Genomic DNA, 57,671 nt, shown 5'->3' on the forward strand with positions numbered 1-57,671 from the left:
ATTGCCGCCCAATGTGGGTACCACGCGTACGCCCACTAAAGGCTGAAGATTTGCCCGGTCCCGTACTGTGGCACTCTGCGCCCAAGTTGCCATAGGCACTACCATCAGCAGCAGAGATAGAAAAGGTTTCATAAAAGCTATATAAAAGGTAATGGGGATCGGGTTTAGAGCGCCAGCTCCATTTTTATATCGGCGCGCTTGTATTCTTTCAGCTCATCGGGTACTTCCACAAAGCCAAGCTTATGATACAGGTGCAGGGCTGTTTCCAGTTTGCGGTTAGAAAGCAGCATAAGCGTGGTAGCGCCCAGTTCACGGGCTTTCTGGATGGCTGCTTCGCCCAGACGCTTGCCTATCTTTAGTCCTTGCGCCTTGTCGGTCACGGCCATTTTGGCCAGTTCATAGGTTTGCTCATCCACCTTGATCAGGGCGCAGGTGCCTACTATCTCCCCGTTGTACTCGGCCATGAAGATGTGGCCACCCTTGGCAATGATGTAGCCGTCTGGGTCACCCAACGATTTGTGGTCCAACTCCTCCATCTCAAAATAACGCTCAATCCAAGCTTGGTTCAGCTCTCTGAATTTGGCGGCATGCATAGGAGTGTAGTCAAAAATAGAAACGGTTGCGGGGGTAGAAACGGTAGTCATATGGTTGAAAAGTACTGGTGGGCAAAGATAAAGAAACCCACCTCCCATTCTGAAGTGTTTTGCTATAAAACATAGTGAAACAGCACTTCTTAGTACCTAACCGGCTCGCAGATGTCTTCATCGCAAACCAACCGGCTTAGCACCGGGTCTGCCAACAGCTCCTGCAGGGTGTACATCTTACCATTCACTTCAAACCTATTGTAGAGCAGCCTAATGCCGTGACTGTAATCTGTGTACCAGGCCACATGCCCCAGGTACAAGGGCTGAATAGGCTTGCCATCTGGCCTGTGCCATCCGTAAATGGCGACCCGGTCTTTTTTCTCGTGCCGCGCCAACCGAGGGGTAAGCACCACATCTTTCTTATGACCCGCAATAAGCAGGCCTTTGCTTTTACCCTTCAGTTGCTTCTGGATAATCTGATTGTGCTCCAGGAAGGTGGTCACGCTGTCACGGTGCTGGGTAAGTGGGCGCGGTTCCAGTTTCACATCGGCGGCCGCATAGATGGCGTCTACTATTTTACGGGTAGGCAACGTACAGGTCCAAGCCTCTGCTACGGCCTGCGCCGTTTGGGGCTGCAACGGTATCCGCACAAAGTCCTTGTCACCGCCCACGGCCAGGTAGTCCAGCAACGGGTAGCAGAATCCCCTTAACGTATCTCCCTGGGGGCTTACCGTCATCAACGGGACGCGTTTGGTTTTCCGCAGGAAGTGTGGGCCGTTGGCTTCTTTCAAGAGTTGGTGCAGCAGGTAAGTTTCCCGTTCGGCCAGAGAAAGAGGCCTCAGGGCAGCTATGATTTCTGGCCCCGTGAGTTTGCCTTTTGAACCCGATGCAGTGGCTAAGGGTTGAGTAAGAGCCTGGTGAGGAGACTTTGGAGGAGGCACGCAGGCGTTGAGCCCTACAAACAGGAGCAAAAGCCCTTGCCCAAAGAGAATCTGTCTGCTTAGAAAACGAAGGAGAGAGCAGCCTCCGCTTATTGTAAACTGTTTCAAGAGTACTTTCTAAATTTATTTAAGAATTACCTTACAAGATATACTCCAAACCCCTAACTTAACCGCTTAAGGTTTGTCCATTGCATGAAAAATATACTACCTGTTTTATTTCTGGGCTTTCTGGCGGCTTGTTCCAGCAGTAAACCCGCTCCCGAGCCCGTGTCGGCGCAGGCCACGGTGGCTCCCTCGCCCTTTGCCCCGCACGTGGAAGCGGTACGGCAGCAGTTTGCCCCAGACAAACGCGTGGCTCTGTTTGATGTGAAAACTAACGGCACCGTGCTGACTGGCGAAACTAATATGCCCACGGCCAAGGCGGCTTTGCTGGAGCGCCTGCAAAAAGAAGGCATCTCTTTCCAGGACAGTATCCAGGTCCTGCCCCAGGCCGAGTTGAAAGAAAATACTTTTGCGGTGGTGACGCTTTCGGTTGCGAACCTACGGTCTGAGCCGAAACACCCGGCAGAGTTGGCCACGCAGGCCACCATGGGCACCCCTTTGCGCGTCTGGAAACACAAAGGCGGCTGGTATCTGGTGCAAACCCCAGACAAGTACCTGGCCTGGGTAGACGGCAGCGGTATCAAGCTCATGGACAACGCTGCGTTTACTACCTGGCAACAAGGTGAGAAACTGCTCTACACCAACCCTTACGGCTTTGCCTATGCCGCACCCAATACCCAAGGCGCTACCGTCTCTGATCTGGTGTACGGCGATGTGATGGTACTGAAAGGCCAGGGCAAAAGCTTCCATGAAGTATCGTTCCCCGATGGACGCACGGCGTTTGTTTCCTCTTCCGAAGTGCAGAAATACACTGATTGGGCCGCTACCCGCAAACCTACCGAGCAGAACCTGGTGGAAACCTCCAAGCGCCTGTTGGGCCTACCTTACCTATGGGGCGGTACCTCATTTAAAGGCGTAGACTGCAGCGGCTTCACCAAAACCGTGTATTTCATGAACGGCCTAGTTCTGCCCCGTGATGCCTCCCAGCAGGTGCACGTAGGCGAATTGATTGACACCAAAGACGGCTTCCAAAACATGCGCCCCGGCGATTTGCTTTTCTTCGGGTCACCGGCCAAAGATGGCAAACCAGAGCGCGTGGTGCACGTGGGCATGTGGATTGGCAACAACGAGTTTATCCACTCGGCGGGCCGCGTGCGCATCAACAGCATGGACCCTGCGGCTCCTAACCACGATGCTTCTGAACTGAAACGTTTCCTGCGCGCCAAACGCATTTCGCCGCAGGCATCGCTGATAGACCTGCGTACGGCAGCTCTGTTCCAGTAATCTCAGAAGCCAAACACATACAAAATCCCTGCTTTAAGGCAAGTTTCGTAGAAACAGCCTCAAAGCAGGGATTTCTCTTTATGGATCGTTCGCTTAGTACTTCTCGTGCACTTCGGTCATGATGCGCACCATCTCGTTGCGGATTTCGCTGGATGGCACCTTGAAGTTATTGTTCATAAAACTGAACAGCAGCAGTTTCCCGCTTTTGGTCATGATGTAACCGCTTTGATTGTGCACGTGCGCCAACGTCCCGGATTTTCCGAAGACAAACGGCGGCTCGGCTTTGTAGATCGCCCGGAAGGTGCCGGGTCTGCCGCCGGTGGCCATGAGCGGCAACAGGCGTTCAACTGGGCGTTCTTGCTGTAGTTTCTGCAAAAGGGCGATAATGCTGCGGGGTGTGAACAGGTTCATACTGGACAAACCAGAACCATCTACCCATACGGGCGCATCTGGCAGATCTGACAGGTAGTTCTTCACCGCGTACTGAATGCCCCGTTCCACCGACAAGGTATCAGACAAAGTGCCCGAGCAAAGGGCCATCAATTGCTCGGCAAACAGGTTGTCGCTCACTTGCAACATGCGCTTGTACACGGTATCAGACGGAAGGCCATAGAAGGTTTGGGCTCCCGTTGGCAAAGCTCGTTTTTTCAACAGCGTTACCTTCTTTTTGAGGGTATCAGCAAGTAGCCGCACGGCCATGTCTGGTGACGGGATAAACGGCACTTCCACGGAGAAATCGGCGGAGGCGTGTTTGGGGTAATACGTGAGGTCATTGGTGCGCCAGGCCCGCACGAAGGCATCCCCGTGGGTGTAGCGGGCGGTATCGGTTTTGATGGTGGGTTTGAAGATGGCCGGCGTGGTGGTGTAGCGCTTGGTGGGGCCTCCTTTGCGGGCGAACTTCACAATATTGCCGTGGATGGGGAATACGCTGCGTTCAGGCTGGTAGTAATAGTTATAGTCATCCCAACCCCAGTTGGTGGCAAAAGGTGTACTAGCGAAAGGGGCCTCCAGGTAGTACAACTTCTCTTTTCGGTTCTTCAGGAAGTCGTAGGCCACGGTGTTCTTCAGGTCCATGTGCGCGAAGGTAGGGTCGCCGGTGCCCCAGAAAATGAGCGAGTCGCCACGCACCACGTACTTGAGTGCCGGAATGGAGTCGCCCAGCATTTTAAGGCTGGCGTAGAACGTGAACAGCTTGGTGTTGGAGGCAGGTACGAAGTATTTATCAGAGTTGTGTTCTACCACCATTTTCCCCAAAGCAGGGTCATACAAAGCAAAACCCACAAACCGGTTCTTCCCTAACTCAGATTCCAGCACTTGCTGTCTGATGACCTCGGGGCCATACGGAGGCGGTGGCGGCGGCGTAGGTGTTGGTGTTGCGACAACCGGGGGTGCTTGCCTGGCAGTACTGCAGCCTAACAGAAAGAACAAGAAGAAGCACGAGAGGGTGAGCCAGCGAAAGCCGGGAAAGTGGATGTGCATAGCAGGTACTGGTTTAGAACCCTTAATTAGTGCAAGAATCTGGGATGGTCAAGAAATTGCTTAAAAATTTGATGTTTTACCTCTTCACTTGCGCCTCTCCTTATTGATTTTGGTTCACAAACCATCCCTAGCAAGGCAATAGTAAAACAAGAGGAAGCGCCTTCCGCAGTCATGAAACAAAGGGCAATGATGAGGGAAAGCTGAAGCTACCCGAGCAATCTCCACCCCCTAAAAGGACAGTAGCCCACCAACCATGTGCGCTTCCTAGCTCTTTCTGAAAAAACGGCTTGAAAAGACAGGAAACAGAAACAATCTAATTAATTTAACGCTTGCTTATTCCTGCCTATCCCTAACCTTGTTATCTATGTCTACCCGTACCCGCCGCGAGGTGCTGGCGTCTCTTTCTATGGCCGCCGCCTCGCTTCCCCTGCTAAGTTTTGTTTCAAGCTCCTTTCCTGAAAAAGCCCCCAAAACTCTAGTTCCGCCCCGTTTGAAGCCCGGCGACACGGTAGGCTTGATCTGTCCGGCGGGAGCGGCGTTCAGCCGGGAGGCGGTGCAGATCACCAAAGAATCTATGGAAGCGCTGGGCCTGAAGGTAAAACTGGGGAAGCACGTGTTTGACCGCTTCGGGTATTTGGCAGGCACCGACCAGGCGCGGGCCGAGGACGTGAACGCCATGTTCGCGGACAAAAGTGTGCAGGGAATCTTGGCCGTTCACGGGGGCTGGGGCTGCGCCCGATTACTGCCCCTGCTGGACTACAAAACCATCCAGAAGAACCCGAAACCGCTCATCGGTTACTCAGACATCACGGCCCTGCACTTGGCCATCAACGCCAAAACGGGCTTGGTGACATTCCATGGTCCGGTGGGCTCGGCTACCTGGAACAAGTTCTCCGTGGATTCTTTCCGTCAGGTGCTGTTTGATGGCAGTCCGGTGCTGTTTGAGAACCCCAAGGAACTGGGCGATAACCTCACCCTTACCAAAGACCGCATCACCACCATTACGCCCGGCACCGCCCGTGGCAAACTGGTAGGCGGAAACTTAACGGTGCTCACCGCCATCATCGGGTCTGAGTACCTGCCCAACTGGAAAGACGCTATTCTGTTTCTGGAAGACACCAACGAGGCCGTGTACCGGGTAGACCGCATGCTCACGCAACTGAAACTAGCCGGCGTCTTGGACCAGGTGAAAGGCGTGGTGTTTGGCAAGTGCTCAGACTGCGAACCGGGTAAAGGCGGCTATGGCTCGCTGACCCTGGAAGAGGTACTGGAACAGCACTTGCAACCGTTGAAAGTGCCGGTGTACTCGGGGGCCATGATCGGGCATATCACCCATAAATTCACTATTCCGGTGGGGGCCGAGGCCGAAATAGATGCCACAGCGGGAACTATCAGGTTATTACAGGGTGCGGTGGCTTAATTCTGAACTTTGCCGGGCTTTGGACCTGTTTTTGATATAATTGCCTTAATTTGCATCCTTTTCTTGCTACCTACATCTCTATATTTCTGTCTATTGCCTTGAAAAAACATCGTTTTCTTTCCCTCGCTATCATTTTCATCTTTTTGGTAGGCGCTATTTCCTTGCACGGGCAAACCGGTAAGCGTAAATCCTCCAAAGCTGCCATTAAAAAAACGGCTACTGCTACCAAGAAAGCAGCCGCCAAGAAACCAGTGGTTCCGGTATTCAACCCGAAGAACGACCCTCCGCATCTGGGTGCGAACCAGAAATGGGTAGACTCCGTGTTTAAGACCTTGACACCTGAGGAACGTATCGCGCAGCTGATCATGATTCCGGTGTACTCCAACAAGGACCAAGCGCACATTGACTCCATCAGCCGGTTGGTGACCAACTACAAGGTGGGCGGTTTAATCTTCTTTCAGGGCGGACCGGTGCGACAGGCGCACATGACCAACCGCTACCAGCGCGAGAGCAAGGTGCCTTTGATGATTTCCATTGACGGCGAGTGGGGCTTGGGCATGCGTCTGGACAGCACAGTGTCATTCCCGTACCAGATGAGTCTGGGCGGAATTGAAAACGAGAAACTGATCTATGACATGGGGGCTGAGATTGCCCGCCAATGCCGCCGGTTGGGCATTCACGTAAACTTCGCGCCGGTGGTAGACGTGAACAACAACGCCAACAACCCAGTGATCGGGTTCCGCTCGTTCGGTGAAGACAAACACAACGTGACCCGCAAATCCATGGCGTACATGAAGGGCATGCAGGACAACAAAGTAATGGCCAACGCCAAACACTTCCCGGGCCACGGTGATACCAACGTAGATTCACACTACGGTCTGCCAGTACTGCACTTCTCTAAACTGCGTCTGGACTCTACTGAACTGTATCCGTTCAGAGAGCTCATGAAAAATGGTTTGGGAAGTTTAATGGTGGCGCACATGAACATTCCGGTGCTGGATAACACCAAAGACGTAGCCTCTACCCTTTCCAAGAACATTGTAAGTGACTTGCTCAAAAAAGAGATGGGCTTCAAAGGCTTGGTTTTCACCGATGCCCTCAACATGCAAGGTGTGGCTAAGTTCTACCCTCCCGGAGTGGTGGACGTGAAAGCCCTTTTGGCAGGGAACGATGTGCTTTTAAACACCATGGACGTGAAAACCACCATTGAGGAGGTGAAGAAAGCCATTGCTAACAAAGAAATTACCCAGGCCGAGGTGGATGCCCGTTGTAAGAAAGTGCTGGCCGCTAAACAATGGGTGGGCCTAGACAACTGGCAGCCTATTGAAACCGAGAACCTGATTGCGGACCTGAACAACCCTACTGCCGACTTCATCAACCGTCAGTTAACGGAGGCCTCGCTCACGCTTTTACGCAACAAAGACAACGTTCTGCCTATTAAAACGCTGGACACGTTGAACATTGCTGCTTTGGCTTTGGGTACTAACACAGAGACTGAATTCCAGCGCAGCTTGGCCAAGTACGCGAAAGTGGACAACTTCTTCCTGTCGCCTACCAGCTCTATTGCTGATTTACAAGCGTTGAAAGACAAGCTGAAAAACTATAACACCATTTTAGTTGGCGTGCACAAGCTGCAATTGAAAGCCTCAGGCAACAATACCTTTGGAATTACCGCTGAGATGAACCTGTTTCTGAAGGACCTTATCCGTTCTAAGCAAACTATTGTGAGCGTTTTCGGGAACGTGTACAGCCTCAACCGTTTTGAAGACATTGAGAAAGCGCACGGCGTATTAGCCACCTATCAGGAAAACGCCTTAACCCAGGATGTAGCCGCTCAAATTATTTTCGGGGGTGTGGGTGCGAAAGGCAAACTGCCGGTGAACGTGTCAAACTACTTCCGGATGACCAATGGCCTGAAAACCGACGGCGGAGTACGATTGGCCTACACGCAACCAGAGGCTTTGGGCCTGAAATCACAAGACTTTGCCCAAATTGACACTTTGGTAAACCAAGCCATCCGGGCGAAAGCTACACCGGGCGCTCAAGTATTGGTCGCTAAAAACGGGAAAGTAATTTATGCCAAGTCGTTTGGGTATCATACCTATGAAAACCAGACGCCGGTGAAGAACACAGACTTGTACGACTTGGCTTCGGTAACCAAGATTACTACGGCGCTGGCCGCCTACATGAAACTGAACGGCGAAGGCAAGTTTGACGTGGACAAGACCCTAGGCGAGTACCTACCCCTGATGCAAAAGTCTAACAAGGAAAGCCTGAAATACCGCGACATTCTTACGCATCAGGCCCGCCTGAAATCCTGGATTCCGTTCTGGAAAGAGGAAGTGAAGAAAAATGGTGAGTTAAAGAGCAATGTCTTCAGCCCAGATTCTTCGGCCAAATTCCCGATTAGGGTAGCCAAGAACCTGTACATCCATAAAGACCACGCTGAGGAGATCTACGAGCAAATCAAAAAATCGCCGCTGAACGAGAAACCGGGGTACGTGTACTCAGATTTGTCTTTCATTCTGGCGCCGTTGGTAGTGAAAAATATCACCGGCGAAGACTTTGAAACCTACCTGAAGAAGAACATTTACGGACCGTTAGGCGCTCATACCCTTACGTTCAACCCGTACAAGCACTACCCGCTGTCACGCATTGTGCCTACCGAGGTAGATACCCTGTTCCGGAAACAACTGCTGCACGGCACGGTGCATGACGAAGGAGCCGCCATGCTGGGTGGCGTCAGCGGTCACGCGGGTCTGTTCGGAAACGCGAACGACTTAGCCAAGGTGATGCAGATGTACCTCAACGATGGTATCTACGCCGGCAAACGCTACATCGCCAACAAGACGGTGAGTACGTTCAGCAAATGCCAGTTCTGCCCAGACAACTACCGCGCCCTCGGCTTCGACCGCCCGTCCAAACCAGGTACCATGAACGGGAATGCGGCCCAGAGCGCCCCGGCAGAAAGTTTCGGCCATACCGGCTTCACGGGTATTTACAGCTGGGTAGACCCGGTGAACCAGATTGTCTACATCTTCATGTCTAACCGCGTGCACCCTACCCGTGAAAGCTCAGTGCTCAGCCAACTGAACACCCGCACCAAGGTGATGCAGGTAGTTTATGACGCCATGGCGAAAGCTAAGAACGGCACTTCAACTTCTAACGCTTCTACTACCGGACGATAAACGTCTATTTTGTAGAAAGTAAGGCAAAAACAAAAGGCCCGCACTGATATTTCAGAGCGGGCCTTTTGTTTTGAAGGAGGTTTGTAGGGGCAATCCCTTGTGGTTGCCCTTTTTATTTGCACCTGGGTTAGGGCAACCACAAGGGATTGCCCCTACCCAAAATTCTCAATTACTCAAGGTAACCTGAAAGTGCGGCGTGGCCGAGGTGATGGCGTCTCCTTCGCGCTGGTTGGTGCTGACCCATTTGCCCTGGTGGTAAATCCAGCCGTTGGGGCTGCGGTTGTCTGGGCCGTAACTCCGGATGCTGGGTTCATAGGAAACTCTGGCAGGCCCTTCTTTCGCACCGGTCTCGGGGTCTACCGCCTCGTAGCGGTTCTGTTTGATGATGAGCCATTCAAAGGCGATGTATAATCCCTTGGCGGGCATCTGCAGGTCATGCTGGCTTACATTCACGTTCACCGTCTTAATGCCTTTCTGAGCCACTCCTATCAGCGGGGCCGAAAGCAAGTCTTTTCCCGGTTCTCCGTTCTCTCCCACCTGCAGCAGATGTAACCGGAACGAAGCGTTTTTGATATTACTTAGCGTCACCAGCGAAATCTCGTCCAGAAATGGCGTAGCAGCATACCCAGGTTTGTACGGAATGTACTGCGCCACAATCCAGGGCGTGCCGTTGCTCCCGAAGGAATACTCCGTGTTCTCGTCTAGTTTATTGATGACGAATTTGTGGCGCTTGGTGCTCTTCTTCACCGTCACTGTGCCCAATGCCACCGCCGCGGGAACCAGCGCCACGTTAACGCTTCCTCCGGATATAGCTACTCTGGTCCGTTCATACCCCAAGCATGAAATTACCAGAGTCTTGCCCTGCAGGTTGGTCTGGCCCAGACGAAACTCGCCTTTCTCAGAGGAAGTGGTCCCTGAATTCTCGTCTTCCACCCAGATGTTGGCAAACGCCACCGGCTTGCCCGTGGCTTTGTCGGTGATGGTTCCTTTTACCTGACCAAGCCCTACGCCCACAGACGTAAGAAATACTAAAAGCAGGAGGATTGCTGATTTCATGCCGTATGGATAACCAGGAAAAGAAAATCTGTTTTCAGGCCGCTTTTACAAAGGCAGCCCGAAAACAGAAGAATTGAAGAGAGGAATCATTGTTGTCAACGTGCACTTCTGCCGCTTATTTGATGCGTTCCTAAATCTTATACACATCGGCTATCACCGTATTTTCTTCAGGTTTGCGGGCATCTGCGGGGCTATCAAACACCACCAGCAGGTGCTCGTCATCATAGATGGCCAAGCCTTCGGCTTTGTCCTGGCCCGAGGTGGGGCCGCTGCCGTGGGGCACGTCAAACAGGTGTTCCAGGTCTTTGCGGTGCACTACCTGTTCGCCCTCAAGCGAGCTGCTCATGGCATTGGGCCAGCGGTACACGGCAATGGTGCCGTCCAAATCCATGGAAGGGCCCGCTAGAATGTAGAGGTCATCGCCTTTGGCACGAAGTTCTCTAATACCCTGCCCAGCCAGGTGCAGGAAATGCTTTTTGTACAGGGTGCCGTCAGCATTGGTTTTCAGTTGCAGAAACCCTTCTACGTCGGCGTCTTCCAACTCCAGTTCCAGCACCATGGCCCAGCCTCTAAGTACCGGTCCCCGCAGCCCCACAAAGATGCGCCCATCATGGATGGACAAACCCTCAATATCGAATCCGTTGTCTTTTCCCGGAATCGGGAGGAAATCAGCTAGGTGCGGGTCTTTCTCGATGGCATCCATGAGCTGGTTCTTTTTACCCGAGCTCATCAGCTGGGCGGCCCGCAAGGTTTTGGACGGGTCTTCAGCATCTGTGCATTCTTTGCACAAGGTGTACTCGCCGGTGTTGGTGTCCTGCACCAAGGGGATGCGGGCCAGCACGTAGCGGTTAGGCTCTCCTTTCACCTTGGCCAAGCGCTCTATCTGCTTTTTCACCGAGTCTTCTTTGCGGGGCTTCTTGCGCTTAAGGCTGTGTGAGCCCACCAGCCACAGATAGCCCCCGCTCACCGCCAGCCCTTCAATGTCAATCTCGCACCTGTTGCTGTCGGGCAGGTCCAGGTATTGGGTGAGGTCAAAGTGCACGTGCTCGCCGTAGGTGTGTTCACCGGTTTTCTTCAGGCGTTCCAGGGTGGTTTGCTCGTCGCAGCTGAGCCAAAGGTAATCGCCGGTACGCAACACAGTGGAGAGGCCGTCGCGCACGTGCTTACCGGTGGCGGTCATGCAATGGGTGGGGTCAAAGTGGAGTTCAAGCGGAATGGCAGGGTTCTTCATAGTTATGGTGAATGGCTTAAATGCAGCCTTCTAAAGTAACGGGTTTTGTGCCTGATTTCAGAAACATACGGCAAAAACAGAACGCGACAACCCGTAGTGGAGTTGTCGCGTTCTGTTTTTGCTTTCGGGAAAAGGCTTATCCTTCCTCTGAGGGCTCTTCCACAATGTTTCCTTCCTCAGATTTAAAGTTAGGGAACGCAGCATTGCCTTCTTTCAAGGCTTTGGCCAAGGCCGGGTTGGCTTGAAGTCGTTTGCTCACCTCGGGGTCCAGCATAACTTGGAAGATGGTCTTGAAATAAGGTTTGACCGAATAGCGCTTCTCAAAGGCCTCTCTTTCGGCACCTTTCAGGGCATTGACAGACTTTGCCCACTGCTCTAGCTCGGGCTTCATTTTATTCATTTCAGTGCCGGCCTCAATGGAGGCGCTCTTAATCAAAGCCATCGTTTTCTGGTCGTTTTTCTCCAGGAACGCGGCTTTCATCTTGGTGGCATACGTGTTCATAATCTTGTCCAACTTGACCTCAGTAGGGCTGATACCCGCTTGCGCGGAAATCAAAATGAAGGAAAAGGCCATGCTTAACAGGCCAGAGATAATCCACTTTTTCATATTCTTGCTTTTAAAGGGTTTAGCCACCGGTTCTCACCAGCGGGTTCAGGTATAGCAGTAGGTATAGATTAAGATTCTTTCTTTTTCTCGTCTGGCGAGGCAGCTTCCACCACTTTCACTTTGTCTTCGGCCTTGAGGCCATCCACCACCTGTATGTTGATGCCGTCAGACAAACCCGTTTTCACCAGTTTTTTCTGGAACTGTTGCGGCCCGGTCTCCACTTCCACAAACACGCTGTCTTTGCCTTTCTTGCCAAATTGCAGCAGGCCTTCCTTGATGGCTAGCACGTTCTGTTTCTGGTCTAGCACAATATCAGCGTTGGCGCTGTAACCGGCCCGCAGGAAATCGCCGGGCTGAAGCATCACCTGGGCTTTCACCTGGAACTTCACGGCTCCTTCCTCCAGCACGCCTTTGGGAGCGATATACTCCAGTTTGGCTTTGAACACCTTGTCCTCAATGGCGCCGATGGTGAGGTTCAGGTCCATGCCCTCGCGCAGCTTGCCCACTTCAGACTCGTCAATCTTGCCCTCGAAGATGAGGCTCTTCATATCGGCCACGGCCGCGATGGTGGTGCCCTCGTTGAAGTTGTTGCGCTCAATCACCGAAGCGCCCACTTTCACCGGCACGTCCAGCACCATGCCATCCACAGTGGAGATGATGATGTTAGAACCGCCCGTACGCCGTGAGGTACCCGATTTCACCAACTGGCGGTTGTTTTCGGCAGAAGTCAAGTCTTCCCGGCGCAGCTTGTAGTCCATCACGAACTTGTTGTATTCCTGCTCGGCGATTACTTTCTGGTCATACAGCATTTTCTGCCGGGCTAGCTCGCGCTTGGCCTGTTCAAAGGCGATGCGGGCAGTCTGCACGCTGGTCTCGGCGTTGTTCACGCTCACCATGTTGGGCACAATCCTGATTTTAGCAATGGTTTGTCCGGCCCGCACGGTCTGACCCGCCTCCACGTACAGCTCTTCCACAATGCCACTCACCTGCGGCTTTATCTGGATTTCCCTGCGTGGCACAATGGAGCCCGTGGCTACCGTCTTCTTCACGATGTTGGTGTAAAACGGCTTCTCGGTCTTATATACCACCGGGTCAGTGTTCGATTTCTTGTAGAAATAGTAGCCAATCCAGACGCTGCCGGCTACAAACAAGACGATGAATAAACCTAGGAATACCTTTTTCATGATTTCAATGTGCTAATGTGTTGATGTGCTAGTGTGCTATTTTAACTCTCCACCTCTTGTGATTTGCAGAGGTGTTTTAGTTTCATTTTCTATAATGCAGGCCTAAAACAGGACTTCATTTCTCTTCTGTTTGTATCGCTTTTCTTTCTTGTGCTGCACGCACCGTTTAGTACAGCATTAGCATATCAGCACATTGAAAAATCACCCCATTACCTTACTCATCCTTCAGGGCCTCCACAGGGTTTACCCGGGCAGCTTTAGTAGCCGGAATCAAGCCGGCAATGGCGCCCATGACCACCAGCAGCGTAATCGCCATCAAGGCCACCTGCGGGTCTACCTCGGGGTTATAGAAGAAGCCGGCATCTATCTCAAAGCGCTCCATAGCGTAATTAATCAAGGCCACCAGCCCGGTTCCGGCAATTAGTCCTGTAACCCCGGCAATACTGGTAATCACCACCGATTCCTGCAGAATTAAGCTAATCACCGACCACGGTGTAGCGCCCAGTGCTTTTCTGATGCCAATTTCCTTGGTTCGTTCCTTCACCACGATGAGCATGATATTACCCACCCCAATGATGCCCGCAATGATGGTCCCGATGCTCACAATCCAGCTGAACCCTGAGATGCCCGCGAACAGCCCCTGTACCTCCTGAAACTCTTTCTCCACGTTGGCTGACCCGAAGGCTTTCAAATCTGTAGGCGCAACTTGGTGGCGCTGGGCCAGCAAGGTTTTCACTTTCTCTTCTACCACCTCGGCGGGTACGCCCGGCGCGGGAATAATCTTGAAGTGCCCGATTCGGTTGGGCTGGTTGAACGTTTGCTGCAGCGTGGTATTAGGAATGTAAATGGTCTGGGAGGCATTCACAATGTCCTCGCCCTTGCCCACCGGCGTGAATATGCCCACCACCTGAAAGTAGCTGCCCTTGATGTTGATGTACTTACCCATGGGGTTTTCGCCGGGCTTGAACAAGACCTCCTGCACCCGCGGCCCAATCACGGCTACCTTGCGTTTCTCTTCGATGTCCAAGCGGTTCACAAACCGGCCCGTGCTGATGGTGAGCGGGTCTACGTACAACATCTCGGGGTAATCGCCGCTCACGCTGAAGGAGGAATTCTTATTGGCGTAGCTCACCGTAAACGTACCGTCTAGCCCGTTGCTGGGCGAGAGCACGCCTACCTCTGGCAGCTGCTCTTGAATAGCTTTCACGTCATCGTTGGTGAGGTGCACAAACCGTCCAGCCTTGAGGCCCATGTAAGGCACGCTGGTCCGCTGGGTCCAGACAAAGACTGCGTTCTTGGCCACGTTGAAGTCTTTGATGATGCCGTTCTCCAGCCCTTTGCCCGCGCCCAGCAAGAGCACCAGCATGAAGATGCCCCAGAACACGCCAAACGCCGTGAGCCCCGTCCGCAGCTTATGCTTCCGAACGGTGGCGTAAATCTCAGCCCATTTGTCTATGTCAATCATTTTAGTGGAGTTCTGAGTCCTGAGTCTAGAGTCCTAAGTTAATCTTCTTTTGAGCTTATTTCCAGAAACCGAACCGGAAACAACTTCTAAGTTTTTGGGAAAGAAGGTGTGGGGGCACCTGTCTCACCAATTCGTCATGTCTAATTTAATCTGCCCTGAGAGCTTCAATAGGCTTGATATTGGCAGCTTTTAAAGCGGGTACCAGGCCGGCCAAGGCACCGGCCAACACCAGCAGCACCGTGGCCGAAACCGCCACGCCCAGGTTCACCCCCGGGTTGGCGAAGAACGGCAAATCAGCGCCGGAGGCCTCCAGGGCATAGCGCATCAAGTCCAGCAAGCCTACACCTGCCAGCAAGCCCAGGTACCCCGAGAAAGCTGTTATCACCACTGATTCCTGCAAAATCATGCTCACAATAGAGACCGGGGTAGCACCTAAGGCTTTGCGCACGCCAATTTCACGGGTACGTTCCTTCACAATGATGAGCATAATGTTACTCACGCCTACAATCCCGGCAATGAGGGTACCTATGCCCACCACCCAGACAAACATGTTAATGCCGTTGAACAGCCCCATGATTTGCTCGTATTCTTTCTCGCCGTTGTTGATGTCCAACGCCTGCGCATCTTCTTGCGAGAACTTGTGCCGCTGGGCCAACAGGGCTTTTACTTTGTCTTCAATCACCTGCGCCTTCACACCCGGTTGGGCTACCATGGCCACTAACTGCACCTGGTTGGGCTGATTGTAAGTGTTCTGCAGGGTGGAAAACGGAATGTAGGCCCGTTCCTCACGCCGGCCGCCGTTGTTGCCGCGCACCGTGAAAATGCCTACCACCTTGAAGTGAATGCCTTGGATGTTCACGTATTCTTCTAAGCCAGTTTTGTCTTTGAATAGCACCTCGCGCACTTTCTCGCCTAAGACAATAACCTTGCGCTTCTCCTTGATGTCGTTCTCGTTGAGCAAGCGGCCTGCTTTAAGACGCTCACCGTTTACCTCCAGAAACTCGGGCGTAGCCCCGAAGACCTGGTATGAGCCATTCTCGGTTTTGTAGTTAATAGTGTACTCGCCCCAAATGCGGTTGCGAGGCGAGATAATCTGCACTTGCGGCACTTCCCGGGCAATGGTGGCTAAGTTTTCGTTGGTGAGTTTAATTTCCCGGCCTGGTCCTAAGCCAGCGTGCGCCATAGAAGATTTTCCGCCGGAAAAGAAGATGCTGTTCTTGGCGCCATCACCAAAACGGTTAAACACGCCGTTCTGCAAACCCTGCCCGAAACCCAGCAACATAACCAGCATGAAGATGCCCCAGAACACGCCAAAGGCGGTCAGGAAGGTACGGAGCTTGTTTTTCCGGATGGTACCCAGAATCTCCTGCCATTTGTCTACATCAAACATGCGCTGCGGGGTTAAGCTTGGGTATAGGCGACGGGCGTCAGGAAGTTCTCAGCTTTGTTGCCCAGACCATCATCCAGAATGAGGCCGTCTTTGAGCCTAATCACGCGCTGGGTCTGCTCCGCGATGTCGTTTTCGTGGGTCACTATAACTACGGTCATGCCTTCGCGGTGCACCTCCTTGAAAATTTCCATCACCTCATTGGTAGTGGTGGTATCCAGGGCGCCCGTTGGTTCGTCGGCCAAAATCAATTTGGGTTTGCTGATGAGCGCCCTAGCAATAGCTACCCGCTGGCGCTGCCCACCAGACATTTCGTTGGGCGAATGCTCTGCCCATTCTTTTAAACCTACGCGGTCCAGGTACTCCAGAGCCAATTTGTTTCGTTCCTTGCGGCCTATTTTTTGGTAATAGAGCGGCAAGGCCACATTTTCCATGGCGTTTTTGAACGAGAGCAGGTTGAAGCTCTGAAACACGAAGCCCAGAAACTTGTTTCGGTAATAGGCGGCTTTGGCTTGCGACAGGTTCTTGATGGGCGTCCCGGCCAGCGTATACTGCCCATGGTCATAATCGTCCAGAATACCCAGAATGTTGAGCAGCGTGGATTTACCCGAGCCCGAAGAACCCATAATAGATACCAATTCGCCTTCCCCAATGTGCAGGTCTATGCCCTTTAACACGTGCAGCCTGTTCTGCGCCATGGCATAGTACTTATGGATGTCCTGGAGCTGTATCATGGTTGACCTTGGTAAATGCCCGTAACAAATGACTTCAACTGAGGAAGTGACACTCTATAGATGCAACTTTCTCGGTGCTGGTTGCCTGCTTCATAAAGAGGTAACTGTTTTAAGCCAGTATTTTGTTAAACCGGCCCAAAACAGTCTATGTGAAAGCGACTTACCTTATTTGTAGCATTCACCTTATACTTATTACAACTCTTTCAAGACAAAATTTACCCGCTCCTCCCCTATGCTGAAGCACGAAAATGTTTCAAGGCTGGTTTGGGGAAAACAGACATAAAAGGTTTTCCAAATGGATATCCTACACTAATTCTGTCATTTTGGAAAGATCTTGTGGGCGAACCGATCAGCGTCTACTAAGCACTCTTTCCGTTTGTCACAAGGTCCTTTCAAGATGACAAAAAAGAGGGAGAAGAGAAGAGAAGAGAAGAGAAGAGAAGAGAAGAGAAGGCAATACCTTGTCTCTACAGTTCCAAACAAAAAGCCGCTCCTGTTTAGGAGCGGCTTTTTTTGAAAAGGCACAAGAATCAGATTACTGCGCCAGCGTTACTTTACGCTCTACGGTGTTGAACGGTCCAGGAATCACCTTGCCTGCATTGTCAATCAACTCCAGCTTGAAGGTGTTTTCGCCCATTGGCAAACCTTCTACCAGGTACGGCAACCACTGGTCTAAGATGAACTCATTGCCGTTGATGGTGGCGCGTACTTTGTTTCCGTCTTTGGCCAGTTTAGTGTTCACCAGGTAAAAATCCAGCATCACTTTGCGGGTGTCAGCGCCTTTGTACTCGCCTTTAGGGCGGCTATAGAAGAGATGCTGGCCACTTTCGTCAAACTTAGCGGCGTTGGCTGGGGCATTGCCTACGTTGATTACGCGCAGGTCATAGGCATCGTCGTGTTTGATACTTTCGTGGTAAGAACGTGACAGGAACGACAACACCACATGCTGCCCAGGCTTAATGGCTTTCTTGAACGTAGGCTTGTAGTGCGCGGTGTATGGCTCGTTGTCCACAATGTTGTGGATGTGCTGGCCTTCTTTAGAGTTGGCGTGCTCGTGGGTGCCGGCGTCTGAGGTCTGCTGGCTCAACTGGTAGTTTTTCACCTCGTAGTTAAACTGTACCGAGTCACCGGTCACTTTTCCGTTCTTCTCGGGCTGGTTCAGGTCCAGTTCGGCATCCGGAAAATCAACCGAGTTGCTGTAAGAATATACTTTCAGGCCTCCTTTTTCCATAGGGGTGCCCATAGCGCCCTGGTGCTGCACGCCGGCAGTATCGTGGGCCATGCCAGAATGGTCGGCGGTGGCGGTGGTATCTGTTGCCGCACTTGTTTCAGAACGTTTTCCGTCACAGGCGGTGGCCAGTAGCGTAGCGGCTATTGCCACAAATGATAGGTGTTTCTTTTTCATAGTAGGGTTTTCGTATAAGTACGTAGAATGTTTCAAAGATAGAAATTTCGTAACTTGCAGCACATTTTAAAAGACTTTCAAAAACACGTCAAGACAGGTTTATGAACGATAAATTGTTAGAAGAAATACCTTCTTTAGACTTAGCCGATTTCACCTCCGGCGACCCGGCCCGCAAAGCCGCTTTCGTGCAGGCAATGGGCGATGCGCACCAAAACATTGGCTTTGTGGCGTTGAAAAACCATGGCTTGAGCGATGAATTGACCGATGAACTGTACGCCGCCATCAAGAAATTCTTCGCCCTACCCGATGACGTAAAGCAGAAATACGAGATCCCCGGCCTGGCCGGACAGCGTGGTTACGTGGGCAAAGGAAAAGAGCACGCCAAAGGCCGCAACACCGGTGACCTGAAGGAGTTCTACCACGTGGGCCAGGAAGTAACCGACAACGACTCCATTAAAAACGAATACCCAGAGAACGTTTGGCCCGCAGAAACCCCCGAATTCCAGGGAGTGGCACTAGAGGCGTACAAACGTCTGGAGGCAGCCGGCAAACAAGTTCTGCGTGCTTTGGCTTTATACTTAGGTTTGTCTGAAGATTACTTTGACACCAAAGTTCACAACGGAAACAGCATCCTGCGCGCCATCCACTACTTCCCTATTGAAAACCCAGATGCCGTACCAGCTGATGCCGTACGCGCCGCTGAGCACGGTGACATTAACCTAATCACCTTGTTGATGGGTGCCTCCGCCGATGGTCTGCAAGTGCTTCGCCGCGACGGAAAATGGATTCCCATTACGGCCCTGCCAGAGCAAATCATTGTGAACGTAGGCGATATGCTGTCGCGCCACACCAACAACAAGCTGAAGTCTACCATCCACCGGGTAGTGAACCCACCGCGCGAGCTGATGCACACGTCCCGCTTCTCTATTCCGTTCTTCATGCACCCACGTTCTGAGATGGACCTGACTTGCCTGGAGGGCTGCATTGATGAGCAGAACCCAAAACAATTCCCTGACATCACGGCCGGCGAGTTCCTGAACGAGCGTCTGGTGGAGTTAGGACTCAAAAAATAATCTGTTTGCAGAAACATAGAAAGGGGCCTTTAGGGCTCCTTTCGTTTTTATGCCTATTTTTATAAAACCGGCTTAAAACGCGTCTCAACCCCTCGTCCTATTGCGCCCTCGTAATTATATTTTCTTGAAGGATGTGGCTTCGCTCTCGCTCACGGCGTTTGGCGGACCTCAGGCGCATATTGCCATGATGCTGCGCCTGCTGGTGGAAAAACGGGGATACATTACTGAAAAGGAACTGCTGGAGTTGAATGCGCTGTGCCAGATTTTGCCCGGTCCCTCCTCCACCCAGACCATCACGGCCATCGGGTTTAAAGTGGGTGGACCCAACCTCGCTTACCTCACGCTCCTAGTCTGGATTGCGCCCGCCGCGGTCATCATGATTGCAGCCGCGTTGATCATCTCCTTTCTGCAGGGACAAGGCGCTCCTCTGGGCTTTACCCGTTTTATCCAACCCATGGCAGTAGGTTTCGTGGCCTTTGCCGCCTGGCGGATCAGCTCAAAGGTAGTCTATACCAAAAGCGGCATCGTGATTATGGTGTTCTCCGCCATTCTAGCCTTCTTTTTCAGGTCGCCCTGGGTGTTTCCCCTGTTGCTTTTGCTAGGCGGCAGCTTAACCGCGCTTCGGTTTCAAAAACAGCCGGTACTGGAGAAAAAGCCGATGAAGGTAGAGTGGGCTAACTTTTTCCTTTTCCTGGGGGTCTTTATTGCGGCGGCCATTCTAGGTAGGTTCACGCAACTACGGGCCGTCTTGCTGTTTGAGAACTTCTACCGGAACGGCAGCCTCATTTTTGGCGGCGGCCAGGTCTTGATTCCGGTGATGTACACCGAATTCGTGGAGTTCAAAGCCTATTTATCCCCTAAAGAGTTTCTATCTGGTTTCGCGTTGGTGCAGGCCTTGCCAGGCCCGGTCTTTTCCTTCTGCTCGTACATTGGCACCTTATCCATGCGTCCGTACGGCTGGGGCGGACAGATTCTGGGCGGGGTAGTGACAACTATCGCCATTTTCCTGCCGGGCACGTTCCTGATTTTCTTTGTGATCCGTTTCTGGGAAGAACTCCGCAAATACCGCGTGATCCAAGCTTCTCTGGAAGGAATCAATGCCGTGGGCTGTGGCATGGTGTGTGCCGCCGCTATCATGCTGTACCATCCCATCGAGAACACGCCTTACAATTTCGGGTTGGTAGTGCTCACCTTTGCGTTGCTGCAATGGACAAAGATTCCAGCTCCTGCTTTAATTCTTGCTGGGTTAGTAGTTGGCTTACTCTTTCCCAACTAGAAGCACTTTAGCTCTAATTCTCAGAAAACAGCTTAAAAGCAGAAAGCCCCGTGAAGAGGCACTCCTCACAGGGCTTCTGTTTCATGTATGTAGCTTTTATAGGCTGTTCTGTTCTCTCAAGACACTCAGCAGATAATCACCATAACCGCTCTTACGCAGCGGTTCAGCGATACGCTGCAGTTGCTCGGCATTGATGAAACCCATGCGGTACGCCACTTCTTCTATCGCGCCTATCTTCAGTCCCTGACGTTCTTCAATTACCTGCACAAAGGTAGCAGCCTGCATCAATGACTGGATGGTACCGGTGTCTAACCAAGCGGTACCACGATCTAGGATACCCACTTTCAGTTTGCCTTGGCGGAGGTACTCTTTGTTCACATCGGTGATCTCGTACTCGCCGCGGGGGCTAGGCTCCAGGTTCTTAGCGATGTCTACCACATCGTTGTCATAGAAGTAAAGGCCCGGCACAGCGTAGCTTGATTTTGGCTGCTTCGGCTTCTCTTCAATGGAAATGGCTTTCATGTCGTCGTCAAACTCCACCACGCCGTAACGCTCCGGGTCTTGCACGTGGTAAGCATACACCACGCCGCCATCTGGGTCATTGTTAGCTTGCAGGAGTTTGCTCATGCCTGATCCGTAGAAGATGTTGTCTCCCAGAATCAAAGCGGCTTTGTCATTTCCAATGAAATCGGCGCCTAACACAAACGCCTGGGCCAGTCCGTTAGGAACTTCCTGTACCTGGTAGCTGAAGTTACACCCAATCTGGCTACCATCGCCCAGCAGGCGCTCAAACATGGGCAGGTCATGCGGGGTGGAGATAATCAGGATGTCTCTGATTCCGGCCAGCATCAATGTGGACAGCGGATAATAGATCATCGGTTTGTCATACACCGGCATCAGCTGCTTGCTAACGGCCAGCGTGAGCGGATGTAATCTTGTTCCTGAGCCTCCGGCTAAGACGATTCCTTTCATGGTCTTATTTCTGGTTGTAGATGAAATCTTGGTTATCACGGAACCAGGCCAACGTCCTCTGCAGACCTTCCTGGATTCTAATTTGCGGGTTGTAGCCTAACAGACGCTGCGCTTTAGAAATATCAGCCAAGCTGTCTCTGATATCACCGGCCCGTTCCGGACCGTACTCGGCCTGCACATCAACACCTGCTTCTTCTTTCAAGATGTTGAACAAATCGTTCAAAGAAGTCCGGTCACCTACCGCGATGTTGTACACCTGGTTGATCGCCTCTGGGTTCTCCACCAACGCAGCGCGGATGTTTGCCTCCACGCAGTTCTCCACGAAGGTGAAATCACGGGTTTGCTCGCCATCGCCGTTCATTCTTGGTCCGCGGTTGTTAAGCACCGCATCAATGAACAACGGAATCACCGCCGCATACGCCCCATTTGGGTCCTGCCGTGGTCCGAAGATATTGAAGTACCGCAATCCGATGATTTCCATGCCGTAAGTTTTCCCGAACACATCGGCGTACAACTCATTGGCGTACTTGGTCACCGCATAGGGAGAAAGTGGCTTGCCAATCTTATCTTCTACTTTGGGCAGCGATTTGCTGTCACCGTAGGTAGAAGAAGAGGCGGCGTAGACAAAGCGCTTTACGTTCTGTTCTTTGGCGGCCATGAGCATGTTCACAAAACCACTCACGTTCACCTCATTGGACGTTACCGGGTCTTTCACGCTTCTAGGTACTGAGCCTAAAGCGGCTTGGTGCAATACCACGTCCATACCTTCGCAGGCTTTCATGCAGGCCTGCAGATCCCGGATATCTCCTTCCAGCACTTCCAGTCTGTCGTTACCTTGGAAAGCTTTCAGGTTCTTGTGGAATCCGTTGGAGTAATCATCCAGTACCCGCACTTTCTTGGCGTTGTACTTCAAGAGATACTCCACTAAGTTGGAACCGATAAATCCGGCGCCGCCGGTCACTAGAAAGGATTTTTGCTCAAGAGAGCCATTATGAAAAGGATGCTCGTACACGGGGAATTAATTACGAATGAAGACTTATAAATCTGGGGTTTAAGGCTTGTTTTCAGAAAACTGAATAAAAACAGGTTTCCTTTTGCCTGATTTGATTCTCTTTAACTTTAAGTTAGATACCTTCCAGAGGAATTATTCTGGCTGGTCAATAGCTTAAACCAAAATGCGTTTACAGGCTGCTTTCTGGAAAACAACCTGTAAACGCATCACTTAGATTTAGCGGGCATATTGCTCGTTGTAGTATTCCTGGTAGCTACCTGAGGTTACATTTTGCAGCCACTCCTCATTTTGCAGGTACCAGTCTACGGTTTTCTCCAAGCCTTCCTCAAACGTCACCGATGGTTTCCAGCCCAACTCGTTCATGATCTTGGAAGAGTCTATGGCGTAGCGTAAATCGTGGCCAGCTCTGTCAGTGACAAAGGTGATGAGTTTACGGGAGGTGCCTGGCTCACGGTTCAGTTTCTGGTCCATGATGTCGCACAGCAGGTGAATCAGGTCAATGTTGCGCCACTCGTTCACCCCGCCTATGTTGTAAGTATCGCCTTCTTTGCCTTTGTGGAACACATCGTCGATGGCGCGGGCGTGGTCAATCACGTACAACCAATCTCTGATGTTCTCGCCTTTGCCGTATACCGGCACCGGTTTGTTGTTCTTGATGTTGTTCAGCGCCAGCGGAATCAGTTTCTCAGGAAAGTGATTAGGGCCGTAGTTATTGGAGCAGTTGGATACTTTCACCGGCAAACCGTACGTGTGGTAATACGCTCGCACGAAGTGGTCTGAACTGGCTTTTGAAGCCGAGTAAGGAGACCGGGGATCGTATTTGGTTTCCTCAGTGAACATGCCTTCTTCGCCCAGTGAACCGTACACCTCATCTGTAGAGATGTGGTAGAACACTTTCCCGGAGTAGTCAGATTTCCAGAGTTCTTTGGCGGCATGCAGCAGGTTGCAGGTTCCGTTCACGTTGGTGCGCACAAACGCCATTGGGTCTGTGATGGAACGGTCTACATGCGACTCAGCAGCCAAGTGCATTACGGCATCAAACTGGTGCTCTTGGAACAAATCGTTGATGTATTCCTGGTCAGTGATGTCACCTTTGATGAAGGTGTAGTTAGAAGCATCTTCAATGTCCGTCAGGTTCTGAAGATTGCCCGCATAGGTAAGCTTATCCAGGTTGAAGATTTGATAGTTTGGATACTTGGTCACAAATAACCGCACTACATGGGAACCGATAAAGCCAGCTCCGCCTGTGATTAAAATTTTCATTCTATCTGATATTAACTTCTAGTTCTTCATCAATTGCTGCTGCCAAGCCCAAGAACTGCCTAAACTGTCTTCCAAAGACAAGGATGTTTGAAAGCCAAGTTCCTGAGTGGCTTTGGTCACATCAGCGTAGATGGCAGGAACGTCACCGGCACGGCGTGGGCCAATTTTGTAGTTGAACTTCTGGCCAGTAGCCTTTTCAAAAGCCTTTATTACTTCCAACACGCTGCTGCCTTGTCCGGTCCCGATGTTGAAAACCTCGTAAGGCAAGGCCTCTGGTTTCTCTAACCGTTTGATGGCGGCTACGTGTGCTTTGGCCAAATCCACTACGTGCACGTAATCCCGGATATTACTTCCATCCGGTGTATCGTAGTCGGTCCCAAATACGGTTAGACTCTCCCGGATACCAGCGGCAGTTTGGGTGATGAAAGGCACCAAATTGCTTGGGATACCCAGCGGCAACTCCCCAATCAAGGCTGACTCATGCGCGCCTACCGGATTAAAGTACCGAAGGGCGATAGACTTCACGGAATAACTTCCACTGTTGGCCACATCCTGCAAGATCTCCTCGTCAATCTTCTTGGTATTACCATAAGGCGAGTTGGCTTTCTGCGTAGGAGTCTCTTCCGTTACCGGAAGTTGCTCCGGGATACCATACACCGTACAGGAAGAGGAGAATACCAACTGAGTTACCTTATTGGCTTCCATCACCTGCAACAAGGTTACCAATCCGGCTACGTTGTTGTGGTAGTACTTCAAAGGCTCTTTCACCGACTCTCCCACTGCCTTGTAAGCCGCGAAGTGGATTACGCCCGTAATGTCGCCTTCGTTTGAGAAAACTTCCTGTAACGCAGCGGCATCGGTGCAATCTACTTTATAGCAGGGTACTTCTTTGCCCAAAATCTGGGTAAGTCCCTCCAGCACCCGTTCCTCAGAATTGCTGAAATTATCAACGATGATGGGTGTATAACCGGCCTGTGCCAGTTCTACCACGGTGTGGGAGCCAATATAGCCTGCTCCGCCGGTGACAAGAATTTTACTCATAAGAATAGATTATAAGCTCCAGTAAGGCAAGGTATTGATTTTTCCGCGATAAATTCCTTTCAAGTCAATGACAATAGGGTTGTCGGCGGAGATGCTCTGGAAATAGCTTTCATCAAGCTCCAGGTAATCTTTATGGTTTACGGCTACGACCACCGCATCATAGTCATTGCTTGGGTTAGCCGTTAAGGCAAAACCGTACTCGTGCTCCAGTTCTTCAGAGGAAGCATAAGGATCCACCACGTCTACCTGCACCCCGAAACTCTTCAGTTCGTTGATGACATCAGCTACCTTTGAGTTACGGATATCTTCCACGTTCTCTTTGAAGGTAGCACCCATCACTAAGACTTTGGCTTTGGAGATAGCTTTTCCTTCTTTGATCATCATCTTGATGGCTTTACTGGCCACATAGGCTCCCATGCCGTCATTGATGGTACGCCCGCTCAGGATGATTTTGGAGTCATAGCCCAGCGCTTTGGCTTTGTAGGTCAGATAATAAGGATCCACGCCAATGCAGTGACCGCCTACCAAGCCAGGGAAGAACTTCAGGAAGTTCCACTTAGTACCAGAGGCCTCCAATACTTCGTAGGTATTGATGTTCATCCGATCAAAGATGATAGACAGCTCGTTCATCAAGGCGATGTTCACATCACGCTGAGTGTTTTCAATGATCTTAGCGGCCTCAGCAACTTTAATAGAAGAAGCACGGTGCACACCCGCCTGAATCACCAATTCGTACACTTTGGCGATGATATCCAAGGACTCTGCGTCACAGCCAGACACCACTTTCACGATCTTGGTAAGCGTGTGCTCTTTGTCACCTGGGTTGATACGCTCCGGAGAGTAACCTACTTTGAAATCAGAAGGAAACTTAAGGCCAGACTCGCGCTCCAAGATCGGAATACAATCCTCTTCGGTACAGCCTGGGTAAACGGTTGATTCATACACCACGTAATCCCCTTCCTTCAACACCTTTCCTACAGTTGTGGAGGCACCAAGCAAAGGCTTGAGATCTGGTAACGCATGGTTATCGATAGGAGTAGGTACGGCTACAATGAAAAACCGGGCCTCTCTTAACACTTCCAGGTCATTGGTGAAGGTGATATCACATCCTTCAAACGCAGATGATTCCAGCTCACCGCTAGGATCTACGTTGTTTTTCATCAACTCTACCCGTTTGGCATTGATGTCAAATCCAATCACACTTAATTTCTTGGCGAACTCCAGGGCAATGGGAAGTCCTACATATCCTAATCCGATGACCGCCAGTTTGGCTTCTTTGTTGAGGAGTTGTTGGTACACAATTAATCTATTTGAATGGATGATTTGGTTACTATGTTACTTTCTAAAATATATTTCTCACCCGTTTCTGGGCAAACTGCTTCATGATTCTCGTTGAAGACCAGTTTATGACCGGCTTCACTCACCCAGCCGTATTGCTTAGATGGGTTCCCGTACACCAGCGCATAAGGCAGCACGTCTTTGGTGACGACCGCTCCAGCACCAATAAGGGCATAGGCGCCAATAGTGTGGCCGCAAACAATAGTGGCATTGGCTCCTATACTAGCCCCTTTCTGCACCAAGGTTTTTTGGTATTCGCCGCGACGGTTAATGGCGCTTCTAGGATTGAGTACGTTAGTGAACACCATGGAAGGCCCCAAGAAGACATCGTCTTCACAGACCACACCACTGTACACCGACACGTTATTTTGTATTTTGACATTTTCCCCTAAAATGACTCCGGGGGAGATTACCACATTTTGGCCAATGTTGCAGCGCTTACCTATCACACAATCAGACATGATGTGCGAAAAATGCCAGATTTTTGTTCCCTCGCCAATGTGGCAACCTTCGTCAATGACAGCGGTTTCATGGGCAGTGTACACAGAAGCAGGTTGGTTCATGGAAGCAGGAACTTGTTTAAAGAGCCGAGCTCTTTACGGATAACCGCTCTATTTAGATATTAAATTTTGCAGGCGCAAAGGTAGGAGTTTTTATAATAATTTTAGGTAAGGTGGTTGTATTCATGATGCTTCAGAAGAAAATTAACTCCAAACCGCCTCCACCATCCGTTCTTTCCCACGCAGATCTTGATAAACCTGGACCTCCCGATAGCCCATTTGACGCAACATCTCTTTTGTCTCCGGCGCGAACCGTTCATTTATCTCGAAGAACAACTTGCCCCCTTTTTTCAAAAGCTGCTGCGCCACCACCGCAATGCGCCGGTAAAAAAGAAGGGGATCTTCATTGGGCACAAACAAGGCCAGGTGCGGCTCAAAGGCAAGTACATTCTCGCGCATCTGGGTCTTCTCTTCCTCCAGCACGTACGGCGGGTTACTGATGATAGCATCTAAGCTTTGAGCCTCAATAGCCGGAATTTCCTGTAGAATATCTTGCTGCAGCCAGGTGATTTGTTGCCCCAATCTCTCTGCATTGCCCCTGGCTATAGCTAAAGCCTCAGAAGAGACATCTAGTCCCCAAACTTGGGCGTTTACTAATTCAGCGGCAAGGGTGATAGGAATACATCCACTGCCGGTGCCAATGTCCAGCAACTTCGCCGATGGACGGTGCTGATAGGTTTTGATGACCCGCTGCACCAGTTCCTCTGTCTCAGGCCGGGGGATTAAGACAGCGGGCGAAACGAGAAAGTCCCGGCCGTAAAAGGACGCTTCCCCCAGCACGTACTGCACAGGTTCATGCTGCAATAGACGCACCAAGTACTTTTCCACCTGCTCATGAAGAATAGGTGGCAATTCTTCCCGCCGGCGTTGCAGGAGGTCAAACCTACCTATTCCTAAGACGTGCTGCAGAACCCACTCAGCCAAGGTGCAGGCCTCCGGCTTTTCATAGATCTCCTCCAACTGGTGAGTCAAACGCTCTAAAACGGCTTCAATGGTTTGCATACAGGCACTTTTGGGCAAGTTCTGAAAAAACACCCGATATTCGGCCATAGATCATGAAAGGGAGCGTAAACACTAGAGATGAATACAGATCAGAAATACATGCGGCGGGCGTTGGATTTAGCGGCACTAGGTAGTGGCTGGGCACGCCCCAACCCCATTGTAGGATGCGTGGTAGTGCACCAGAAAAGAATCATTGGGGAAGGCTGGCACCAGAAATATGGCGGTCCGCACGCCGAGGTCAACGCCATCAACAGCGTCCAGGACAAGAGCCTGCTCCCGAATAGCCGAGTGTATGTCACCTTGGAGCCATGCTCCCATTATGGAAAAACGCCTCCTTGTGCTGATTTCTTGATCCAGCATGGCGTCCGCGATGTCGTGATCTGCAACACAGACCCTAATCCACTGGTGGCAGGAAGAGGTATCCAGAAACTGGTAGACGCCGGCTGTAAGGTCCACATAGGAGTTCTGGAGGCAGAGGGCCTGGAGTTGAACAAACGCTTTTTCACGTTCCAGACCCAGAAACGTCCTTACCTGGTTTTGAAATGGGCAGAGTCGGCGGATGGGTTTATTGCCTTGCCGGGCTACCAATCCCATCCTATTTCTGGCTCTTTAGCAAAGCAATTGGTTCACAAGTGGCGTACCGAGGAACAGGCGATTCTGGTAGGCACCCGCACGGCTCTGCATGACAACCCCCAGTTAAACGTGCGTCACTGGCCCGGCCCAGCCCCGTTAAGGATAGCCATTGACAAGCAACTGAGCATCCCGGATACCCATCACCTGCTGGACGGCTCCCAACCCACCCTGCTCTATACCCTGCAAGAAAAGCAGGCGACTGCCCAAACTGAGTTTGCCACCCTCTCTTCTGAGACCGATTTTCTTCCCCAAATGATTACCGACCTTTATCAACGCAACGTGCAGTCTGTGTTGGTGGAAGGAGGCACGGTTTTACTGGAGGCGCTGCTGCAAGCCAACTTTTGGGATGAAATCAGAGTTCTGAAAAGCCCGAAGAAACTGACTGAAGGCATTAAATCCCCTTATCTACCGGCCATGCCTTTCGTCTCGCGGGAGAAACTTGGGGATGACGAGATAACGGTTTACCGGAACACACACCCAAGGCCTTGAAGATGATTTCACTGCTTTCGCATTGATTTAGCAAAACCACTTCCTAAACAGGAAGCAGGCAGGTATACCCGAGGACAGTTGCTCCAGGAAACTCCTGAGGCTACCTTTGCCGTTCAAGAGAAAGATGTACCTACAAAGCATGGGCTCATCAAGACAATCACAAATTAGCACCTTACCCCATGGCCGAAGATTTATTTATTGATACCACGCTCTCCAAAGAAGAGAAATACAAAGCATTACTTCCGCAGATTGAAGCACTGGTAGCCCCAGAAACCGACCTGATTGCCAATCTCTCCAACGTGATGGCAGCCCTGAAACAAAGCTTTGACTTTTTCTGGGTAGGCGCTTACCTAGTGAAGGAAAACCAATTGGTGTTAGGCCCCTTCCAAGGACCAGTGGCCTGTACGCGCATTCCGTTCCACAAAGGTGTGTGCGGCGCCTGCTATACCCGCCGCGAGACTATTCTGGTACCAGATGTGGAAGCGTTTCCTGGGCACATCGCTTGCAGCAGCGCGTCTAAATCTGAAATTGTGATCCCGGTGATCAAAGACGGCGAAGTAAAAATGGTGCTGGATGTTGACAGCGATCGCTTAGATGACTTCGACGAGGTGGATCAGAAATACCTGGAGCAGCTGATGAAACTAGCGGAGAACTGGTTCTAGGCTGTCAGAAGTTATCAAGTAGCAAGACCTGAGCTTGCTTTAAGCTCGCTTTTTCAGAAACAGCCTTAAAACAGCGAAGCCTCACCCGAAAGGATGAGGCTTCGCTGTTTTATAAAGACTTGGTTTACTAACCGAAGAATGAGCCTGAGCCGCTGGTTTTAAGCTGGGCGATAACCGTTTGACCACCTTTGGTCTTTTGCCCCAGTTGTACTTTTACTTCGGTGTCAACCGGCACGAAGATGTCCACGCGCGAGCCAAACTTGATGAACCCGAACTCCTCGCCCTGGTTTACTTCATCACCCTCGGTCACGTACCACACAATACGGCGGGCCATGGCACCGGCGATTTGGCGGAACAACACCTGAGGACCGGCCAGTGATTCAACTACTACCGTGGTACGCTCATTTTTAGTGCTGGACTTAGGGTGCCAGGCCACAAAGTAGTTTCCGGGGTGATATTTGAAATACTTCACCACACCAGAAACTGGGTTACGGGTAATATGCACGTTGATGGGCGACATGAAGATGGAAATCTGCTTGCGCACATCGTTGAAGTACTCAGGCTCCTCCACATTCTCAATCACCACCACTTTACCATCAGCGGGAGCTACTACCAGGTCCTCGTGCAAAAGCAGGTTCCGGTACGGGCTTCGAAAAAACTGCAGAATGAGCAGGAAAACGATAAAGGAAATACCGGAGAAAATTCTGTTGAACGTTAAGTGCTCGCTGTTGAAGTAGTAAAGCAGCATGTTCACTACCAGCAATCCTAACAGGGTAAAAAACAGAATCTTTCGTCCTTCTTTATGAATTTTCATTAGATACTCTTTGGCTGATAAAGCAAAAATATAAAAAAAACCGCCTCCTGTCTAGAAAAAAGACAGAAGGCGGCAAGAATAGGTGTTTTTAGGGGCTTCTTACTAGTATTGCTTAGAAGCCACCCCGGAATTTATAGGTCTGCGCCACTTTGTCAATGGCCACAATGTAGGCGGCAATCCGCATGGGCACGCCGTACTTCTGGGACGTAGCGTACACTTTGTTGAAGGCTTCGGTCATGATCCGATCAGAGCGCTCGGTCACCATGTCTAAGCTCCATTTATAGCCCAAACGGTTCTGTACCCACTCAAAGTAAGATACGGTTACCCCGCCAGAGTTGGCCAGAATATCCGGCACTACCATGATGCCCTTCTCGTTGATGATTTTATCGGCGTTGGCTGAGGTTGGGCCATTGGCGCCTTCCACAATCAGTTTGGCCTGGATTTGGTCTGCGTTGCGGGCGGTGATCACATCTTCCACGGCAGCAGGCACCAGCAAATCTACAGCCGAGGTCAATAGTTCGTCATTGCTGATCGGCTCTGCGCCGGCATATCCTTCTAAACGGCCGTTGTGGGCATTCTTGTAAGCGATGGCTTCTTCAATGTTGATACCGCTCTCGTTCCAATAAGCCCCGCTTACGTCACTCACTCCCAAGATTTTCACACCCCGCTCTGCCAACAGTTTAGCTGCCCAGGAGCCTACGTTCCCGAAGCCCTGCACTGCAGCAGTGGATTGGGTTGGGTCCATGCCCAGTTTCTCCATGGCCGCCATCGCTGACACCATTACACCGCGTCCTGTTGCCTCTACGCGGCCCAAAGAACCACCCAATACCAGCGGCTTACCCGTTACCACCGAGTTCACGGTCATGCCTTTGGTTTTAGAGTATTCGTCCATCAGCCAAGCCATTTCACGAGGACCGGTACCCATGTCCGGGGCCGGAATATCCTGGTCTGGGCCAAACGTATCTATCAAGGCTACGGTATAGGCACGGGTAAGACGTTCAATCTCGCCGGCAGACATGGTGGTAGGGTCACACACGATTCCGCCTTTGGCTCCACCGTACGGGATGTCTACCACGGCGCACTTCCAAGTCATCCAGGCAGCCAAGGCTTTCACCTCGTCCAGAAAAACGCCTTTGTCATAGCGGATACCGCCCTTAGAAGGGCCTAATATATTAGAGTGCACTACTCTGAAACCTTCAAAGACGCGCACGCTACCATCATCCATAGTCACTGGCAGGTTCACAATCACCTGACGGGTAGGGGATTTCAGAACTTCATACGTCTCATCATCCAAACCCAGTACTTCCGCCGCAATATTGAAACGCGACATCATGGACTCAAACGGATTCTCCTTGTCCTTGATAGGCGCTGGTTCTTTATAAGCCATCTTGCTGTTGTATGCTGCCATAATTATTAATTTTGTAATTCAATTAAATTAATAGGCCGCAAAATTATCAAATTTGTAAACTAAAACTAACATTAGGGCAATATCTACTGGTATTTTTTACCGCACCAGTTCTAAAAAGGCAACTAGAAACGGAACTACCAGAATAAGGCTGTCGAAACGGTCTAGGATGCCGCCATGGCCAGGAATGAGGGTACCGGAGTCTTTCACGTCTAAGCTCCTTTTAAGCATAGATTCCACTAAATCACCCAAAACGCCAAACACAGACACCAGCACAGCCACGCCCATCCAATGCTCCAGGGCTAAATCTTGGAAGTACAACGACAAAACCCAGGCCACACCCAACGATAAAAGAACGCCGCCAACCCAGCCCTCCCAGGTTTTGCCGGGCGAAATACGCGGAAATAATTTATTTTTCCCAAAGGTTTTACCCGCTGCGTAGGCGCCTGTGTCTGAGGACCAGATCAGGAACATCACTCCCAGAATAATCTGCCAGCTATATCTGTCTGGCAGAAAAGCCAGTACGTGCAACAGCGTAAAAGGGGCGGCAATGTAAAATACCCCTACCAGCGTAAGGGCCACGTTGGTAAAAGGCTGCTCTTTTTTTCGGTACAGCTCGGCAATTAAGGCCAGCAGCATCACGGGTGGCAGCAGGAAAAGCCAGTCGCTGGAGATATTCCCGTGCTCTACGGCAAATCCCAACCCGTACAATCCCACGCCCAGCACGATACCAATCACTTTGTTTGGCTGAAACCCTTTAGCTGAAAGCAGCCGATAAAACTCCAATAAACCCAGTACAGTAAGGGCTAAAAACAGCGCAAAAAACGTCCACTCGTTCAGGTAAATGGCACCTATGAAAACAGCCCCGCCAATGACTCCGGCCAACAGGCGCTGCTGCAGATTACTCATTTGTTTTTTCTCTTTTTCCATTTACAAGGATTGGTATAACACTGGAGGGCAAGGCCAGACGTAGAGGTGATTTCGGACTGGTTCCTGGAAATGAGGTTAGAAACGGGGTTCCTCTTCTACTGGGGAAGGCAACCGGCGGTAACCCGCGTATAAACTATATAGGAGGGCGGCACTCAGCACCAATGAAACCAGCGACAACGTCAAACCTTCTGGCTCGGTAGACTCCACATTGATGGTAACCGCGTTACGCTGTGCCAGAAACATCATCAGCACCATGAACCCATTGTTCATAAAGTGTCCGATGATAGGCACCCAGATATTGCCAGACCACCAGTACAGATACCCAAAAATCACGCCCAGTAAAATGCGCGGTACTACCCCGTAAAACTGCATGTGGATTACCCCGAAGATGATGGCCGCTACCCAAATGGCTAAATGCGGGTTCCGCCACCAGCGCTGAAACTCCTGCTGCACCACGCCCCTGAACACCAATTCTTCCCCAATAGCCGGCAAAACTGCAAATACCACCAACCCCAGCAGCAACTGCGGAATGGTGTTGATCTTGGTCAGTTCTAAAGTTAACTCACGCAGGGTATCTTCCTTGGCTTTGGCCCAGCGTTCAAACGCATCTAGGAAAGGAGGAAAATCAACAGTGGCATTCCAGTGCACCACCCACGAAGAGGCCGGCAAGATCACCAGCAGCAGCACTGCACTGCCCAGCAGCAGGTAAAAAGGCACCGTTACCCTTGGCGAAAGGAAAGCATGCGGCCGGTGGGCATTGAAACGGAGAAAAGCCAGCGAGGCAATAGTGAATCCCACTAGATGCACCACGCCCTGGAACAATACCAATGCACTGCGGCTTTGCGGGTAATCAGCGGGCCGGGCCAGCATGTTGGAAATGTCCATCAGGCCAATGCCCCAGACAAGCTTGATCAGCACCACCGCCAGGAAATTCCCGATGAACAGGCCGGCCACCACAAACCCAGTGAACAACAAAAGCGACTTAAACGGATGCAGACCAGGCGAGATGAAACCTTTCATATAGGCGGTGTGGTTTTAATGAGGTAAATTTACGCGAAATATTTAAACTCAATCACGTGGTAAAAATCGGTCAGATAGAGCTACCGGACTTCCCGCTGCTGCTGGCACCTATGGAAGACGTCAGCGATCCGCCATTTAGGGCAGTGTGCAAGGCCAATGGCGCCGACTTAATGTATACGGAGTTCATCTCCTCTGAAGGGCTCATACGGGATGCCGCCAAGAGCCGCCAGAAACTAGATATCTTTGACTACGAGCAACCCATCGGGATCCAGATTTTCGGTTCCGATATAGAATCCATGCGCGAATCGGCGGTGATCTCGGCGCAGGCAGGCCCAGACTTAATTGATATCAATTACGGTTGCCCTGTGAAGAACGTGGCCTGCAAGGGCGCCGGGGCGGCTTTGCTGCGCGATGTACCCAAAATGGTAGCCATGACCTCAGCCATTGTACAGGCCGTTGAACCGTTTGGCTTGCCGGTGACGGTAAAGACCCGCCTGGGCTGGGACGACTCTACCAAAAACATTGAGGAAGTAGCAGAGCGCTTGCAGGACATCGGCATCAAAGCCCTGACCATTCACGGGCGTACCCGCGTGCAGATGTACAAAGGCGAGGCAGATTGGACTTTGATCCAAAAAGTGAAAGAAAATTCCCGCATTCAGATCCCTATCTTCGGGAACGGCGACATTGACACGCCGCAGAAAGCCGTGGAGTACAAAAACAAATATGGTGTAGACGGGGTCATGATTGGTCGCGCCTCCATCGGGTACCCTTGGATTTTCAGGGAGGTGAAGCATTACATGCAAACCGGTGAGCTTTTGGCACCTCCCACCATCCAGGAACGCATTGATATGTGCAAAATGCACTTTGACAAAAGTTTGGAGTGGAAAGGCCCTCGGTTGGGCATTTTTGAGATGCGCCGTCATTACGCCAACTACTTCAGGGGTTTGCCTAACGTGAAAGGCTACCGCACCCGCCTGGTGCAGACCGAAGACCCACAAGAAATCTACGCTATCCTGGACGAGATTGCCAACTCCATGGAGTACGCTGAGGTGTAATCCTTTCCATCACCGAATTATTCACTTTTCAAGAACCCGAATCGGGGCTGTTTTACGCAAAACAGCCCCGATTCGGGTTTTGCTTACCACTATATTAAAGAGCAGCTGGAGATTTTTGCTGAGAAGACCCCGCGCTCGGGCTTTGGACCTGTTTTCAGAAAGCTCCTCTTTAAACCAGACCATTTCTGGTGATCCAATAAGTAGCTACTCATTCCTACACAGCAACTCGTATCTTTGCACCTTCATTTTTGCGCTACATCTGTGTCTACCCAAACTACCTCCCCCACCGTTAACGGCTCCACCACTTCTACTCCCGCATTGGCTTGGGTGATCTTGATTGGGTTGGCCCTTATCTGGGGCACCTCGTTCATTCTAATCAAGAAAGGACTGGAAGTTTTCTCCTCTGATGAGTTGGGCGCCATCCGGATTACCATTGCCACCTTGGCTTTGCTGCCTTTTGCTTTGAAAGGGCTGAAAGCACCTAAGCCTGGCCAGTGGAAATTCTTATTGCTAAGTGGGTTGATTGGCAATTTGATCCCGGCGTTTCTCTTTGCCTACGCCGAGACCCAGTTGGCCAGTGGCCTGGCAGGAGTCCTGAATTCCTTGACGGCTTTGTTCACCTTAATTATAGGGGCTATTTTCTTTCAGCAGCGGATTACGCTTCTGCGAGTACTAGGAATCTTGATAGGCATTGCCGGAACGGCGGTTCTCATTTTTCTAGGCAGCGCGCAGGAAAGCTCTTCTAATTCGTTTTACGGCCTGTATGTGGTATTGGCAACCGTGCTGTACGGCGGCAGCCTGAACATTATCAAACATTGCCTAGCAGGCATCAAGCCTTTAACCATGGCCAGTTTAGCCCTCCTGACGGTGGGGCCTATTGCGCTTGCTTACCTCTGCACCACCCCGGCACTGGATAAATTGGCCACGCAGCCTGCCGCTTGGGAAGCATTGGGCTACATTACCTTACTAGCGGTGTTCAGTACCGCCATTGGATTGGTGTTTTACAACAAGCTCATCCACATGACCAATACCCTTTTCGCGAGTACCTCTACGTACCTGATGCCTATTGTGGCCTTGATTTGGGGCGTGGCCGATGGGGAAGCCATTCACCTCATGCACTATCTGGGCATGGCCATTATTCTGGCTGGGGTATTGTTGGTGAACCGGGCAAAGTAAAGGAGAAGCCTACCTGTCGGCGCGGCTTTTCAAAAGCCAGGCAACCGCATCCTGCTCAGACACGAAAACGCCCATCTTAGTGAGCTTACCGTAGTTCTCCAGGCGCTCTAGGCCAATGTTCTCTTTAATGTGGTTGTAATGGGTAGGTGTTACCAGATTAGCGAAATAGTTTTGGTAGCCTAGCTCCTCCTCAATCTGCGGGAAGAAAGACTCCAACATCCAGGCTTCATCTTCTTCCGGAATCTGTCCGCGGCTACGTAAGTCAAACATCCAGTAAGCGCTCCTGACTTCTTTGGCCAGATCCAACGCCTGCAAATAACCCTGCTGAAGCTGCTCAAAGTCTGAGTACTTGAACCACCGCAGAAACAGGATGTCCAAATCTTTACGGTACTTTAAAAGCAGGTTACTTTCTATAATCTCTCTCTCAACCACGGCCACAGCTCATTATTTACAAGCGCGCCCCATGCCCACTTGAAGTATAAGCAAGATACCACCTTAGAAGAAAGAATAAAAAAAATTTAAACCTTTTTAAAAGAATCACGTAGTTGCCGCACAAAAGCAAACGTGTTCTACTATACAGGCTGCGTACGGGTCGCTAACTTGCTGTGCTTAAAGCTGTAACCAAAGTAAATAGCTAACCCAATTAGCAACCACACCGTGAAGAGCAACCAGTTGTTTACCCCCAATTGTGTCATCAGATAAAGGTTGGTTAGAAGGCCCAGCACCGGTAACAAAGAAAGATTTTTCCGGAAAGAAACCCAGGCCATCAGCACACAGGAGATCAGGAATACCAGCATAGGAATTTGATGACGGAATTCTTCGTAGCCCCCACTCCAGGCAACGGCACTCCAGAACTCGTTTATGGCCACCCGGTTGTAAAGCAATACCAAGACGCCACTAATACCTAGAATCAATGGCACCAAAAACTTTCCGTTCAGGTACGGCACCTTGAACCGGGCGTCTGAGGTGCCATGCGGATCAATCATCAGGATCCCGCCACATACCAGGGCAAATGCAAAAAGAGTCCCGATGCTGGTCAAGTCAATTACCAGGTCCATGTTCAGGAGCAAGGCGGGCACCCCTACAAACAGGCCGGTCACCAGAGTAGAGAAAGAAGGGGTTCTGAAACGCGGGTGTACTTTAGAGAAAACAGGGGGCAACAATCCGTCGCGAGACATGGTCATCCAGATACGGGGCTGCCCAATCTGGAACACCAGCAACACCGAAGCCATGGCAAAAATGGCGCTTACCGCCACAATACCGGCCAACCACTCTACCCCTACTTTGGTGAAAACATACGCTAAAGGATCCCCCACGGCCAATTCTTTGTAAGACACCATCCCGGTCAAAACCAAGGTAATAATCACGTACAGCACGGTACAGATGATGAGGGCATAGATCATGGCCCGGGGCAAATCGCGCTGCGGGTTCCGGCATTCCTCAGCAGTAGTACTGATGGCATCAAACCCAATATACGCGAAGAATACCGCCGACACGCCTTTCAAAACCCCTCCAATCCCATTAGGGGCGAACGGGCTCCAGTTAGCAGGACTCACGTAGAAGACACCTACCGCAATCACCACCAACACCACAATCATCTTCAATACCACCAGCAGGTTAGAGGCGTTTTTAGACTCTTTAATTCCCACATACACCAACGTAGTGATGACCGCATTGATCATAAACGCTGGCAAATCTATCACCAACTTACCGCCCAAAAAGGCAGGAGCCGCTAGCCACGTATTATAGGCCTCTAACTGCACAGGGTCTGCGGCCGTCAGCGGCTGCCCCGCTTGCAACAGCGCCACTACTTCATTGTAGCCTTTGTGTGCACTTTGGGTTCCCATGGTGAGCCAAGCCGGAATATCCAGCCCCACGCCACTCATCAGTCCCGTGAAGTAATCACTCCAGGAAATAGCCACCACAATGTTCCCCACGGTGTACTCCATGATTAGCGCCCAGCCAATGATCCAAGCGGCCAACTCACCAAACGAGGTGTACGCATACGTGTACGCCGAGCCGCTCACCGGAATAGTAGCCGCAAACTGGGCATAACATAACGCAGAAAAGGCGCAGGCAATAGCCGTAAAGACAAAAAGCAAAGACACCGCCGGCCCGCCTTCATAACTTGCATTCCCAATGGTACTGAAAATACCTGCTCCAATGATGGCTGCAATCCCCAGGGAAGTCAAGTCTCTGACAGATAAGTTACGCTCCAACCCTTCGTCAACGGTACCAACGTGCGAGGCCACATCGGCGGGTGGGGTATGCAAAACTGCGGTTAAACTCTTGCGGCGGAAAAGACTTTTTAGGCTCACTTGTTCGGTTTGGTGTAGAAATTCAGGTGAAAAGTTAAGCAAAATATTCTGAAAGCGGCGAGCCCTACGTATATTTAGACAAACCCCAACCTATGCCCACTACCCGCCTCACCGTCTCTGTGCCCCAACCCTGCCATGAGAATTGGCACGCCATGACACCTCAGAATCAGGGCCGTTTTTGCCAAAGTTGCGCTAAAACAGTGGTGGATTTTACCAGGATGTCTGATGCCGAAGTGGTGAGTTGGTTAACCCAACAGAAGGGCACTACCTGCGGGCGATTTAGCGAGAAGCAGTTAGGAAGAGAGTTAGTGGCTGTTTCTTCTTCAAGAAGCCGCTGGACGTGGAAAACCGTAGCTTTTGGTCTCACCGCCTGGCTAAGCACGAAAACGGTGGAGGCAAAAAACTCAGAGCTTTTACCAACTATAGAACAACAAACGCAAACAACTTCGACGGAGCAAGCATCTAGCCCAAAAACAACTCCGGCAACTGACAGCTTATTAGTAGTGAGGGGTAAAATTATAGATGCTCAAACTAAAGAAGGAATGCCAGGCGCTACCGTCCTGCTTCAAGGAACAAATATTGCCACGCCAACAGATGTCAACGGAAATTTCTCGCTCAACATTCCTGAAGAACTTTTCGCAAAGAACCCAACCATTGAATTCTCCTTTATTGGTTACATGAATTGTGAAAAGAAGCTCAGCGAATTGATGACCACTTCTCCGGCAACTATTAAAATGAGTCCAGATATTAAAGGAATGACCGAAACAGTAGTAGTTGGCGGGGTATCTACCTATAAATGGTATTCCCCACGAGGACTTTTCTACAAAGTCCGCGGGCTCTTTTCAAACTAACCTTTTGGCTACTTTTCCAGAAAACAGCACCAAAACACCTTACCTGTTCAACACCACCCTAAACGTAGTGCCTTTCCCAACCTCAGAGGACTTCACAAACAAACGGCCTTGGTGGTAGTTCTCTATGATGCGTTTGGCCAAGGCCAGGCCTAAGCCCCAACCGCGTTTTTTGGTGGTATACCCCGGCACAAATACCTCTTCCTGTTTTGTCTTAGGAATGCCTTTGCCTGTGTCCTGGATATCCAGAGCAATAGCATCTTTTATATTGGCCCTCACCAGGCGCAACGTGATGCTGCCTTTGCCTTCCATGGCATCCACGGCGTTTTTGCAGATGTTCTCAATCACCCACTCAAACAGCGGGATGTTGACTTTAGCCGTGGTTTCGGGCGGAAATTCAGATTCTATGGAGAAAGCTACCTTGTTAGAGACCCGGTTGCGCAAGTACCCGATGGCGTTTTCCAGCACCCGTTGAAGCGGCTCATCTTTGAGCACCGGCACTGACCCGATGTTGGAGAACCGCTCCGTGATAATCTCCAATCGGCGAACGTCCTTACCCAGCTCATCTATGATAGGCTCGTTCTCAAACTTAGGGCTGCCCTTTAGGTACTCATACCAGGCCATCAAAGAAGAAAGCGGAGTTCCCAACTGGTGGGCGGTTTCTTTGGCCAAACCCACCCAAACCCGGTTCTGCTCCGCTTTGCGCGAGTAACTGAAGGCGTAGTAGGCAATCACTGAGAGGCAGGCAATGACCGTGAGCTGCACGTACGGGTAGTAGCGCAGCTGCGTAAGCAACTCAGAATCTTTGTAGAAAATGTAGTTCTTGAACTCCTGCTGGTACGACACCACAATAGGCTTGTGCTGGGCCTTCATCTTCGCGATTTCGCGTTTTAAAAGCCTTTTTTTGCGGTTTTCGGAAATCTTTTCGGGGATATCAAGGTTCTTATAGGCGATGACGTTCTCTTTTTCATCGGTCTGGATGACCGGCACCGAACGGTTCGCGTCAATGATCTCCTCCTGGATGAACACCAGGTTATCGCTGTCAATCTCGGCGTTGATCATGTACCGCAAGCCTTTGGCGTATAAATCAATCAGTTGTTGTTCACGCTCAGAAAGCTTGGCTACCAACAGGTTAGTGTAGATCACCGTGGCCGCCCCTATAAACAGGGCTACCGCGATAATCAGGAGCTTTAACCTAGATTTTTTGGAATAAATGGAGGTCGGGATCATGTACAAAAGCAACGCTAGAAGAGATACGCCCGTCTAGGGATTGTGTTCCCTCTAAACGTATGACAGCAGAAGAAGCGTCTGTTCTCTGTAATTTGTAATGTGTATAAATAAAAGAAAGATACGAAAGTAATTCATTATTAAAAGATCGCGCCGTAATTTTGCATGCTATTTCAAAACTGCCGTATGCTTCACAATTTTAGAGCCGTCAGTCTTTCACATAAAAAAGCTCCCTTAGACATAAGAGAGCTTATCGCCTTGGATGAGGGGTCGTGCCGACAGTTCCTGCAAACGCTCAAAAATTTCATTCAGGCAACTGACATTTTAGTGCTATCCACGTGCAACCGCACGGAGGTATATTATACTTCTGATGATGACTACAGCCACGAGATCGTGAAACTGTTGGGCATCAGCAAAGGCATTTCCAATATTTCCCAGTACCTGGATTACTTCACCATCGTAAACGAGCACGCTGATGCCGTACAGCACCTGTTCAACGTGGCCATGGGCCTTGACGCGCAGGTGGTGGGTGACATGCAGATCTCCAACCAGGTGAAACAAGCCTACCAGTGGAGTGTAGACAACGAGGCTGCCGGACCATTCCTGCACCGCCTGCTGCACACCATCTTCTTCACCAACAAGCGCGTAGTACAGGAGACCTCCTTTAGAGACGGAGCCGCTTCTACGTCTTACGCAGCCCTGGAACTGGTAGAAAGCCTCACCGCTGACATTACCAATCCGAAGGTATTGGTGGTAGGCTTGGGCGAAATTGGCGCTGATGTGTGCCGCCATCTTTCTGACTCAGACTTCCAGAACGTGAAGATCTCTAACCGCACCAAAGCCAAGGCCGAGATCCTGGCCGAGGAATGTGGCCTGGAGGTAGTTCCGTTTGAGAACCTGGTGGAAGCCATGAAAGAGGCCGATGTGATCATCTCTTCCGTAGCGCGCGAGGAGCCGTTCTTCACCAAAGAGATGGTGAGCCGCCTGAACGTACTAACCTACAAATTCTTCATTGACCTGAGCGTACCGCGCAGCGTAGAGCCGCAGGTAGAGCAGATCCCGGGCGTGTTGGTGTACAACATTGACACCATCCAGAGCAAAGCCTCAGAAGCCCTGCAACGCCGCCTGGACTCTGTGCCGCAGGTAAAGCAGATCATCAAGGAGTCCATTGCTGGATTTGAGGACTGGAGCAAGGAGATGAACGTATCGCCTACCATCCAGAAGTTGAAAAATGCATTGGAGACTATCCGTCAGGAAGAGATGGCCCGGTACATGAAGAAGCTTTCCCCACAAGAAGCTAAGCACATGGACGATGTCACCAAATCCATGATGCAGAAGATTATCAAGCTGCCCGTATTGCAATTGAAAGCCGCCTGTAAACGCGGAGAGGCTGAAACCCTCATTGACGTGCTTACCGATCTATTTGATCTGGAGAAGCAGTCTTCTGAGACCCACGTTTAGAGCTCCTTTTCATAAAACCATTCCTAAAGCGGGACATTCTTTACAGAGTGTCCCGCTTTTTTGTGGATCAGGTTTGTAGGGGCAACCACAAGGGATTGCCCCTGCATGTTTTCGTCTCCTTTTTCAAAAAGCACGCTGGAAACGGCAACCCAGCACAGAAAGCTTTTACAACCCCGTTACACAACAGACAACCCCACTCCTTATCTTGGCGGCATGAAAAAGCTGTTCTTCTCCCTCACGGCCGTTCTTCTCTCCTATTCCGGTTTTGCTCAGGTGCGCTGGTCTCCTTCTCCGCAGCACCAAGAGGGCTTGCCTGCTTCCGTGAAAGTATTCACCACGGCAGATTCACTGGACGGCAAACCATTCAAGGCTTACTATTTAGAAGCGGATCTGAAAGACCCTAAACTGGAGGTTCTTACCCGCGTGGGCAACGGCAAGCGCTACACACCGCAGCAATACTATGCGCAGGAGCCCGGCAACGTGCTGGCCGTGGTAAACACCACGTTTTTCTCCTTCGCCAATAACAGCAACCTGAATTTGGTCATCAACAAAGGTAAAGTCTTGGCGCCGCAAGCCTCCGTGAAGCGCAAAAACCCCAAAGGCACCGACACGCTTACGTTTTACCCCACTACAGGCGCCATCGGTGTTTTCCGCAACCGCACCGCCGATGTAGCTTGGGCTTACAACGTAGGCAAAAAGAAAAAGACCGTAGAACTAGCCGCCCCCTATGATGCTGAAGTGAACGGCCAACCCGCACCCGAGCCTTCTAAAAGAACGGTTAAAAACATGAAGCGCTGGAAACCACAAGTAGCCGTGGGCGGTGGTCCAGTCTTGGTGCAAGACAGAAAAGTGCACATCACCGCTGAGGAAGAGATGCGAGGCGGCGCCAGCTTTAGAGGACCCAATCCCAGAACTGTGATGGGCTACACCCCAGACAACAAGCTCATCATCTTAATGGTAGAAGGCCGGAACAAAGGCATAGCCGAGGGCGCCAGCTTGGACCAATTAGCAAGATTGATGGTGGATTTAGGCTGCCAGGAAGCTCTGAACTTAGATGGTGGCGGCTCCAGTGCGCTGTACGTGAAAGGCAAAAACACCATCAAACCCTCAGACAAAGAAGGCCAACGCCCGGTACCAGCAGTGTTGGTACTGAAGTATAAAGACTAACTGCTTTGAACAGACAGAACTCCGTTTCGAAGCTGTTTTCACTAAAACGAGCCCGAAACGGAGCATAAGGATATTCGACTAAGTAGTAGACAATCTTTCCACTTGTGACCTCCAGTTTTAGAGCAACCGCTCCAAGAGGCTCTCCCGGAAGGCAGGTGATACCGGAATTGCTTTGCCACCTAAGGTTACTTGATGCCGCTCTATCTTCTCAATTTTAGCGGTGGCCACTAGGTAAGAGCGGTGCACTTTCACAAAACGTTGCGGAGGTAGTTTTTCCTGGGCTTCAGTTAAGGTCATGCGGGTCAAGATGCGTCGCTGTGGTTCATGGAAAGTGAGGTAATTATCATCGGCTTCTATGTACAGCAGTTGGCTTAGGTTTACCCGCTCCCAATCATACCCCACCTTCACGAACAAAAACTCTGGAGTGCCCTCTGCCACGGCATTGTCTGTTGCTTTCTGCTTCCATTCCTGGGCTCGGGTACAGGCTTGCAGAAAACGGGGAAAAGTGATCGGCTTCAGCAGATAATCGGTTACGGCCAGCTCAAAGCCTTGCAGGGCATACTCAGCAAAAGCGGTGGTAAACACAATGCTGGCTTGTTTGCCGATGAGTTTCGCTACTTCCAAGCCCGTAATGTCTGGCATTTTGATATCCAAAAAAACCAAGTCTACGGGATGCTGGTGCAGGTACGCCAAGGCCTCGGTGGCGCTGACAAACGTTGCCTCTAGTTGCAGAAACGGCACTTTCTGGGCGTGCGCTTTGATCACGTTCAACGCAATAGGCTCGTCATCTATGGAGATACAACGCATGTGGCCTGTACAACTGAAAGGTTAAAGCAGATTTGCTATTTGTTTGTAAAGCGTCTCCTTGCTGGAAGGTCGGGCTGCGTGGGGGTTCACAATCTTTCCTTCTTTGTCAATGAGCAGGTAAGACGGGAACACCATGTTTCCGTTTTTGGCATACAGCCCCCTAAAATACTTCTCTAAGGCTTCGGTGCCCAACAAGTGCCGGCCAGTTAAACCATAAAACCGAACGGTTTCTTTCCAGGTCTTCTCTGGGTTGGCGCTGTGCTCAAAAGCAATATACACAAAATCCACTGCCTTGTTTTTGAAGCGTTCTTTCAGGGCTTGGGTGTACCCAAACTCTTCTCGGCACGGACCGCACCAGCTTCCCCACAGGTCTACGTACACCACTTTCCCGCGGTGCGGCTTTAATACCTCTTCCAGGGTTTGGAAGTGGTTTGCCTTATCCTCAAACTCTATGGATGATGCGCTGCTTTCGGGCTGGCTCTTTCTGTACCGCTCCATCAGTTGGGCCAGGTAAGGGCGGTACGCACTTTGAGGAAAACGGACCAGGAAATCATCATAAGCTTCCTGCTGGTAGATTAATTCACCTGCATACACTCCGTTGTTGAGAAAAGAGGCCAGCGCGCTTTCCAGTGCGGCACCCTGCAGGCCGTATAATAGCGCTTTGTGCTCCCAGTAGCGTTCTCCTTTTTCCTTGATTTCTGCTCTGGCCTCCGCAAATGGTTTTTGGAACATTTTCTCCACCAGGCTGGCAAACGCTTCTTTGGTGTTAGAGAACTGAAGAAACAGAGGGTAGTACGCCAGCACCTCCTGGTAGAAGTAACTGGGAACGGCCTGGGGATTAGAAATGGGCTGGGCGGCATGCACGGTGGCTAAGGCTTTACGCCATTCTTCTCTGTCAAACTTTGATTTATTCTTCTTGCCCCAGACTTCATTGCGGAACACCAAGCGCCAGAAAATAGCCGGTGCGAAATACTGGATATCGGCTTTGGTCATCTGGTAAAACGTTGGGGAGAAAGCATGCTTCTTTTTTTCTATCTGCGCCAAAGCTGCTGCCTGGTTTTGCCCAATGCTGGCGATAATCTGGTCAGGATCGGTTAACGTATCGTTCCAGGTTTGCATTCCCAGCTGGTACCGGGTCAACCCTAGTTCTTGCCTGAAGGCATTTTCTTTCTTCAGACTGCCCCCAAACACCAGTTTATCAGGGAAAGCTGCTCCCTGGAAGGTTAGGGATAAAGTGGCGTTTGGTTCTGCGTAGAGGTAAATACGGGTACCGGCATAGTTTAGGAAAATGGTCTGAGGTCGGTTCACGAGCAGGGTGACGGAGAACTCGCCCTGGGCATTTGGCTGTACCTCCACCGAGTTGGCCTGGTGGTACCAGGCATCAAAAGGAACATTGGCCAACAGCGGCGTACCGGCTTGCGCATTCTTGATTTTACCGGAGAGTACCAGTTGGGCTTGCGCCTGGGCAAAGCAGCAGCAAGCTACTAAAAGACATAGCAGTTTCATAACACAAAAGTTTACTTGTGAAAAAGGCTTATTTCAAGAAAGAAAGGAGGAAACAAGACTAGCGTAAGGTCAGCTGCAGCCTGACGGTAAACTGTCCGTTCTGATGGATCTCTAGTTGATGTAGATTTGGATAAAGTAGCTCCAGCCGCTTGCGAACATGGGCAATACCGGTGCCCGCGCCTTTGTCTAACTGCCTGTCTGGGAACACTAGGTTCTCTATTGTTAGCTCTAGTCGCTTGTTCTTGACGCTTAACTCCAGCCGCACGTAACACTCTCTATCCACACTAATGCCGTACTTGAAGGCATTTTCAATAAAAGGAATAAGCAGCAGCGGGGCAATAAGAGCGGGGTTGCCGTCATGATGCACGTGCAGGTGCAGTTGAATATTGTCTCTTGCAGGCAAGCGTACCCTCTGTAACTTCAAATAATCCTGCAGGAAATTAATCTCATTAGAGACATCCGTGAAATTCTGCTGCGCCTCTGTTAAGACATAGCGCATAATGCCCGAAAGTTGCTCCACACTATGAGCCGTTCTTTCTGCTTTTTCCTCTAAGGCGGTGCCGTACAGGTTATTGAGCGTGTTGAAGAAGAAGTGTGGGTTCAGGTGCGCTTTCAAAGCATCCAACTCGGCTTGGGTGTGTTGGCGTTTGGTTTCGGCCTGTCTGATCTGGTGGTGGATGGAATAACGAACAAAGGCATATAGAACGGCATAGCTCAGGAAAATCAAGAAGGACGGCAGAAAATCTATAGCTGTGAGATGCTCATTATGTTTGTTCACGAACATGGCTACTAACACCAAAGTTACCGCCAGCAAAAAAGAAGCAAACAGGAACAGCTTTTTGCTTCTTCGCTTGAACACCAAATGATAGTTAAGCTCTACTGCCAAGGGAGCTATAAGCAGAACCAGGTTCTTCCAGTCTGAGTTAAACTCCAGAAAGCGTTTCCATTCCGTTAACGGAGTGCCGTCTTCGTAGAAAATGAAATACCCATCTCTGGCTACCCTAAAACCATAGTCTACCGCACTATATGTATTGAACAGGAACCAGGCCAGGAAGGCATGCAGTAATGCTTGTTGCCAGCTAGTAAGACGGGGAAGTTTCCTGAGGTTCATTTGCTTGGTGCGTTACCTGAACCAAAGCAAGAAAACTTCTACAACTGCTGCAACTAAATGGGGTGAAGCGGCTGTAGAAAGTGGTGAACCAGAATCTATAGATAGACTGGTAAAAAATTAAAAACCGTTTCTGGCCTACTTTCTTAAAAACAGGCTGGAAACGGTTTTGGGGGATACTTACTTGATGAGGGAACTAGGCTGGCAGGATTTTTACCGGTTACAAATCACCGCAACACTCCTCCAGGCAGTCAATCACATCAATCAGCTTCGGGATGGAAAGGGAATAATAGATTTTGGTGCCAACCTTGAAAGACGAGAGAACCCCCTTGTCTTTCAGCGTGATCAAATGCTGTGAAGCAATGGCCTGCGGTAAATCTAAGTATTGATAGATCTCCGTCACAGTCATCTTGTCTTCCTTACCCAGAAGATCCACGATGGCCAACCTTTTTGGGTGCGCCAATACCTTCAGCATTGAGGCAGCCTTATCAATCTTCTTAGATTCCACTCTGGATAATAAACTTTTCATAAGGACACACAAAATTCAATACTACAATAGACGTGTTACCACGCCTTTAAAACCCGCCCGCAACCCGTTTCGCTTACTACCTGAACATTACGTTACTTTAACGCATGGCGACAAACCATGTTATAGGTATTATGTCGGGCACTTCGTTAGACGGAGTTGACTTGGCTTACTGCAGATTTACGTATAATGATCTCAATTGGATATATAAAATACTTAATACTGAAACAGTTCCATATTTAAATATTTAATTTCTGCCTCTGACGCTTCCCACAGAGGTTCCTGCCACCGAAAAAATTGCCCAAGACGGGCTTAGGTCACCTAGTAATCAACCTAGTAAAAAGGATTTTTACACTTCTATACCCATGTTTACACATGGATTCACCTGCCTGCGCAGCGCCCATCCTCTGACTGCAGTTGCAAACTGCAGACCATGGTAGGTCCAAGTCACAGGCTTGAACCATAAGAAGAAAATTTGAAAACTTAACCCATGACCAACTACTTGGCTATGCAACGCAAAAGGTAGAAGAACCCATTTTCAGTCTTTCGGGTGAGCGCCTTTGTTTTAGACCTGGTGCCGCAGGCAGGCCTACCGGCCAAGGCTAAAACAGAAGCGCGAGGCCGGAAGACGAGGCCCCGCGGCCTTGAGCCCACCAAAGCCAAGCTGCAACAACAAAGCCTTTGAAATCTGAAAAGCCTCTCTGCGCTAGCACAAGACACCATCCCCTTCAAATCTTCATTTTCCCTCTCCCAAACAACCGTTATCATGTACCTTTGCGCCAAACTTAGAGAAAACCTCCTCCCGTTATGAAAGACCTCCTCGCCAAATTTGAGAACAAACGTCCTGAGATTGTATTTGAGTGGAAAGATGCAGAAACCGAAGCCGAAGGCTGGGTAGTAATTAATTCGCTACGCGGAGGGGCTGCCGGGGGCGGAACCCGCATGCGCAAAGGGTTGGACAAGCGGGAGGTAGAGTCGCTGGCCAAAACCATGGAGGTAAAATTCACGGTATCTGGTCCGGCCATTGGCGGCGCTAAGTCAGGGATCAACTTTGACCCGGCAGATCCGCGCAAGCAGGGCGTGCTGGAGCGCTGGTACCGCGCAGTATATCCGTTGCTCAAGAATTATTACGGCACCGGCGGCGACTTGAACGTGGATGAGATCCACGAGGTAATTCCCATTACCGAGGAATACGGCTTATGGCATCCACAGGAAGGTATTGTAAACGGACACTTCAAAGCCACCGAGCCGCAAAAAATAAACAAGTTGGGCCAGTTGCGCCAAGGCGTGAGCAAAGTGCTGGAAGACGCCCACTACTCGCCTTCCCTGCCCCGCAAATACACCGTGGCTGACATGATCACGGGGTACGGCGTGGCCAAGGCCGTGGCGCATTACTATGAACTGTGGGGCGGCGAGCTGCAAGGCAAGCGGGCCATCATCCAGGGATGGGGAAACGTAGGTGCGGCAGCGGCCTACTACCTGGCTTCTGAAGGTGTGGCCATTGTAGGCATCATTGACCGGGCGGGCGGCCTGATACAGGAAGAAGGATTCTCCTTTGAGGAAATCACCCAACTGTTCCTGAACCGCGTGGGCAACTCACTACTGGCAGACAATCTCCTTTCGTTTGAAGAGGTGAATAGCCGCATCTGGGACGTTCCTTCCGAGATCTTTATTCCGGCGGCGGCCTCCCGCTTAGTTTCAACCGAGCAGGTGGAGCGCATGCAGCGGGCTGGCTTGGAGGTAATTTCCAGCGGTGCCAACGTGCCGTTCAAAGACCCGGAGATCTTCTTCGGGGCGACGGGCGAGTTTGCGGACCAGCAAGTATCAGTGATCCCGGATTTCGTGGCGAACTGCGGCATGGCCCGGGTATTTGCCTACCTCATGGAGCAGGACGTGGAAATCACCGATGAAGCCATTTTCACAGATACTTCCCGCACCATCCGGGCGGCGCTGGAGAAAGCCCACGAGCGGCATCCGCAAAAAACCGAGATTGCCAAGACTTGCTTTGAGATTGCCTTGAGCCAGTTGTTATAGGCTCAGCCGCTCATCTGGCACAGATAAAACCCAAAAAAGCCGAAGCCCTCGTTTTTAGCCTGATTTCAAAAATAAAGGCAAGAACGAGGGCTTCGGCTTTTCACACATCCGTTTATTAAATGATAAGCCAGGCAACTTACTTATTCCACTGTCGCTTGGTTATACCTTCTTAAAGCCGAGTGCCACCAATTTGGATACATCCTGTTCCTCTACCCTTACCTTGAAGGTGCGGCCAGTGGGACACTGGCAGGCGGCGCAGGTAATCAGATCACTGGGAGCCGGGGTCATGGTTACTTCCAGGACGGTGAAACCCTGGTCCTGCACGTACTTTTTCACGCACACTTTTGTGTCTGGCGTGGTGTTGCAATACCCCCAAGGATTACTGTTGCACTGGAGCTCGCCATAGGCTAGCCATTGTCCGCCGATGATACCTTCTTGGGTATTCTCCTCGGCTTCAGAACTGGGAATCTGACAGGCCGCCAGGTTGAGAAACAGCCCCAAGGCTAAAATCTGGAATAAGATCATTCGTTTCATAGATTTGCTGGTTCATTTACCTGTTGACCCTTGTGCCACGCCGTAGGTTGCAAGCGGCCAAAAATTTTATAGATGCAAGACCAATTTTCAGATATTCTACAATACGTCTTCTTAGGCAACACCGTGCAGCAGTACCTCATCTTTTTGGGCATCATGCTGGCTGGGTTCCTGTTCAAAACCGTGGTGTCACGGCTCTTTTCCAGCATCCTTTTCAGGGGTGTCATCAAGCGCATCAACAAAGACGTCACTAAGGAAGAATTCAGGCGCCTGCTGGTGACGCCCCTGGAGGTGCTTGCGTTTCTGGTGTTCCTCTACATTGCCTTTGATAACCTCACTTACCCGCCAGAACTGGGTTTGCCAGGGAAAGAAGAACTAGGCCTTAAACGTATTCTGCAGCGCATTTACAGCATTTTCCTGATATGCTCCCTCACTTGGGTAACCATGCGCCTGGTAGATTTCTTTGGGATGGTGTTTTCCAAAAGGGCCGCCAAAACGCTCTCTAAGCTAGACGACCAACTGGTGCCGTTCTTCGTGGATTTCACCAAGGTGATTATTGTGATCATTGGGTTCTTTGTGATTCTGGGCACGGTATTCAAGGTGAACGTGGCGGGTCTGGTGGCCGGCCTGGGAGTAGGTGGTTTGGCCATCGCGTTTGCTGCCAAAGAAAGCCTGGAGAACCTATTGGCTTCCTTCACCATTTTCCTGGACCACCCCTTTGTGGTAGGCGATTTGGTGCAGGTAGGCGAGATCACCGGCACCATTGAGAAGATTGGCTTCCGGAGTACGCGCATCAGAACGCTGGAGAAAAGCTACGTGACATTGCCCAATAAAAGCATGATTGATAAACCGCTGGATAACCTCACTCTGCGCACTTTCCGGCGAGTGAAGTTTGACCTGTCACTGACGTATAACACCACTTCTGAGCAGATGAGGGCAATTGTGGAAGACATCCAGAACCTGATTGACGAATATCCGCGTACCAATCAAGACGGCCGCGTGCGCTTCTTCCACCTGGGCCCGCACTCCAAAGACATCATGGTGCTGTACTTCATAGACACCATTGACTATGACCAGTACATTGACGTGAAGGAGGAAATCAACTATAAGATTGTGGAGATTATAGAGAAGCACAATGCCGAGTTCGCATTCCCTTCTCAAACGGTGTACCTGAAACAGGAGGAGTAACTTGGAGGTAGGCTTCACCCGCTACTAACGTAAAATCCGTGTTTGGGGGCTGATTTTAAAAATCAGCCCCCAAACACGGATTCAAATTATACTGCAGCTGCTGTTACCAGCCGGATCCGCCTCTGCGGCCACCGCCCAGAATACCGCCTAGCAGACCGCCTAATCCGCCGCCGCCCATGCCACGGCCATAACCTCCCCGGCCACCTAAGCTGCCCAGGATAGAAGCCATAGAGCCTAAGCCGCCCATACGGCCACCGCCGTACATGCCACCTCTGCCGCCCATCATACCTCCTGCCATTCCGCCGCCTAACAGGCCGCCCAACAAACCGCCTAGGCCTCCGCCCATGCCGCCTCCCATCATTCCACCGCCCATCATGCCTCCACCATGGCCGTAGCCACCGCGTCTACGGTTCATCATGCTGCTGATCACAATGGGAGCCAATACGCCCAGCATACCCGTCACCATACCTGGTGAGATGCCAGATTTTTGGAACATATCGCCGAAGCCGCTTTTGTTCATAAACGACTGCGAGGTTGGGTCTTCGCCTTGCTCCTGAGCCTGGTTTGCTTTGTCCACAAACTGGTCCAGAATACTGAACTGCTTTTGGTCAATGCCCAGGTATTTGCTTACCTCCGCAATACGCTGCTGTTCATCTGCGGTATATTGCCCATCAGACTTTGCGAAGCTGATGATATCAGTGACAAAAGAGAAGCGCAAGGGGCTACCTTTGAGCACATCCAGGCACCGTTGCAAGCTTATCTGTGAGGGGTTTTTCGCGATGGAGATAATTTCCTGCTGCAGGTTCTCGGGCAGTTCTGCCGCTTCACTGGTGAGTTGCAGAAACTGTAATTCTTCTTCAGACACATGCCCATCTGCCGAGGCAATGGTGGCCAATGCGCCCAGGTATGCTCCCTTTTCCTGATCAGAGTAATCTTTCAGGAGGGTGGTGTTTTCTTCAGCCATAGTTTCAATGTGTTGGTGTAGAATTACACAAACGACACGGCTAAAAACGAGTTGGCGTTTAAGGCCAGTTTTTCTAAAACCAGCCCTAAACGCCAACAAACTCTGTGCTTGCTCCTTACTTCTTTACCGAAGCCAGAATACGCTTGAAAAACTCGTCTCCGTTGGTGCCATGCCAGCGCCAAACTACCACTATGTCATGCTCAGGGTCTACCCAAATGGTGTTAGAGCCCGCACCCAAGGCCGCGTAACTGGTGGCCGGGGCGTTAGGCCATTGCTTTTTCTGCGTGTTCAGCCACCAGAGATAACCATAATCAGGTCCGTGCGGCCCAGGTGTGGTAGCCTGCTTCACCCATTCTTTGGACACGATTTGCTTGTTTTTCCATTTGCCCTGACGCAGGAACAGGTACCCAAAACGGGCCTCATCGCGGGTGTTAATCCAGAGACCACCGCCCCAACGGGTTCCACCGCTCACGCTGGGCAGTTGCTTGCCGTTCACGTCCACGTATGAATTCTTGTAGGGCAGGTATTGCCATGTATCTGAAGCGCCAATAGGGTTCATGATCTGCTCTTTCAGGACCTCGAGCAAGGGCTTTTTCCAGAGGCGCAGCAGCGACAGGGAAAAGCGGTTGATGCGCACATCGTTGTACTCATAGAAGGTGCCGGGCTCTTTGAGCTCACGGGGTTTGCGTTCGCCGTTGCCAAACTCCTCTTTGCCCACAAAGGTGTGCGACTTCCCGAAGAGCGTTCCCTCCCACTCGCTCGTCTGTTGGGCGTGGTGGTGCCAGGTCACTTTGCGGTTGTGCTCTGAGTCATAGCCGCCGTCTTTGACGTACTTGGCCACCGGGTCGTTGATGTCCTTGATCATGCCTTTGTTCAGCGTCACGCCCAGAATAGTTGACAGAAAACTCTTGGCAATACTGTAGGTTGGGTCCACGCTCTTGGTATCGCCCCACTCGGCTACAATGTAACCATGCCGCAGAATGATGCCGTTGGTGCCCGCACGGCTTTTGGGAATTGGTCCCAGCAACTTCCCGAAAATTTCTTCCTGGGTAGAGAAGTCTTTCGGCATTTTGGTTTCCTGACCTTGGGCGTACAGCACGGCCTGTGACAGCAACTCGGGGTCCATGCCTACCTGCTCAGGGGTTCTCCGCTCCCATTTATCGCCTTTCTCAGGGTAGTAAACCTTGGCGTTTGCTGAGGTGCTTTGGGTTGCATGAGTACTAGTGTTGGCTTGGCAGGCGAAGAGCCCAAGCCACAGAAACGGCAGAAGCCGGTGGTGTATCTTTCTCATAGAGGATGGGGTACTGGCTGAAAAGCAATATAAGAAGACTTACAGGATAGGTAATGGTTTTCTGCCCGCTTTCGGAAAAGCAGGCCCTATCTCACCTTTTGGGATGTGCTGTTAGTTTACCGGCTTATAGACTTTGCCCGCCTTCATCACAAACGTGACCTTGGTAAGAGCCGCTAGATCGCTTAGCGGATCGCCTTCCACCGCGATGATGTCTACCCAAGCTCCTTTCCTGATTCTCCCCAGTTTCTCTTCTCCTATCAGGTTAGCCCCGTTGATTGTAGCGGCTTGCAGGATAGCTTTTCTCCCCATGCCAGCCTCTTCATAGGCGAATAACACTCGTTTAGAGGCCTCCCCTCTAGTCATGCCCAAATCCATGTACATATCTGAACCAGCGGCGATGTTCACACCTATTTTAGTGGCTCTTTGCAGCCGGTCATGGTACGGTTGCATGGCTTTCCTGATCTGCTCATCACTGGCGCTTAGCCCCACCTTCTCAAACTGTTTCTTACCCAGAAGGAAATCCATATCAGTGGCCACCAGGGTGATATTCTGCTTTTTCATGGTCCGGAGGGTCTCATCTGAGACCACATAGGCGTGCTCAATGGCATCCACCCCGGCCTCAATGGCTCGTTTAATAGCCAGGTCATTGGTGGCGTGTGCAGTTACTTTAAGGCCGTACAGATGCGCTTCTTCTACTATCGCCTTCATTTCCTCCACAGAAAGGTAAAGCTTGTTGGGCGAGCTGTTAGAATAGATTTTAATGACATCGGCGCCGTAATACACATTTTCGCGCACGGCCATGCGGGCGTCTTCGGCCCCTTTCACAACCCGGTATTCTCCTTCTACCAGAGATTGATGCTGGTGCAATACACTGGGTGCCTGCCCCCCTTCCGGTGACAAGCCCGGCCCCGACACATACAGCCTTGGCCCAATAGAACTACCTTCGGCTATGGATTTCTTCAGGGCGACGTCGGCAAACTTACCTGAATTGCCTAAATCCCTGACAGTAGTGTACCCGGCCTCCAAGAAGGTTCTTGCCCGCGCCGCACCCCGCAGGGCTCGCAGGGCATCCCCTTCCAGCGCCACGGCCTTGGTAACGGTGAGCGTGTTTTCCTCGTCGCCCGGGTGTTCCATTAAGAGGTGGTTATGGGCTTCAATCAAGCCAGGCAAAACCGTGAATCTGGTGAGGTCTATGACCTGAGCATCCGGCGGAATGGGCAGGTTTTTCCCTACCTCGGTGATGATTCCATCTTTGACAAGAATGGTTTGATCTTCCAGCAGTTGTCCTTTCTCACTTTCAAACAGGCTGCGTGTTTTAATGGCGATGGTAGAAGCGGTTTGCCCGTTTGCTGTGGCTATTCCTAAAAAGAAGGAGAAAAGGAAAACAAAGTGGAAGAACAGTTTCATAGGGGATGTATCACATTACGTTTGAGGCAAGCCGTTATTGGGTAATGGAGAATCTATGCTCGTCCCAGAGTTGGCTGTTCTTGAAGATAGCCTTTTTAAACACGCCTTCTTTCACGTACCCATTTTTGGCTAGCACCCGCATAGACCCTGCATTGTATTCAAATATCCCGGCGTGAAGGCGCACAAAGCCCAATTGCTGCAGGCCATACGTGGTAATAAGCCCCACGGCGGTGGTTCCAATGCCTTTGTTCCAGAACGGTTCGCCTATCCAGTAGCCAATCTCGGCGGTTTTCCGGTAGACATCACTTTGCCCTACCAACCCAATCACGCCGCAAAACTGCCCCTCAAACTCTATGGCGAAGGTCATCTTTGTTTTTTCCTGACTAGTCAGGTCAATAAAAGCCTGGGCATCTGCCTCTGAGTACGGAGAAGGCATCAGGTCACGCAGGTTATCCCAAACGTTTTTGTTGTTGGCCAGCCTGGCTAGGTCTTTGCGGTCATGGTCAGCGAGCGGCCGCAGAACCACTTTCCCTTCCTGTAGCATAGAATGATTTGGTTTGCACGCCCACACCCTCTTAGTAAAGCTTATAAAGGTGCGTTTTGGCTTTGTGCTTTCTGGTGAAAATCGATAGGCAGGCGTTTCCCCCGCCTTGTGTGAATATCTACAAAAAACCTGACTTTGAGAGTATTGCCTCCAGAGCCAGCTACTGTTTTAAGGCAATTTCCAGTAAAACAGCCTCAAATCATTCTCAACTAGTCCGCCCTAAAACTCAAAGTATTCGGCGGCGGGCTTTACGGTTTTCTCTTCTTTCTTTTCGGGCTTCTTGCCTTGGAAGATTTCCTTGATCGTTTGCTTCTCGCGTTTCAGGTCAGAGGCGACCTTGGCTTTCGTCTTCTGCTGGTCATAGGCTACTTTGAAATTGCCTTCCCGGCCTTTGATGGTGAGAAACAGGTTGGGGTTGTAAGAGGGCCCGGCGGCGATCACCCCAAAGCGTCCATCTTTGTCTCGCTTGTTGGCTTTCAGGGGCAGACGCACGTGGTAATCCATTTGCTGGTCAAAGGTGTGTGTGCCCGATACTGTGATAGAAGAAAGGCGGGTGGCACTGGACCTGATCTCCATCTCAGGAATGGAGACAGTGCGGTTCCGGATGTAGAAGTTATTCTTGATCTCAGAGAACCGGAGGTTAGCCAATTCGTCGCGTTTCACAAATAGGCTGAGCTTCTGCATAGGAGCAAAGTTGAGGAGCTGGCCATTGCGGAGCGTGGTTTTGATCTGGGCCTGTACCAAGTCGGTGCGGGGCGAAAGGTGATGGTCCAGGTAGGTTTCTGACTCAATCTGCGCCGTCAGTTCTCCGCGCAGGTGCCGCTGCATGATAAAGGTTTGCCCAAAATCCTCGAACACATAAAACAGGCTGTCCACGCTGATGTTCTCCAGGTTGGCAACGGAGGTAATCTTGATCAGCGGTCTGCGGGCATCCATCTGCCCCTTAACCTTGAAGCTACCGCCCCCAGCCTGCAACGCCAAACCTGGCGTTGACAGGATTTTATCTTTTAACAGAATGCGCCCTTGTACCTGCCGTCCTTTAAACCTTCGGAACTGCACCTTATTCACCCGAGCAGTGAGGTCCAACTCCAGATTTGCGGGCATGTTGAACGCGTAGGCGGCCTTCTTTCCAGGGCTTGCCGTTGTACCACTTGCCCCCGCCGAAGCGGCTAATATCTGGTTTACGTTGAGGAAGGGGGAAGAAACATCGGCGGCAATAATCAGCTTCTGCCCTTTGAAAAATAACCAGGCCAAAGCATTTCTGCAGTGCCCATTCACCTGAATGTGTGACTCACCTATCTTGCCCTTGAAGTTGGAGAAAGCTACCTCGTTCTTTTGAAGTTGCAGCGTACCGTTGAGGCCTGTCAAAGGCATAGGGTGCTGCCTGAACTGAAGACTTACCTGCCGCAGCGTGGCTTCTCCGCTGGCCTTGATTGCCGGGCTACCCGGGTTGGCTCTGAGGGTGCGCAGGTTGCCCGAGAAAGAGAATTGCACCTGCGCCTGTCCGCTTCCTCTTTTAAGGTCTTTTGCCGGAAACAGCCCCAAAACATGCGCTATATCTATCTGGGCGTTCACTTGTAACTGCAGGGAAGGATCTGTAAAGTTTCTGTACACAACTTCCCCGTTGAAAGGCCTCCCTTGCAAGCTGCCTTTGATCTTGCGCAACTCAAGAGAGGAGGTTTGGCTATTGCGCTGTGTTCCGTTAGTGAAACGGCCCACCAACGTTACCCTTTCTACCTTTCCTTTGTAATCTGGGCTGTAAAAAGATGCGTCCCGTGCACCAAATTTAAAATCTAAAAACGGGTTCTTTTTAGAAGAGACTTCGCCCTGCACCTTGCCTTCAAAATACACCTCCCCGTTGCTCTGGTACTTACCTAGTTGGTTGGAGTAGCGCGGGGGCAACAAGGCCAGCAAAGACTGCACATTGGTGTTCTTACCGGTAACCTTAAGGTCTACCTGCGTTTTCTGTTGGTAGTTCACTTCCCCGCCTACCTGGTAAACCGCCTTGCCTATTTGTATCTCCGAAGGCTGAAGCGTAATCAACTGCTGCTTTGTATGGATGCTTAACTCACTTCCTAGGGTAATGGCTTTCTCTTGCAGGAACTCATTGTTCCCTACTTTCAAGGTCTTGACAAAGGTGCTTCCGTTGGCCTTGAGCTGCAAAACAGTTCCTTCCATCTCCAGCGCCGCGGTAAGTGCGTGGGCTATGACGTCATACTTCTGCTTGCGGGGCACGTCTTGGTACACAACGTGCACGTTCTTTAGGCTGATGTGCTGCAGGTCAAAACCCATGTTCTCGTTCTGGACGGTGTCTGCGCTTTGGAAGAATCGGTAATTTACTTTTCCGTTAGACAGCACCTTAGCCTGCACCTCCCCGTCCTCTAAATGAATTTCCCGGATGCGGTATGTGCTACGCCAGAGATCCCAGGGATTAAAGGTGGCGTACACGTTCTTTAGCTTGGCCAATGAGGCCGTACTGCCGGGCACTGCCTCGGTGACTTCCACGTTCCGCAGCCGGATGGCTACCTGCGGAAACTGCTCCCACCAGGTCACCTCTATCTTCTCTACCGCAATCTTTGTTTTGATGTGTTGGTTGGCTTCTGCCACAAATAACCCGATAATTTTATCCTGGTAGACGTACAACGCCCCCATGGCCAAAGCCATCACGAAAAAAAATCCGCCCACTCCAAAAAAAATTAATCGGGCCGCCTTTTTTCTATTTCTCACAAACTTTCTGATTTTCAGGCTTTAAATATACGGCGCTACCGGTAGGCCTCCAACGGATAAACGGTTTTGCAGAAATTTTAAATATTTTTTCAAATATGGATTTGGTAGATAAAAAAACATCCCCCATATTTGCATCATCAAACGGGGACAAAAGGTCAACGAAAAACAAAAAAGGGATGTTAGCTCAGCTGGTTCAGAGCATCTGCCTTACAAGCAGAGGGTCGCTGGT

Annotated in this window: 50 protein-coding genes and 1 tRNA gene (2 of these 51 cut by a window edge); 15 read left to right on the plus strand and 36 right to left on the minus strand. The window is 50.9% G+C overall.

Features of this window, described 5'->3' with window-relative positions; genetic code table 11:
- The 3 genes from ACW9SV_RS06130 to ACW9SV_RS06140 form a co-directional block, all read right to left on the minus strand.
- Window positions 1-132: the 5' end (the start) of a TonB-dependent receptor gene (locus ACW9SV_RS06130; protein ID WP_479555857.1), read on the minus strand. It extends 2,274 nt beyond the left edge of the window; 132 of the gene's 2,406 nt are visible here — the first part of the coding sequence; its start codon is at window positions 130-132; the stop codon falls past the left edge of the window.
- Between the two features lie 32 nt (window positions 133-164).
- Window positions 165-644 carry a GNAT family N-acetyltransferase gene (locus tag ACW9SV_RS06135; RefSeq protein ID WP_479555858.1) on the minus strand — a complete coding sequence of 160 codons (480 nt, stop codon included), beginning with the start codon at window positions 642-644 and terminating at the stop codon, window positions 165-167.
- Window positions 645-733: 89 nt separating this feature from the next.
- A complete protein-coding gene (locus ACW9SV_RS06140; RefSeq protein WP_479555859.1) occupies window positions 734-1,633 on the minus strand; it encodes a hypothetical protein in 900 nt (299 codons plus the stop codon).
- Window positions 1,634-1,717: 84 nt separating this feature from the next.
- On the opposite strand from ACW9SV_RS06140, the gene ACW9SV_RS06145 reads away from it, so the two are divergent.
- Window positions 1,718-2,911 (plus strand): C40 family peptidase, encoded by a 1,194-nt coding sequence (locus ACW9SV_RS06145; RefSeq protein WP_479555860.1) that lies wholly within the window; start codon window positions 1,718-1,720, stop codon window positions 2,909-2,911.
- 93 nt (window positions 2,912-3,004) lie between these two features.
- Here the strand turns inward: ACW9SV_RS06145 and ACW9SV_RS06150 are convergent, their stop codons facing one another.
- Window positions 3,005-4,390: a D-alanyl-D-alanine carboxypeptidase gene (locus tag ACW9SV_RS06150; protein WP_479555861.1), complete on the minus strand. Its 1,386-nt coding sequence runs from the start codon at window positions 4,388-4,390 to the stop codon at window positions 3,005-3,007.
- 364 nt (window positions 4,391-4,754) lie between these two features.
- Between ACW9SV_RS06150 and ACW9SV_RS06155 the strand changes: the two genes are divergently transcribed.
- Together ACW9SV_RS06155 and ACW9SV_RS06160 are read left to right on the plus strand one after the other, a co-directional pair.
- A complete protein-coding gene (locus ACW9SV_RS06155; RefSeq protein ID WP_479555862.1) occupies window positions 4,755-5,810 on the plus strand; it encodes a S66 peptidase family protein in 1,056 nt (351 codons plus the stop codon).
- A 98-nt stretch (window positions 5,811-5,908) separates the two neighbouring features.
- Window positions 5,909-8,998 carry a glycoside hydrolase family 3 N-terminal domain-containing protein gene (locus tag ACW9SV_RS06160; protein WP_479555863.1) on the plus strand — a complete coding sequence of 1,030 codons (3,090 nt, stop codon included), beginning with the start codon at window positions 5,909-5,911 and terminating at the stop codon, window positions 8,996-8,998.
- Between the two features lie 165 nt (window positions 8,999-9,163).
- On the opposite strand, the gene ACW9SV_RS06165 is transcribed toward ACW9SV_RS06160, so the two are convergent.
- From ACW9SV_RS06165 to ACW9SV_RS06200, 8 genes are all read right to left on the minus strand, one after another.
- Entirely contained in the window at window positions 9,164-10,054 is an 891-nt protein-coding gene (locus ACW9SV_RS06165) for a carboxypeptidase-like regulatory domain-containing protein (protein ID WP_479555864.1), read from the minus strand.
- A 130-nt stretch (window positions 10,055-10,184) separates the two neighbouring features.
- Window positions 10,185-11,285 (minus strand): DUF3616 domain-containing protein, encoded by a 1,101-nt coding sequence (locus tag ACW9SV_RS06170; protein WP_479555865.1) that lies wholly within the window; start codon window positions 11,283-11,285, stop codon window positions 10,185-10,187.
- 136 nt (window positions 11,286-11,421) lie between these two features.
- Window positions 11,422-11,892: a hypothetical protein gene (locus ACW9SV_RS06175; RefSeq protein WP_479555866.1), complete on the minus strand. Its 471-nt coding sequence runs from the start codon at window positions 11,890-11,892 to the stop codon at window positions 11,422-11,424.
- Window positions 11,893-11,960: 68 nt separating this feature from the next.
- Window positions 11,961-13,076, minus strand: a complete 1,116-nt coding sequence (locus ACW9SV_RS06180) for an efflux RND transporter periplasmic adaptor subunit (RefSeq protein ID WP_479555867.1) — start codon at window positions 13,074-13,076, stop codon at window positions 11,961-11,963.
- 214 nt (window positions 13,077-13,290) lie between these two features.
- Entirely contained in the window at window positions 13,291-14,541 is a 1,251-nt protein-coding gene (locus ACW9SV_RS06185) for an ABC transporter permease (RefSeq protein WP_479555868.1), read from the minus strand.
- Between the two features lie 145 nt (window positions 14,542-14,686).
- Window positions 14,687-15,931 carry an ABC transporter permease gene (locus tag ACW9SV_RS06190; RefSeq protein WP_479555869.1) on the minus strand — a complete coding sequence of 415 codons (1,245 nt, stop codon included), beginning with the start codon at window positions 15,929-15,931 and terminating at the stop codon, window positions 14,687-14,689.
- 11 nt (window positions 15,932-15,942) lie between these two features.
- Window positions 15,943-16,662: an ABC transporter ATP-binding protein gene (locus tag ACW9SV_RS06195; protein WP_479555870.1), complete on the minus strand. Its 720-nt coding sequence runs from the start codon at window positions 16,660-16,662 to the stop codon at window positions 15,943-15,945.
- Window positions 16,663-17,197: 535 nt separating this feature from the next.
- The gene (locus ACW9SV_RS06200) at window positions 17,198-18,067 is read right to left on the minus strand and encodes a hypothetical protein (protein ID WP_479555871.1); all 870 of its coding nucleotides are present in this window, start codon (window positions 18,065-18,067) and stop codon (window positions 17,198-17,200) included.
- Window positions 18,068-18,168: 101 nt separating this feature from the next.
- On the opposite strand from ACW9SV_RS06200, the gene ACW9SV_RS06205 reads away from it, so the two are divergent.
- A complete protein-coding gene (locus tag ACW9SV_RS06205; protein WP_479555872.1) occupies window positions 18,169-19,140 on the plus strand; it encodes an isopenicillin N synthase family dioxygenase in 972 nt (323 codons plus the stop codon).
- Between the two features lie 100 nt (window positions 19,141-19,240).
- Entirely contained in the window at window positions 19,241-20,416 is a 1,176-nt protein-coding gene (chrA, locus tag ACW9SV_RS06210) for a chromate efflux transporter (RefSeq protein ID WP_479555873.1), read from the plus strand.
- Window positions 20,417-20,512: 96 nt separating this feature from the next.
- Here the strand turns inward: chrA and rfbA are convergent, their stop codons facing one another.
- The 7 genes from rfbA to prmC all read right to left on the minus strand — a co-directional run bounded on the left by rfbA (window position 20,513) and on the right by prmC (window position 27,604).
- Window positions 20,513-21,388: a glucose-1-phosphate thymidylyltransferase RfbA gene (gene rfbA / locus ACW9SV_RS06215; protein ID WP_479555874.1), complete on the minus strand. Its 876-nt coding sequence runs from the start codon at window positions 21,386-21,388 to the stop codon at window positions 20,513-20,515.
- Between the two features lie 4 nt (window positions 21,389-21,392).
- Window positions 21,393-22,400, minus strand: a complete 1,008-nt coding sequence (locus tag ACW9SV_RS06220; protein WP_479555875.1) for an SDR family oxidoreductase — start codon at window positions 22,398-22,400, stop codon at window positions 21,393-21,395.
- Window positions 22,401-22,616: 216 nt separating this feature from the next.
- Complete coding sequence (rfbB, locus tag ACW9SV_RS06225; RefSeq protein ID WP_479555876.1) at window positions 22,617-23,663, minus strand: dTDP-glucose 4,6-dehydratase; 1,047 nt, start codon at window positions 23,661-23,663, stop codon at window positions 22,617-22,619.
- An 18-nt stretch (window positions 23,664-23,681) separates the two neighbouring features.
- Window positions 23,682-24,704: a UDP-glucose 4-epimerase GalE gene (gene galE / locus ACW9SV_RS06230; protein ID WP_479555877.1), complete on the minus strand. Its 1,023-nt coding sequence runs from the start codon at window positions 24,702-24,704 to the stop codon at window positions 23,682-23,684.
- 9 nt (window positions 24,705-24,713) lie between these two features.
- Complete coding sequence (locus tag ACW9SV_RS06235; protein WP_479555878.1) at window positions 24,714-26,003, minus strand: nucleotide sugar dehydrogenase; 1,290 nt, start codon at window positions 26,001-26,003, stop codon at window positions 24,714-24,716.
- Window positions 26,004-26,005: 2 nt separating this feature from the next.
- Window positions 26,006-26,605: an acyltransferase gene (locus tag ACW9SV_RS06240; protein WP_479555879.1), complete on the minus strand. Its 600-nt coding sequence runs from the start codon at window positions 26,603-26,605 to the stop codon at window positions 26,006-26,008.
- Window positions 26,606-26,746: 141 nt separating this feature from the next.
- Complete coding sequence (gene prmC / locus ACW9SV_RS06245) at window positions 26,747-27,604, minus strand: peptide chain release factor N(5)-glutamine methyltransferase (protein ID WP_479555880.1); 858 nt, start codon at window positions 27,602-27,604, stop codon at window positions 26,747-26,749.
- A 78-nt stretch (window positions 27,605-27,682) separates the two neighbouring features.
- Here prmC and ribD point away from each other — a divergent pair, with 78 nt between their 5' ends.
- Together ribD and ACW9SV_RS06255 are read left to right on the plus strand one after the other, a co-directional pair.
- Window positions 27,683-28,726, plus strand: coding sequence for a bifunctional diaminohydroxyphosphoribosylaminopyrimidine deaminase/5-amino-6-(5-phosphoribosylamino)uracil reductase RibD (gene ribD, locus ACW9SV_RS06250; RefSeq protein ID WP_479555881.1), 1,044 nt, complete (start codon window positions 27,683-27,685; stop codon window positions 28,724-28,726).
- A gap of 179 nt (window positions 28,727-28,905) precedes the next feature.
- Entirely contained in the window at window positions 28,906-29,388 is a 483-nt protein-coding gene (locus tag ACW9SV_RS06255) for a GAF domain-containing protein (RefSeq protein WP_479555882.1), read from the plus strand.
- 127 nt (window positions 29,389-29,515) lie between these two features.
- On the opposite strand, the gene ACW9SV_RS06260 is transcribed toward ACW9SV_RS06255, so the two are convergent.
- From ACW9SV_RS06260 to ACW9SV_RS06275, 4 genes are all read right to left on the minus strand, one after another.
- Window positions 29,516-30,202 carry a phosphatidylserine decarboxylase family protein gene (locus tag ACW9SV_RS06260; protein WP_479555883.1) on the minus strand — a complete coding sequence of 229 codons (687 nt, stop codon included), beginning with the start codon at window positions 30,200-30,202 and terminating at the stop codon, window positions 29,516-29,518.
- 112 nt (window positions 30,203-30,314) lie between these two features.
- Entirely contained in the window at window positions 30,315-31,589 is a 1,275-nt protein-coding gene (locus tag ACW9SV_RS06265; RefSeq protein WP_479556512.1) for a Glu/Leu/Phe/Val family dehydrogenase, read from the minus strand.
- A 117-nt stretch (window positions 31,590-31,706) separates the two neighbouring features.
- A complete protein-coding gene (locus ACW9SV_RS06270; RefSeq protein WP_479555884.1) occupies window positions 31,707-32,516 on the minus strand; it encodes a phosphatidate cytidylyltransferase in 810 nt (269 codons plus the stop codon).
- Between the two features lie 96 nt (window positions 32,517-32,612).
- Window positions 32,613-33,557, minus strand: a complete 945-nt coding sequence (locus tag ACW9SV_RS06275; RefSeq protein WP_479555885.1) for a lysostaphin resistance A-like protein — start codon at window positions 33,555-33,557, stop codon at window positions 32,613-32,615.
- 56 nt (window positions 33,558-33,613) lie between these two features.
- Between ACW9SV_RS06275 and dusB the strand changes: the two genes are divergently transcribed.
- Both dusB and ACW9SV_RS06285 read left to right on the plus strand, forming a co-directional pair.
- A complete protein-coding gene (gene dusB / locus ACW9SV_RS06280) occupies window positions 33,614-34,612 on the plus strand; it encodes a tRNA dihydrouridine synthase DusB (protein WP_479555886.1) in 999 nt (332 codons plus the stop codon).
- 261 nt (window positions 34,613-34,873) lie between these two features.
- Window positions 34,874-35,788 (plus strand): DMT family transporter, encoded by a 915-nt coding sequence (locus ACW9SV_RS06285; RefSeq protein ID WP_479555887.1) that lies wholly within the window; start codon window positions 34,874-34,876, stop codon window positions 35,786-35,788.
- 9 nt (window positions 35,789-35,797) lie between these two features.
- Here ACW9SV_RS06285 and ACW9SV_RS06290 read toward each other — a convergent pair whose 3' ends face one another.
- Together ACW9SV_RS06290 and ACW9SV_RS06295 are read right to left on the minus strand one after the other, a co-directional pair.
- Window positions 35,798-36,166 carry a hypothetical protein gene (locus ACW9SV_RS06290; RefSeq protein ID WP_479555888.1) on the minus strand — a complete coding sequence of 123 codons (369 nt, stop codon included), beginning with the start codon at window positions 36,164-36,166 and terminating at the stop codon, window positions 35,798-35,800.
- Between the two features lie 194 nt (window positions 36,167-36,360).
- Complete coding sequence (locus tag ACW9SV_RS06295; RefSeq protein WP_479555889.1) at window positions 36,361-38,061, minus strand: amino acid permease; 1,701 nt, start codon at window positions 38,059-38,061, stop codon at window positions 36,361-36,363.
- Window positions 38,062-38,198: 137 nt separating this feature from the next.
- Here ACW9SV_RS06295 and ACW9SV_RS06300 point away from each other — a divergent pair, with 137 nt between their 5' ends.
- A complete protein-coding gene (locus tag ACW9SV_RS06300) occupies window positions 38,199-38,957 on the plus strand; it encodes a carboxypeptidase-like regulatory domain-containing protein (protein WP_479555890.1) in 759 nt (252 codons plus the stop codon).
- Window positions 38,958-38,996: 39 nt separating this feature from the next.
- Here the strand turns inward: ACW9SV_RS06300 and ACW9SV_RS06305 are convergent, their stop codons facing one another.
- On the minus strand, window positions 38,997-40,184 hold the full coding sequence (locus ACW9SV_RS06305) for a sensor histidine kinase (RefSeq protein ID WP_479555891.1): 1,188 nt from the start codon (window positions 40,182-40,184) through the stop codon (window positions 38,997-38,999).
- Window positions 40,185-40,367: 183 nt separating this feature from the next.
- On the opposite strand from ACW9SV_RS06305, the gene hemA reads away from it, so the two are divergent.
- Both hemA and ACW9SV_RS06315 read left to right on the plus strand, forming a co-directional pair.
- Entirely contained in the window at window positions 40,368-41,642 is a 1,275-nt protein-coding gene (hemA, locus tag ACW9SV_RS06310; RefSeq protein ID WP_479555892.1) for a glutamyl-tRNA reductase, read from the plus strand.
- A 213-nt stretch (window positions 41,643-41,855) separates the two neighbouring features.
- Window positions 41,856-42,809 carry a phosphodiester glycosidase family protein gene (locus tag ACW9SV_RS06315; protein WP_479555893.1) on the plus strand — a complete coding sequence of 318 codons (954 nt, stop codon included), beginning with the start codon at window positions 41,856-41,858 and terminating at the stop codon, window positions 42,807-42,809.
- 117 nt (window positions 42,810-42,926) lie between these two features.
- Here ACW9SV_RS06315 and ACW9SV_RS06320 read toward each other — a convergent pair whose 3' ends face one another.
- From ACW9SV_RS06320 to ACW9SV_RS06335, 4 genes are all read right to left on the minus strand, one after another.
- Window positions 42,927-43,616, minus strand: coding sequence for a LytR/AlgR family response regulator transcription factor (locus ACW9SV_RS06320; RefSeq protein WP_479555894.1), 690 nt, complete (start codon window positions 43,614-43,616; stop codon window positions 42,927-42,929).
- 21 nt (window positions 43,617-43,637) lie between these two features.
- Window positions 43,638-45,122: a TlpA family protein disulfide reductase gene (locus ACW9SV_RS06325; protein ID WP_479555895.1), complete on the minus strand. Its 1,485-nt coding sequence runs from the start codon at window positions 45,120-45,122 to the stop codon at window positions 43,638-43,640.
- A gap of 58 nt (window positions 45,123-45,180) precedes the next feature.
- Window positions 45,181-46,233 (minus strand): sensor histidine kinase, encoded by a 1,053-nt coding sequence (locus ACW9SV_RS06330; RefSeq protein WP_479555896.1) that lies wholly within the window; start codon window positions 46,231-46,233, stop codon window positions 45,181-45,183.
- A gap of 217 nt (window positions 46,234-46,450) precedes the next feature.
- Window positions 46,451-46,759 (minus strand): ArsR/SmtB family transcription factor, encoded by a 309-nt coding sequence (locus ACW9SV_RS06335; protein ID WP_066830613.1) that lies wholly within the window; start codon window positions 46,757-46,759, stop codon window positions 46,451-46,453.
- An 804-nt stretch (window positions 46,760-47,563) separates the two neighbouring features.
- On the opposite strand from ACW9SV_RS06335, the gene ACW9SV_RS06340 reads away from it, so the two are divergent.
- Window positions 47,564-48,790 carry a Glu/Leu/Phe/Val dehydrogenase dimerization domain-containing protein gene (locus ACW9SV_RS06340; protein ID WP_479555897.1) on the plus strand — a complete coding sequence of 409 codons (1,227 nt, stop codon included), beginning with the start codon at window positions 47,564-47,566 and terminating at the stop codon, window positions 48,788-48,790.
- Window positions 48,791-48,949: 159 nt separating this feature from the next.
- Here ACW9SV_RS06340 and ACW9SV_RS06345 read toward each other — a convergent pair whose 3' ends face one another.
- A complete protein-coding gene (locus tag ACW9SV_RS06345; protein ID WP_479555898.1) occupies window positions 48,950-49,324 on the minus strand; it encodes a hypothetical protein in 375 nt (124 codons plus the stop codon).
- 72 nt (window positions 49,325-49,396) lie between these two features.
- On the opposite strand from ACW9SV_RS06345, the gene ACW9SV_RS06350 reads away from it, so the two are divergent.
- The gene (locus tag ACW9SV_RS06350) at window positions 49,397-50,509 is read left to right on the plus strand and encodes a mechanosensitive ion channel family protein (protein WP_479555899.1); all 1,113 of its coding nucleotides are present in this window, start codon (window positions 49,397-49,399) and stop codon (window positions 50,507-50,509) included.
- A 103-nt stretch (window positions 50,510-50,612) separates the two neighbouring features.
- Here the strand turns inward: ACW9SV_RS06350 and ACW9SV_RS06355 are convergent, their stop codons facing one another.
- The 5 genes from ACW9SV_RS06355 to ACW9SV_RS06375 form a co-directional block, all read right to left on the minus strand.
- Entirely contained in the window at window positions 50,613-51,473 is an 861-nt protein-coding gene (locus ACW9SV_RS06355; protein WP_479555900.1) for a tellurite resistance TerB family protein, read from the minus strand.
- A 115-nt stretch (window positions 51,474-51,588) separates the two neighbouring features.
- A complete protein-coding gene (locus tag ACW9SV_RS06360; RefSeq protein ID WP_479555901.1) occupies window positions 51,589-52,764 on the minus strand; it encodes a serine hydrolase domain-containing protein in 1,176 nt (391 codons plus the stop codon).
- A 111-nt stretch (window positions 52,765-52,875) separates the two neighbouring features.
- Window positions 52,876-54,171 (minus strand): amidohydrolase family protein, encoded by a 1,296-nt coding sequence (locus tag ACW9SV_RS06365; protein WP_479555902.1) that lies wholly within the window; start codon window positions 54,169-54,171, stop codon window positions 52,876-52,878.
- Window positions 54,172-54,205: 34 nt separating this feature from the next.
- Complete coding sequence (locus ACW9SV_RS06370; protein WP_479555903.1) at window positions 54,206-54,715, minus strand: GNAT family N-acetyltransferase; 510 nt, start codon at window positions 54,713-54,715, stop codon at window positions 54,206-54,208.
- 219 nt (window positions 54,716-54,934) lie between these two features.
- Window positions 54,935-57,400, minus strand: a complete 2,466-nt coding sequence (locus ACW9SV_RS06375) for an AsmA family protein (protein ID WP_479555904.1) — start codon at window positions 57,398-57,400, stop codon at window positions 54,935-54,937.
- A gap of 215 nt (window positions 57,401-57,615) precedes the next feature.
- Between ACW9SV_RS06375 and ACW9SV_RS06380 the strand changes: the two genes are divergently transcribed.
- A tRNA-Val gene (locus ACW9SV_RS06380) sits at window positions 57,616-57,671 on the plus strand (it continues 19 nt past the right edge of the window).

This window comes from Rufibacter sp. JT20002, assembly GCF_056491185.1.

Coding starts and splice junctions, on each gene's coding strand:
- ACW9SV_RS06135 (WP_479555858.1), bottom strand. CDS start 644: ATGACTACCGTTTCTACCCCCGCAACCGTTTCTATTTTTGACTACACT.
- ACW9SV_RS06145 (WP_479555860.1), top strand. CDS start 1,718: ATGAAAAATATACTACCTGTTTTATTTCTGGGCTTTCTGGCGGCTTGT.
- ACW9SV_RS06150 (WP_479555861.1), bottom strand. CDS start 4,390: ATGCACATCCACTTTCCCGGCTTTCGCTGGCTCACCCTCTCGTGCTTC.
- ACW9SV_RS06155 (WP_479555862.1), top strand. CDS start 4,755: ATGTCTACCCGTACCCGCCGCGAGGTGCTGGCGTCTCTTTCTATGGCC.
- ACW9SV_RS06165 (WP_479555864.1), bottom strand. CDS start 10,054: ATGAAATCAGCAATCCTCCTGCTTTTAGTATTTCTTACGTCTGTGGGC.
- ACW9SV_RS06170 (WP_479555865.1), bottom strand. CDS start 11,285: ATGAAGAACCCTGCCATTCCGCTTGAACTCCACTTTGACCCCACCCAT.
- ACW9SV_RS06175 (WP_479555866.1), bottom strand. CDS start 11,892: ATGAAAAAGTGGATTATCTCTGGCCTGTTAAGCATGGCCTTTTCCTTC.
- ACW9SV_RS06180 (WP_479555867.1), bottom strand. CDS start 13,076: ATGAAAAAGGTATTCCTAGGTTTATTCATCGTCTTGTTTGTAGCCGGC.
- ACW9SV_RS06185 (WP_479555868.1), bottom strand. CDS start 14,541: ATGATTGACATAGACAAATGGGCTGAGATTTACGCCACCGTTCGGAAG.
- ACW9SV_RS06190 (WP_479555869.1), bottom strand. CDS start 15,931: ATGTTTGATGTAGACAAATGGCAGGAGATTCTGGGTACCATCCGGAAA.
- ACW9SV_RS06195 (WP_479555870.1), bottom strand. CDS start 16,662: ATGATACAGCTCCAGGACATCCATAAGTACTATGCCATGGCGCAGAAC.
- ACW9SV_RS06200 (WP_479555871.1), bottom strand. CDS start 18,067: ATGAAAAAGAAACACCTATCATTTGTGGCAATAGCCGCTACGCTACTG.
- ACW9SV_RS06205 (WP_479555872.1), top strand. CDS start 18,169: ATGAACGATAAATTGTTAGAAGAAATACCTTCTTTAGACTTAGCCGAT.
- rfbA (WP_479555874.1), bottom strand. CDS start 21,388: ATGAAAGGAATCGTCTTAGCCGGAGGCTCAGGAACAAGATTACATCCG.
- rfbB (WP_479555876.1), bottom strand. CDS start 23,663: ATGAAAATTTTAATCACAGGCGGAGCTGGCTTTATCGGTTCCCATGTA.
- galE (WP_479555877.1), bottom strand. CDS start 24,704: ATGAGTAAAATTCTTGTCACCGGCGGAGCAGGCTATATTGGCTCCCAC.
- ACW9SV_RS06240 (WP_479555879.1), bottom strand. CDS start 26,605: ATGAACCAACCTGCTTCTGTGTACACTGCCCATGAAACCGCTGTCATT.
- prmC (WP_479555880.1), bottom strand. CDS start 27,604: ATGCAAACCATTGAAGCCGTTTTAGAGCGTTTGACTCACCAGTTGGAG.
- ribD (WP_479555881.1), top strand. CDS start 27,683: ATGAATACAGATCAGAAATACATGCGGCGGGCGTTGGATTTAGCGGCA.
- ACW9SV_RS06255 (WP_479555882.1), top strand. CDS start 28,906: ATGGCCGAAGATTTATTTATTGATACCACGCTCTCCAAAGAAGAGAAA.
- ACW9SV_RS06260 (WP_479555883.1), bottom strand. CDS start 30,202: ATGAAAATTCATAAAGAAGGACGAAAGATTCTGTTTTTTACCCTGTTA.
- ACW9SV_RS06265 (WP_479556512.1), bottom strand. CDS start 31,589: ATGGCTTATAAAGAACCAGCGCCTATCAAGGACAAGGAGAATCCGTTT.
- ACW9SV_RS06270 (WP_479555884.1), bottom strand. CDS start 32,516: ATGAGTAATCTGCAGCAGCGCCTGTTGGCCGGAGTCATTGGCGGGGCT.
- ACW9SV_RS06275 (WP_479555885.1), bottom strand. CDS start 33,557: ATGAAAGGTTTCATCTCGCCTGGTCTGCATCCGTTTAAGTCGCTTTTG.
- ACW9SV_RS06300 (WP_479555890.1), top strand. CDS start 38,199: ATGCCCACTACCCGCCTCACCGTCTCTGTGCCCCAACCCTGCCATGAG.
- ACW9SV_RS06305 (WP_479555891.1), bottom strand. CDS start 40,184: ATGATCCCGACCTCCATTTATTCCAAAAAATCTAGGTTAAAGCTCCTG.
- hemA (WP_479555892.1), top strand. CDS start 40,368: ATGCTTCACAATTTTAGAGCCGTCAGTCTTTCACATAAAAAAGCTCCC.
- ACW9SV_RS06315 (WP_479555893.1), top strand. CDS start 41,856: ATGAAAAAGCTGTTCTTCTCCCTCACGGCCGTTCTTCTCTCCTATTCC.
- ACW9SV_RS06320 (WP_479555894.1), bottom strand. CDS start 43,616: ATGCGTTGTATCTCCATAGATGACGAGCCTATTGCGTTGAACGTGATC.
- ACW9SV_RS06325 (WP_479555895.1), bottom strand. CDS start 45,122: ATGAAACTGCTATGTCTTTTAGTAGCTTGCTGCTGCTTTGCCCAGGCG.
- ACW9SV_RS06330 (WP_479555896.1), bottom strand. CDS start 46,233: ATGAACCTCAGGAAACTTCCCCGTCTTACTAGCTGGCAACAAGCATTA.
- ACW9SV_RS06335 (WP_066830613.1), bottom strand. CDS start 46,759: ATGAAAAGTTTATTATCCAGAGTGGAATCTAAGAAGATTGATAAGGCT.
- ACW9SV_RS06340 (WP_479555897.1), top strand. CDS start 47,564: ATGAAAGACCTCCTCGCCAAATTTGAGAACAAACGTCCTGAGATTGTA.
- ACW9SV_RS06345 (WP_479555898.1), bottom strand. CDS start 49,324: ATGAAACGAATGATCTTATTCCAGATTTTAGCCTTGGGGCTGTTTCTC.
- ACW9SV_RS06350 (WP_479555899.1), top strand. CDS start 49,397: ATGCAAGACCAATTTTCAGATATTCTACAATACGTCTTCTTAGGCAAC.
- ACW9SV_RS06355 (WP_479555900.1), bottom strand. CDS start 51,473: ATGGCTGAAGAAAACACCACCCTCCTGAAAGATTACTCTGATCAGGAA.
- ACW9SV_RS06360 (WP_479555901.1), bottom strand. CDS start 52,764: ATGAGAAAGATACACCACCGGCTTCTGCCGTTTCTGTGGCTTGGGCTC.
- ACW9SV_RS06365 (WP_479555902.1), bottom strand. CDS start 54,171: ATGAAACTGTTCTTCCACTTTGTTTTCCTTTTCTCCTTCTTTTTAGGA.
- ACW9SV_RS06370 (WP_479555903.1), bottom strand. CDS start 54,715: ATGCTACAGGAAGGGAAAGTGGTTCTGCGGCCGCTCGCTGACCATGAC.